Source organism: Chryseobacterium sp. 1B4 (assembly GCF_036631475.1).
Lineage (GTDB): Bacteria > Bacteroidota > Bacteroidia > Flavobacteriales > Weeksellaceae > Chryseobacterium.
Genome location: NZ_JAPNUF010000011.1, coordinates 57,672 through 115,342, shown reverse-complemented (window position 1 = coordinate 115,342; position 57,671 = coordinate 57,672). Strand labels below are relative to the sequence as shown.

Genomic DNA, 57,671 nt, shown 5'->3' with positions numbered 1-57,671 from the left:
GATGCTTACAGAAAGTTCGTTAAAAAAGGAATTGAAGAACCTGCAGTTTGGTTAGGGGATCATCACGATAACGGTACATCTTATACCTTTGCTTCTTATGTAAAAGGTGAATTGTATCTGGTGCAGCTTGGATACATTATGGGAGAGCAGAATCTTGCCGAAACCCTGAAGCAATATTATGACCAGTGGAGTATGAAGCATCCTTCAGACAGGGACTTTCTTCATATTGCGCAGAAAGTTTCCGGGATGGATCTGAAATGGTTCCACAATTACTGGATCAATACGACAAAAACCATTGATTACGGAATTAAGGATGTAAAGTACGACGCAAAATCAACTACGATTACCCTTGTTAATAATGGTCAGGTACCAATGCCGATTGATTTCGGAGTGATGACAACGGATAAGAAAATTGTTACCTATCAGATCCCAATGAATATGACTCATACATGGAAAGAAAAAGATGTGTATGGTGAGTTTAAAACAATGCCTTACTGGCCATGGACTCAGAAAGAATATACCCTTACTATTCCTTATACAAAATCTCAGTTATCTGTTCTGGGAATTGATTTCAGCCAGAGAATTGCAGATGTGAATATGGAAAATAATTTTGTAGAGGTGAAATAACGATAAACAGATACAAAGAAAAATCCACAGATGAGTCTGTGGATTTTTTATTTTATTCCAAATTGCTGTACCATCCAGTGATTGGGATGATTTTGGATGAGATCCTGTCTCAAAGCTTCATCTTGGGTATTTAAATAACTGTAAACCTTTAAAGGAATAGAATCCGGATATTCTTTCAAACCGTTTGCGACCGTAATTTTTGCTTCTTCTTTTTTGGAGCCGCTATCCAAGGCCTCTGCTTTAAAAATGTAAATGATTGCCGGGACCTTTCCATATACTTCTTTTGTTTCACTTTCCAGGAGATTCATGGTTTCAATCTGAAATACAGGATTTGAATTTTTCCTTCCGCTACAGTCTGGCTGATATGCTGCTGATACATCAGAAGAAGGTAAAGCAGGTGTATATTTTTGGTATTAGGATCAGAAACTGCTTTTTGAATTCTGTGTGCCAGTTCGGGAGTTACTTCATCATTGTCAGCCTGAAGATTTTTTTGATAAAATTCGTCCATCAGGTTATACACTGCCCTATCCTGGGAATCAATTTTTGAATGACTCTTTATGTTTTGTAAAACGCTTGCCATTGAGTTGCCGGATTGCGCAAAAATACAGGTGCTGAAGCATAGTAAAGTACAAAGGATCAGTTTTTTCATGAGATAGCCAGAATAATAATATTGTGTTTTAAATATACTGATTTGTTCCGGAGAAAGAAAAAATAAGGGTGTTATTGTAATTTAGTTTTGATAATGACAGGTTCTTTTTTTAAAATGATTAAATTTAATCCCTCAAAATCAAGCAGGAATTTCAATTATATATCATGAATTTCTTCTGAAAAATATGTCAATGAATTCAATCGTAATCAACGTAGGGAACAGCAATATCAGATTTGGTCTTTTCAATGGTGATAATTGTGATATTTCGTGGGTAATCAATACAAAACCATACAGAACAGCAGACGAACTTTATGTGCAGATGCTGATGCTTTATCAGACTTATAAAATTGAACCCAAAGAAATCGATAAGGTTATCATCGGATCAGTAGTTCCTCAGCTTACCAAAGTAATGAGCTCAGGAATCAAAAAAATTCACGGAACCACTCCTGTAGTTGTCGACCGCAATACTCCTTCAGCAGTACAGGCTAAATCCAAGCAGATGGGAACCGATATCTATGCGAACCTTGTAGCTGCACATAATTTATATCCTGGTAAGAAAAAGATTATTATCGATTTCGGAACTGCTCTTACGGCAAGTTGTGTAGCGGAAAATGGAGAGACCCTGGGCGTAATTATTGCTCCCGGAATTGTTACTTCTCTGAATTCTCTGATCAACCAAACCGCTCAGCTCCCGGATATCGAACTGAAGAAGCCGAAATCTGTCCTGGGCCTGGACACCGTAACCTGTATGCAAAGCGGAATGGTATATGGCTTCCTGGGAATGGTAGAAGGCTTTGTCAGCCGTATCAATGAAGAAGTAAATGATGATTGCTTTGTCGTTGCAACAGGAGGAGTTTCTCATATCTATAAACCTTTGACAGATAAAATTCATGTGATGGACAGGCTTCACACCCTGAAAGGACTTTATTTCCTTGGGAAAGATTTATAAATAAAAGAGTAAGGTTCAGGTTGAATCCGGGTAATACCTTAATCTTCACCTCAACCTTAATTTTAAAATAATGAAAAAATTTCCGATTATACAGACAGAAAGGCTTATTCTATCAGAACTGGAGGAGAAGGATATTCCCTTTATCGTTGAATACCTCCAGCATAGAATTTTTCTGATCTTACCTCTAATATTCCTTATCCTTATGTAGAAAATGATGCCCGGATGTGGCTGAAAATGTCTAAGGAAGCCTTTGATAATCATACCGGATATATTTTTGGAATCAGGAATAAAGAGGGGCAGATCATTGGAGCGATTGGGCTTCACGATCAGGATGATGATAAAGCGGAATTAGGCTACTGGATAGGAATTCCTTACTGGAATAAAGGGTATGTAACCGAGGCTGCAAAAGCCCTGATAGATTTTGGTTTTAATGAATTGGAGTTTCATAAGATCTTTGCTACTCATTTCCCTCATAACCCCGCTTCCGGAAGAATTATGGAGAAAATAGGAATGAAGCAGGAGGCTGTTCTCATACAGGAGGTGAAAAAGGATGGAGAATATTTTGATCTGGTAAGATACTGTATTGTAAAAGAGTAGAAGAAGTTTTAACAGTATAAAAATTATAAATAAAAGCCGGGAATATTTAACTATTCTCCGGCTTTGTGTTTTTAAATTATCGTTTACTTTTGAAGAATTCTTTAACAATAGAGGAACATTCTGCTTCCATAATGCCTGTGATAACTTCTGTTTTCGGATGGAGAGAAAGATGTTTATTGATAAACCCTCTCTGTTCATCGCGTGCTCCAATGACAACTTTGGAAATCTGAGACCAGGAAAGCGCTCCTGAGCACATGACACAAGGTTCCATGGTTACATACAATGTACAGTCTTTTAAATATTTTCCTCCAAGAAAGTTAGCTGCCGAAGTTATGGCCTGCATCTCTGCATGGGCAGTGACGTCATTCAATGTTTCGGTGAGATTATGGGCTCTTGCAATAATCCGGTTGTTGGAAACCACCACACACCCGATAGGGACCTCATCTTTTTCTAAAGCGGCTTCTGCTTCCTGCAATGCCATTTTCATATAATATTCGTCTGTAAACATTTAGTCCGTTATCGTTAAAGTTAAAGGAAGTTTGAAACGATAGGTAGTAGGATCGCCTTTTATCGTTGCCGGAGAAAATTTTTCTGCCAGAGAATATAGGGCAATTTCCGCCTGCCTGTTAAAGGTGAAATTATTACCCTGTGCATGAACATTGCTGACTGTTCCATCTTTTTCGACAATAAAATCCACATCCGTTTTTATCGTTTTTTCTTCAGAATATACCCCGTCAACATACAGGAGATTGGCAACTTCCTGCCTCAAAGAATTGATCCCGCCCGGGTAATCTGCAATCTTTTCAGCGTCTGTAAACTTTCCAGGTGAGGTCTGAAAACCGGGATTCCTGATGGTCTGAAGGTCTTCCAGATTTCTGACTTTTAATAAAGCTCCAATCAGTGCATTATTTTCAATGCTGTCCATTTTTTTCATGAAAAAAAGAAAATCACCTTTAATCTCTGCTTTTTTTACGGCATTGGACTCGGCATCAAATTTCTTTTTGAATTCTTTGTTCAGCATGTTCCTGTGCTGGTTATAATAACTCTTTACAAGCCTGAACTCTTCTTTCTGCTGTGCGAGAAAAAAGGTAGAAATAAAACAGCTGATGCCAATGAATAAGGTTTTCAATAAGGGTATATTTATGTAAATATAACAAAAAATATGAAATAAGTCCTTTATGATCAGCTTTCAAGATAACGGTTCAAAGATTCCTGTAAATGATTGCGGATTTCTTCAACTAAAGCTTTCGGCTCCAGAACGGTTACTTCTTTTCCATAAGAAAGAATCTCCTGCATAAAGTCATAAGTAGGATGGAGGAAGAACTCAAAATAGATTTCATCCGGAGTTTCTTTGGTCTCTTTCTGGGATTGATGAAGTGGGAAACTTCTGATGTATTCTCCCTGATGGCGGCTGCATTTCAATACGATATTCTGTGGTTTCTGTTCTGCCAGATTCATGACTCCGAATGCATTTTTAAAATGCTCTCTGAAGTTGTATTTGTATTTCTCCCTGAACTGATTTTTAGCCACATCAAGATAATTGATCCTGTCAAGCCCGAACGATTTTAAAACTTTATCTTTTGTATCGATGGCAATAAGATACCATCGGTCTTTAGATTCTTTTAAAGCCAAAGGATGCACTTTCCTGGAGGTCATCAGTTTGTTTTTGTAATTGTAGTGTTCAAAAGTCACCACTCTTTTATTGCGGATGGCAAAGAACAGGTCATAAAAATGTTCCACACCCGTTGGTTTACGGCTTTCAAAAAAGATAAAATCTGAAAAATCCGGGTGAAGGTTCAGCGCATTGCTTACCTGAAAGGACTCAAGAAGTTTCTGATTGTATTCATCCACTTCCATAATCGGGCGGCTCTCGATATAATACCGGTTGTCACCCTTCTTTTTGTTATGAATGGAGAGATTGAAAAGATCTGAAATCTCCCGGATATCCCTTTGCAGAGTACGGATAGAGTAGCTCTTGATTCCTGCATCCTGGAATTCAAAAGAGTTTAAAGATAGTCCTCCAGCTGGGAATAAGTAGCCGGAGAACTTTCTAATCTTTTAATAATTAAGGCATATCTTGTCAGATAAAAATCTTTTTTCATTTCTCTATTTTTAGGTGCAGCAGCGCTGCGATTCATGGTAAAGTTTTATAAGACAAATATATGCGGTTCATGCGACAAAACGTGTCGTGTTTTATTTTTGTAGTAAAGTTTTGTTATATAAACTTATTGGAAGTGTGTTAAAAATTCTTCCTTACAAAATTTTTAAAGTCAAAATTTTGATGTTTAAAATATTTATCTTCATCAACAACAGTGTATTTATCATTTTTATCTTTTATAGCATAAACAAACCTCGGTTTGTCATCTCCTAAAAAAGAGGCCATATGAAGAGGAACTCCACTATCTAAAAAGTATATAAAAAAAGATTTATATTCATTATCATATTTTTCTTTACTATTCACACTAAAATGCCATCCGTCATGTTCATAATATCCATCATTGCCTAATGAATATACTTTTACTTTATCTTTTGTTGCTGAAGCCGTTTGCAAATTATAAGCTTCTTTAAAGACATCATCAACTACTTTTAATCCTATTTGTATGATTTGTTCTTTTGTCGGTTTCATATTTTTAATAATGTATATTTAATTTTTTTAACTCATTTTTAAATTCCATTCCAGCAAGATAGTTATCAAGCTTTATATCAATACTCTTTTACCCATTCTTTAGTGTCTGGATTCCATTCTAAACATTAATTCCAATTGTGTTCAATAAGATTTTCAATCTTAAAATAATTATCCAATTAAATAGACACTACCTCTTAAATTTTTATAAATCATATAATGATCAGGTCAATAAAAAACCAGCAGTAAAGATACTGCTGGTTTACTCAAGAGTTATACTCTTTTGTTTTTTTGTAAATCTAATAATTATTTATAATCAAATCTGTCTTCATCAGGATACCAATAACCTGTTAAACATAATGGTAAAGTATTATTTTCATAAGCTTTTAATTGGTCTTCCAGATTACCTGACGTACTAAAAGTAACCACCCTTCCCGCTTTTTTTCTACTAAAAATGGTCCATTACCTACTAATGACTTATTAAAATCACCTGTTAAAAGATATTCTTTAGAATCATACGAGTATACATTACCATATGGCGTTATAATAACTTTATCTATAACTACTTCAATATTTTCTCCTCCTTCACCTAGTTTTTTTAAAAAACGTTCTGCTATGATGAGCATTTCTTTTTCTGTTAACATATTTTATATTTTTATTACCTTACAATTAAATACTTAAATCCTCCCTCTTTTTCGGATGCATACTGCTTAGTATATTTACTTTCTATAAATTTAGCAAATTTCTCGTCTTTTAAAGCAAAAACGACATATTCTCCTGTCTGGCCATCAAATAGATGTAATTCTCCTCCTTTCTTCATTCCTACAAAATAATGCCCCTTAGTGGATTGGCCAATTATTCCTCCAGGACCCTTTACGTTTTCTACAGATTTTACTCCATAGATAACTGCAATCTCTCCTTCTTTCATCAACTCCTTTAGCCTACCAAATGGTCTGGCTGGCTGAAAGTGACCTCCTCCAAATTTTGGGGCAACTTTTTCAAATGTTTGGTATCCCGATTCCTTTGCTAATTTCAACTCTCCAGTTTTGAGGAAATTAATCACAGATTCTACTACATTTCCACAATTATACTTATGTACTTGAGCTATTATATCATCTTTTAAATAATGGTTAAAGTAAGGCATTGCTTCCTGTATATGGTCAAAAGGATTTTTAACTTTTTCTGAGAATTTTTTTAACCCTTCTCGAAATGCTTTAACCTTTTCTGCATCACGAGTTGCAAATAATGATTCACCTGCTATATGCCCTCCCTCGTGTTTTAGTTCTTCTAAAGCATGATCAATCTGTTTTGCTTCCTCAGCATTCTTTGCAGATTTTCTGATTTCATCCTCATGCTCCAGAATTTCTTTAGCACTTTTTCTCAATCCATTATGAATTGCTACAGAAAGTTCACCGGATAAAGATAATAATTCCAGCCAAAATAAATACTCAGATAATGATTTGCCCCATGAGGCATCTCTTGCTCCGGAAAGTTTCAGTAATGTATTGACTGTACCGCTGGTAATTTCTACTACGGCTGCTGTTGCTGCTACGGCCTTTCTTACATTCGCTACGGCTCTTCCTGCTTTACTTACAAATCTAAGCTTCTCTGCCTTCGCTGCAAATTTTGCCAGATATCTGAATTTTCCAATGTTTCCTACTCCGGAAACGGTAGTTAAAATATCTGCAACATATTCTGCGCTTGTAATGACGTTACTCCAGAACTGTTTGTCACGGTTGGCTTTCAACATAAAGGCTGGGACAACAGAATCCAGCTTCATTTCTGTTTCCTGATTTTCAATATCCTTAAGATAGATAGGATAAAAAGGATGATACCAGAACTGATCTATAATAGGAACCTGCGTAGGCACTAGATTATCAGTCTTCAGACCTGGCCTCATTTCAATTTCTGTTTTTCCCGTATCATATAAAGTTTTTATCAGCCTTCCTTTTTGCTGATGGGTCTCAAAAGACATACTTACATTACTGAAATAAAACCCGAAAGCTTTTTCAGAGGCATAAGGAAGGAATAAAAGGCCGTCGGTAGTTGCAAATTCAGGATTTTTTCTGTATCCGGATATATGAACCTTGACTTTTTCCATACCTGGCTGATCAGTTTTGCAAATTCCATGAAATTTTCACCATTGATCCTGTCATAAATAAATTCAAACTTGGAAATATTTTTGTCTCCGTCCTTTATTGTCTCTAGGAACCAATTCATGAGTTTTACTTCCTGTCCTTCTTTTTGCAGAATAATTTTTATGAGTTTTATAAAAATGTTTTCTTCCGCAAGATCTTTTTTATTTGTAAGGCTATCCCTTCTTACAGCCATTTCCATAAGTTTCCATAGGAAGTCTTCATTAAACATTACAGCTACAGATTCCGGTAAATAAAACAGCGTTTTCATGGCATCATAGTAAGCAAGGGTACTTTTACTTTTAATACTGTCTTCTATTTTATGTATAACCTGGTTCATAAACTGATCTCTGAAAGAATCTCGCTGGGGATTGCTGTTATCTCCTTTTTCTAAGGAGAACCCTTCACTAAACAGGGTTTGATCTAAAAAAGTAAGTATCCCGCCGATACTTGTAAATTTTAATATAATGGAGCATTCGTCATCATATAGGAAGAACTTGGGTCTGTATCCTTTTTCATAATATCTGTATTTTAATATGAAATTCTTTAGCCCATATTCTATCTGAAGAAAGGGAATCAAAGTCATTCTGCCTTCCTTTTCAGATTTCAGAACCTGAACCTTCTTTCCGGATTATTCCATAAATATTGTTCATCATCAAACAATATTTTTATAATTTTCCCAAAAGTTGTCACATGATCAGTATAATCGTAAGTATAGGTGTCATTTTCTAAATCTTTCAGATATTTTCCATTGGGGTCATAGTATATATTGTCTGGAAAAATGGTTACAGCCTTTAGACTTTCAGAATAAATGACAACTAGATTTTTAACGGTATCATAAATGTAGGAACTAGTTCCAAATTCTATAGGAAATTCGATAAGCCATTCATCTGATATAGTTTCAGTGGTTTCATCTAAAAGATTGAAATATTTTCCATTGAGGGTCTTTACATAATATTTATTATTTCCGCCGGTTTTCAGCAGATAAATGGCTTCAGCATTATGGCTATTCAGAATACCAAAAATTCGTTTGTATTTATTAAAGTCTGTTTCAAAAATGTTCTTATTGACATTATAAGCATTACCATCATCTAAAGGTGTTAAAAGAACTTCAGTGGGAGGCAACGCATTTTTTGCACTTTCTTCAGACCTTCGATAGAGCCTGAGAAACTCAATGATTTGTTCAAAATCAGTCATTTTCGTTGATTTTAGAATTTACGGATGATAATTCATTTCCCGGAAAAATCATCGTAAGCTTATTGTTGTAATAATGCTTCTGAATTGTTTCTTCATCCAATACGAGAAGATCCAGATAGTAATCTTTATCAAGGAGTGTGTGGGCATTTTTAAGTTTGCATTTAGCCTGTACCAAAACATCCCAGTCTTTTCCTTCCAGCGTGTCCCATTTATCAAATGGTACCCTGCCTCTGCTTCCGAAAAGAAATATCTTTTCTACAGCAGTAATATCATCAATCTTGTCCTTTAAGGTCGTGAGGATATAAGGCAGCACTTTATCGTGCTGCCAGATAGCCTCGGGTTTTACCCGGCTCATGGTTTTTTGTTTTTAGATTAAATTAAAAATCTTGATAGAGAGAGCTTTTCAGCATATTCTTGGGCATCAACCAGCTTATCGTCTTTGTCAAAAAGTCGGTTGGATGAACCGGTGAAGAAATCATCAGCAAATTTCAGGAAAGTAATTCCATCCGTTGTAAAGGCTAATGTGTCTGACATTTCTGTATAAGGAGGTTTGACAAATTTGAAATTTTTGATTTTGTCTATGTCCACTCGGATCGTAACTCCATTCTCGGTATTGGCAAAAGCTTCAATGCCATCTATTCCTGAAAGTCCGGAAGCTAAAGCTCCATAAACCTTCACTAGAGAATCTGTTTTGGCCCATGTTGCGTCTCTTACAACCTCAATGGTTTGTCCCATGCATTCGTATTTTCTAGGAAACTCCCTGCCTGGTCAAGATCTCCAATGGTATTATACGAGCCTGTATTATCTAATTCTTTCAGAGAGAATTGGATCTGTTTTATGCTGGATTTGTTTCCCATTAAAGAATTATCTTTCACGAAGTTACTTTCCGTGATCACCTCTCCCGGCACTTCAAACTCGTTAGGATCTTCAGCACTAAATGGTAAAGCATGCGCTACTTTTAAGCCGATGCTTTCAGCCTGAAGAATATTTAATGGAGTTGGAAGTCTGGTAATCCAGGCTTTTCCTTGTTTTATGCCTTTAGGCTGTTTCATTTCATCTACAATAGATAGATAAAGAGAATCTCCAATGACAGGAACTTCGCCTCCATTCCAGATTTTACCTGTTGCCATATAGAACTGAACGGCATCTTCAAATCCCGGACGTACCGTAGCAACAACTCTTGCCATACCACTTTGCAGGAATGCTCTGAATAACGGGTCTACATCTTCAGCCTGGTAAAGATTTGTCCATTCCGTTTTATTAGCCCAATAGTAAGGATACAGATAATAAGAAAGGTTTTCCCATTCAAATGCCTGTTCCATAAACTTAAGGAAAGCTGTATATTTATCCAGTTTTGATGACAGGTCTGTTTCATAATCTGTAAAGGTACTTCCGGTAGTTAGCCCTGCCATACCATAGCCATGGGTAGAATTGGCTGATCTGTTGATCATATAAGAGATACAGTTTTTACGGAGTACCGTATTCTCGATCTGACGATAGAATCCTGGATTGGATCCTTTAATCTGGATACCGGTAGCTTTTTCTTCCGCTATTTTCTGTTCGTACACTGCCAAAGCCTTTTCATAGCTGTCAATAATGGCTTTGAATGTTTTCTGAAGCCATGCATTTCTTGCTTCTGGAGTAAGTTCTAAATTCAGTTTCAGAGTACCCTGCATAATTGGGCTTTCTCCTGTAGCAAAACTAAATTCCAGTTTATTTTTGATATTCAGGGTTGTTGTTGTTCCGCTTACCTGTGTACTGTTCGGTGAAGAAATCCAGTAAGTACCTTGCCCTCCAATGGTCATGAAAGCCTGATGAGCTCCTTTAAAGCTGTGTGGATAGGTTTGGAAAGTATAATCAACAGTTTTTAATAAATAACCTTCCGGAACTTCAACTTCTCCGTTTCCGTTTACAATCTGAACCTTGTCATCATCTTTTCCTCCGAAGTTTCCATCGCGTCCACTGAATGATTTACTTATAGCAAAGGATTCTGCAGGTCTCTCATCAATTTCGGCATTGTATTTACTTATCCAATATTTTAATGCAGCTTCGTTACCTAAAGATGAATAGTTTTCTAATGGCAGATAGCTTGCTTTTCTTGGGTCTTCAGGTTTTACAAGATCGCTCTTCGTTGCTGAATTGTCCAATGTCATTCCCAGCGTATGTAATTTAGCAGGTTGAGGAATCATAAATTCGAACATCAGACGCTTACCGTAATTATAGATCTGGTTTTTCATAAGTTTGTCTACCCAACGGAAAACACCTACAACATGCTTATCTCCTTTGGTATTGTCAAAGCCGTGTTTGTTATTCTCTTCGAACTCTTCAATGATCTTTTCAATTCTTTCCTCATGAACTTTTGTGACTACTCTGTCTAATGCTCTTGCTGTAATATCCTGAGCTTGGGTAAGTGCTTGTCTTGTACTTTCTTCTTTGGAAGAATGAGTGGCATACCCACCGGCAATTCCTGTACTTATTGTTGCCCCCATTGCTCCTGTTCCAGTTTTCCAGGTGGCATCAAAATGTGCCTGTACATTGGCATCTCTGGATTCCTGCATCATTTTGGCAATCTCAGTCTGCATTTCAAATCTGGTTGCAGTAGTAGTGTCCGTAAGTTTTTCTCTTTCAGTATCTGAAGATGTAGTAGTGGTGTTTTCGCTTCTTCGTAGTCTTCTTGTTGCCTTTTCACGGTACTCACGGGCCATTACGTTTTCAATATGAGCCACTTCCCCTTCTACATAAGCATGGGTAGTCTGTTCTACTTTAAGATAGTCAGCAATACCGATTTGCTTAAATCCAAATCCGGAAGGGATATAAGAATCATCAGGTTCCTGAACAGGATCTTTAATTTCATTTACAAACTCGAAAGATGAGGTGTAGCAGGACTTCATTGAAATAATTCTTGGGAAGAAAGTCGTTACCTTACCATTGGTAAAGGTGATTTTAACATCCATTGTAAAGTTCTCTGTTTGAGAAATGTATACACCGTCTGTTGTTGCGCTTCCTAATAATTTACTTAAGAAAATCTTATTACCAACACGGCTTTTTTCAAAATAAGTACCGGAAATAGGTCCTGCATTGGTATAGAAAGTATAGCTCATACTTGCTACATTCCAGGAAGCATCAGGAACATCGATAGATAAGTCCAGACACGTATTTCTTAAAATATGCCTTGGGCATAACTGATAGGTAAAAGGAATCGTTTCTACTCTTGAGACAGGAAGAATGACTCCACCAATACTTGTATAGCTTTCAGAATTATCCATGATATTATCCAGAATAACTTTATTGGCATTCTCCGTAGCATTGGAAATAATGTCTTTTAATTCATTGAACGTATTTCTTCCTGCCAGCAAACTATCAATTAGTGATGCGTCATCAATCCTTTCTTTCTCTGGCTCTGAAAAATCATATTCTAAAAGGGATAATACTGTATCAATACTGTCGGGTTTCAATCCACTTACAAGAGTTCTCGCATCTACTTCAGGGCGGAACGAGAATTCAAATTTCGGAAGCTTCGGATAAGGAATTTCTTCCGGTCTGTTACAAGGATCTTCAGGATCATAAGGCAACTCAGGATTTCTGATCTCACAATATTTTCTCCTTGCTTCTTCTACACGGGCATAATATTCGTCAAGGATGGATTGGTTGGATTCGTTATGTTTTTCTTCACTGGCTTTATATTCTCGTGTATATTCTTTTTTATAGCTGTTCTCAATAAGAGACATCTCTTTGGTTAACACTTCATATCTCTTAAGAAGAGCCTGAGCTTCCTGGATATTTTGCTGCTTTTCCATGTAAGAGGACGGTGATGTAACTTCTCCCGATTCTTGTTCCTCCATTTTTGAAGTAATGCCAATAGGGTTGGCATCCGGAGTATCCAGCATCAGTTCTCTAGGAATTACAACTCTTGCGGATAATAAATCTTTGTATTCATCCTCGGCCGGAGCTGAATTTTCAGGGGTAAGGGTATGGGCTGCCAATAAAACCTGCATCAACCCTTCTTTAACATAGAAGTCTTTATGAGTGGCAATCTGATAAATTAGGTTGTTCCATAAGTTGATAAGATCGGGAAATGCATAAGAAGAGGATAGTTTTACCTGATTCTTTTTCCCATTAAATTGATTATAAGAACAGGTGTTTTTATTTTTTGCAAGCCAAAGTGCGTAATCGTACACAATACCATAGGTTTGTTTCAATGCGTCCATATCAGCAATAAAATTGGCATTTTGGGCAAAAACAGCAGCTCTTTCTTTTAACAATTCCTGCTTGGGCCTTGTTCCTGAGGCTACAGGTACATAAAATGTATTGTCGCTTTTTAAAGAATCCGGAATCGTAATGAATTTTTTATTTTGTTTATCTTCATCGGGTAATTGCGGGCTTCTTAAGCTTACGAATCTGAAAAGTGTTTGTGATGGGTTGTTTGTGTTCATAGGGTTTGTTTGTTTATAGTTAATAATTCCTTCTCCTATTAAGGATTTTCCGACAGTAAATGCGGATTTTGTTGATGTATTATTTGTTGGCATTTTGTTTATTTTTTTGTATACTCAAGAGTTAGAGTAAACGAGTTGATACGGGAATAGTCATAATCAGGGATGTTCAATAGTTCTATGATAGCCATTTCCCTTTCGATGGTGATGTAGGCTTTTGTTCGCCATTGGTTACCTGCAAATGCGGTTTTAAGATCATACCATTCTGTAAACATTTCGTTGGAGATAATGGTTTCGAGATCCGGGAATTCAGCCTTCAGATCAATTTCACCTGTCCTTGGAATCTGATCCAGATATAAGGTTTTCTTGTAAACAGGCTTTCCGTTGATCCATTTTCCACCTGTCAGCTCTTCATGGGTACTGTAGGAATGCTGTTTGTCTGCATATTGTTTCTGGATGTAATCATTTTCCTGGGCATTGTCTCCGAAATAAGTTTTAGAACTTAATCCTCTTGGTTTTGTCGATTCATCTTCTATAAATACCGGTTCATCAGGGGTTGAGCTTGCAAAAATTCCTTTTACGGCTCCTCCATTGGTTTGTCTTAGGGCGGCACCTACATCACTCAGCATCAAACGTGAACCATGGCCGTACGCGAAAACTCCATTTTCTTTACTTACATCCACGCTTGCAGCATTCGTTCCATCTAAATTACCCGAAACCATCATTACAGATTCTGAAGATAAGCCGAATGCATTCTTTATACCGTCAACTTCATTTATTCTGTAAATGATTCTCTCTGCCGAATCTTCATTTGTGAATTGAATATTACCGGTTACAGGAGTTCCGTAGGTTCCGGCTAGCGGAACAAAATCAGTAAAGTCTGATAAATTTTTATACCCAAATACATTACCGGCATTCAGAACAGCTACTTTTGTATAAGTACTGTCGGCGAGAGGAGTTCTTCTTGCAGAAACAACAGCGTCAAAATCAAGTGTTCTTGCGGCAAAGTCGCCACCAATTAGAGGAGTAACAAAATCATGACGCCTTGCTACCGGATTTGATTCAATAACCAGTTTGTTGAATGTTGAACCTCCTAATGGTGCATTACAGCCGATAACCACATTGTTATCTCCCCAAACGCCCATTGCATGAGTAGTAGAAGCTGCATTGTAGCCGATAAAAGTATTGGAGCCCCATGCGCCAGAAGTTGTAACTTTTCCGTGTGTCTGACCGGCAAAAGCTCCCACAAATGTATTCTGAACCCCATGTGTCAGCCAGTATCCGGAGCCAATCCCTAGAGTAGTGTTGTACTTGCCGTCAATATTCTTAACACCTGCTTCGTCTCCGACATAAGTACATCCTAGAGCAGTTGTGGAGTTTTTGCCTGCCTCAGTTCCAACCATTAAGTTATAGTTTCCAGTGGTTAAAAGTGAACCGCTGTTTACGCCAACAAGTGTATTCCAGTCTCCGGCTGTTAAATTGGCGCCTGAATAACCTCCTATGGCAATATTACTTAGACCGGTTGTTAAGTTTGGAAGAGTATTATACCCAATTCCAATTCCATATGTTCCTGTGTGGTCAGGATTCATATTTCCAAACCATAATGAATACGTGTTAGGGTTGAAATTTATTTCACCGGCCCTGCCTTCATTCGGTTGGAAAATAATAGGTTTGGTTGTTCCGTTACCTCTGTCGATAACATTTTGTAAATTATCATTCCCATTAAAGACAGGTTTATCAGAAAGATCATTATAGCTGCCTGTTACAGCCACCTTTTTTACCGTGACTTTTTCCTGTCCTTCCTGGGACAACGTTACACTTCCATCAGAATTGGTGGTTGGAATGATACTGAATTCCGAAAGATTAATGTGAAAGGCTGAACCATCATTCTGGGTAATCGTAATAATATTTTGAGAGGCATCATATGCCGCATTCTCAATACTGATATCACGGGTTACTAAACTGTTTAAATCTACCGATTTACTCTGCTGTACACCATTCTCACCTGTATAAAATACTGTCAAGACATTTCCGTTCAATTGCGGAGCCTGAATAGACGTCTGAGTTTCAATTTTATCTTTCCAGAGCTGTGCATTTTGCGGAGTTAAATTGGATGCCGTCACATCTGCTTTTTGAGTAAGATCATAGTCTAGTTTATCAGCCGGAATTTTTTCATCTTTATGCCAGTATGACTCCTGCCACTCCCAGAAATCTTCCTGTACCGGAATATCTCCGTTTTCGAAATATTTTTTTAATTCTTGTTTTGTTTTCATATTTTATTTATCTATAGGTAATTGTGGCTGTGGCAGGGATTCCTGCATTGCTTAAATCTAATCCTGCAGGAGCAGAAACTGTTTTTAACGAAGGGATTGCAAATGCATTTTGTCCGACAGAGGTTACTGTGCCTGGAATGTACAAGTTTTCAATAACAGTTGCTCTGGGGCAGTCAAAAGCATAATCTCCAATTGTTGTTAGACCCTCATTGAAGTTGATTTCTTCCAATGAATCTGAGCCATTCACCCCATTTGATTGATTGGAAAAAGCAGCACCACCAATAACTTTTAAAGTAGAAGGTGTCTTGATTTTCTTTATATTTTGGCCTTGAAATGCTCCGACTTCAATTTCTTCAATCCCTTCACTAAAGTTTACTTCAATGATTTGATAATCCATTCCTGAGTACTGAAAAGCGCCTTGCTTGATTTTTTACATTTTCAGGAATAGAAATGGATAATGCATTTCCCAGAATTACTTCATCAATAATAAAAGGCATTACTTTTTCTGTTGAATCAATAGCGCTTTGGAAATCTTCTCATCCTTATGCCAGTATGAGTCCATCAAAGCCCAGAAATCTTCCTGTACCGGAATATCTCCGTTTTCGAAATATTTTTTTAATTCTTCTTTTGTTTTCATTTGTATAAAAATTTAATTGATTGGTTTTCCTCCTGTTACCTGTACTCCGGTATCAAAAGAATACGAGTGATATTGTGTGTTTTCTCCCAATACAACCTCTGTTAGTTTGTTGTTTAAAAATGCTCCTGCTTCAATATTGAGAACACTGTTGGGAATAGATACCGAGGTCAGCTGGTTGCTGCGGAAAGCATCAGATTTAATCTCTGTGACTCCATTTGGAATCTCAACGGACATTAGTTTATTACCTGTGAATGCACCTTGTGAAACAAGTGTTATTCCTTTTGGAAGATGTACTTCTGTTAACTGATTTCCTGCAAATGCCTGAATGCCAATGCTGGTGACACTATCCGGAATAATTAAAGAGGTTAATCTGTTGCCGAAAAAAGCCCAGCTCTGGATATCTGTTACACGGCCAGGGAGTTCCAACGCAGTTAAGCCGCTTCCTGAAAATGCGCTTTCCTGAATACTTAGTAAGGTGTCCGGAATTTGTATTTCAGTAATTCCTAAGCCTCCGCCAAAGTTTTTTGGAATGCTTAGTGTTCCTGGTTTTATAATTATTTTTCTTTTCATAAAGAATGCCAATGAAGCATTCTTTTCGACATCCATTTCAGCATAGAGCAGGTTGAATGTGCCGTTTTCTAATCCTGAAACCTTCTGCATATCAATTTTCTCATCTTTATGCCAGTAAGAGTTCTGCCATTCCCAAAAGTCTTCCTGCCTTGGGATATCTCCATTTTCAAAATAGAGCCTGAGTTCTTCTTTTGTTTTCATAAAATGTTGTGTGATTTGTTGGTTAATAAATTGATTATATGTCCTGCCTTTTTAGCAGTTTCATTGTTACTATATTTTCAGACATAGTTCCGGCTGTCCAGCATTTTGTGAATGATGAATTCAAAAGGTGTTGGAAATGTTTGATGAGATTACTGTTCGTAGATTATAAAGGTAATACCGGACAGCGTCAGAACTTGTCGTGTTTTTAAATCTTTACTTAAAAAATATCTTCTTCAAGTAGGCCTTCTTCAAAATCTTCTCTGAAAAAGTTTTCAATGTCATTGAGATAGTTTTCATAATCCATCTCAGCATTTTCGATATCGCTCCATTCTATGGTATAGAGGTCTTCATCGAAGAGGGTATCTGTTTTGTGATCTGGTGTTTCCATGTTTTGTGTAATTGGGTGTTGGTTGTATTTTGAACATATTTCGGGCTGTTCAGCATAAGGGAATGTTGAATTCAAAGGCTTTTTAAAAGTTTTTATGGATGATTGTTTTGTGTCTTTTTTGATACTCCAAAGGTAATGGGGCGAAACGACAAAACTTGACGTGTTTAAAAAGATTTTCTAATTTTAAAATATAATCTTTAAAGCTTATATGAGATTGTTATAAGGTAAATAGCTTATATTTTATTTTTGATGAGTTTCTGAACAATCTGGTTCAGGGTATCCCTGTTGTCATCAATATAGCTTAATCCGGCTTGTATCAGGTTCTCAATATTGGATCTTCTCACATTATCCATTGCCGGGGAAGCATTTTTCAGTGAGGGGTTCAAACGGTAATAGTTTTTTTGATTTCTGAATCCCAACGTCTGAAACATTTGCCCCAGCTGATAATCTACCGTTTCTGCATTGGCAGACATCAAAATATCAATAATAGGATTTACCCAGCCTATTTTTCCTGCTTTCTGCAGTTTTTTAAAGGAGTAAGGTCTTGCTTCTATTCCTGTTCCGATGGAAACAATAATCATATCATTTACTCCCGGATGATTGGCTTTCTGATGGTTTCTCAGCACTTCTGCGAAGGGAATTTTTCTGGCTTCTGCATACGCACATAGCGCGGGATTATTGGCAAACATACCACCGTCTATCAGGCTGAAGATCTGCCCGTACATAGATTTAATCTGAACAGGGCTGAAGTAGGTGGGAGCAGCTGAGGTGGCCCTGCAGACATCTTTTACGTAAAAATTATCTGTGCTGAGATGGGCCTTCCATGAGTTGAAAAGCTTTGCCCTTCTGTTCTCTATATCATAACTTGTTATTAAACATGGTTTTATTAATTCTTTTAATTCCAAATTTCCAAAAAAGTCATTTAAATTCCTTTCAAGTGATTCCTGTGGAATTTTTTCATTCAATAATCCGAATGGATTAACCAGTTTTTCCCAAAAGGAAACCTGGAAGATATCGCCGCCCTTTTCCGCATATAATTCCAATCCTTTCTGGATAGAATATTTTGCTTTTCGGGTTTCGTCGGGACACAGAATAATAGAAGCAATCAGACCTCCGGTACTGCTGCCTGCCACCAGGTCAAAATAATCCCCGAGCTTTGCCGTGGGTTTATCATAATACTGGAGCTGTTCTTCTATGTAACGCAGAATAATACAGGTAATAATTCCTCTTATTCCGCCTCCGTCCAAAGAAAGAATGGTTGTCTTTTTCATGTTATTTTTTCATTTTTTAGAAGAAACATTCAGCAGCTTTAGACAAGTAAAACCAATAGATTTCCGAAAAAATGTCTATTGGTTTCAGCTTATTATAAGGATGCTTTTGGTGTTTTTCTTATAAAGCAAATATAGATGGAGGAAGCGTCAGAACTTGTCGTATTATAAATATTTTTAATTAATTTTATTAAAAAATAGAACTGTAAACCATATTGTTATGTGTTTATTGGTTTTTTTAATCTTAAATCAACAATGGTTAAAAAATAACATAACCCTGCTTATCTCTTGGCATCTTTAAAAGCATTCTCCAGCTTGTTTTTACGGAACCTTTTTTAGATGGAATATTCTTTTTTTCAAAATGGGGGAGATCTTTAAATGTCTTCCAGTTTCCGCCCCAGTCCCAGCCGTGACGGGCAAAAATTTTTACACATTCATACCAGTCAGCAACTTTGTCATTATCCCAGTCTTTTACAGTGTCCCAGCTTGCTGTTTTTCCGTCAATCATCAGGCAGATGTCTACAGCAAGACCATAATTGTGGATGCTTTGTCCTGCTTTAGCATTGGTTACCTTTTTTCCTGAAGTAATTCTTCCGATTGCATACAGCTTTTCCTGCTCTTCAAAAGACCTTAAGCCCTGGGTGATCCGTATTTTGGCTCTGCCGGTCAGGGCTTCGTCACATTCCTGTATTATTTGCTTCACTTCATCTCTTACCAGCGGGTGAAGTTTCTGAATTCGTTCTAAGGTTACTTTGTCCATATTTCTTATTTTGTTACAGGACAAAAGTATAACATGGAAGCGACGAAACTTGACGTGTTTTATTAGAAATTCGTTTACAATTCCAGAACACTCATCCTCAGGGGATAAATATGCAGAACAGAAAAAATTGCTTTAAATTTTTAAAAACCAAATAGAAGTAGTAAATATGACGGATAAAAACACAATATCAAATGCATACCATCTTACCTTTTCTACTTGCCATGATAGCCGCCATCGTGCTGCTGAATATGTGGGCGGCAAAATTAAAAATTGCTTATCCTATTTTGCTTGTCGTATTTGGGCTTCTCGTTAGTTTTGTGCCCGGCCTCCCGGTGGTAAAGATCAATCCGGACCTCATTTTCTTTATTTTTTTACCCCCTTTGCTGTTTGAAGCGGCCTGGTCCATTTCTTTTAAAGAAATGAAAAGATGGTGGCGTATCATTGGAAGCTTTGCCTTTTTAGTGGTCTTTTTCACCGCACTTGCCGTTGCAGTGACCGCTAATTACTTTATACCCGGGTTTACTATCGCGCTCGGATTTCTGCTGGGAGGAATTGTATCTCCGCCTGATGCAGTAAGTACAGGAGCGATTATGAAGTTTGTAAAAATACCATCTGCTACATCTGCTATTCTGGAAGGAGAAAGCCTGCTGAATGATGCTTCGTCACTGATTATATTCCGTTTTGCTTTAATTGCGGCAGGAACCGGCCAGTTTATATGGCAGGAAGCATCGTTGAATTTTTTATGGATGGTAACAGGAGGTGCAGCAATCGGGTTAGTATTGGCATGGCTTTTTGTACAGGCTCACAGGAGGCTTCCTACAGATGCTTCTTCAGATATTGCATTGACACTTATTGAGCCTTACCTGATGTATTGGATTGCAGAACAGTTTCATACTTCCGGCGTCCTGGCTGTAGTCTGCGGAGGTTTATATATGTCAGGCAGACGGATGATATTCTTAAATAGTACCAGCCGTATAAGAGGTTATAGTGTATGGGAGAGTTTTGTTTTCATTCTGAATGGTATTGTATTCTTAATGATCGGACTTGAGCTTCCTGAAATTGTTGGCGGTCTGAGGTCCGAAGGCATTCCTTTGAGAACAGCCATTCAATATGGGATATTGGTGACCGGTATTCTGATTGCTGCCAGAATTATAAGTTCCTATGCCGCAATGCTGGCCACTTTGATTTTCCGGCCAGGTGTTGCCCCCGTGTTTCTTCCAGAAGGAGACGTTTGCTGATGCCTCTTATGCTTGGATGGACCGGTATGAGAGGTGTTGTTTCATTGGCCGCTGCACTGGCGATTCCGATTACTCTTGAAAACGGACTTCCTTTTCCCAACAGAAACCTTATCCTGTTTATTACTTTTGTCGTGATCCTGCTTACATTACTTGTTCAGGGGCTCACATTGCCATACCTTATAAAATACGGACATATATTTGATGACTTTACAGATGAAGAGAAAGACAAACGGGCCAGGGAAGAAATAAAACAGAAACTGAAACAGCACATTTATCATTTCCTTAAAAATAAACATGAAAGTGAACTGAACAGCCATGCAGGATTAGAAAGAATGCTGAAACACTGGGAGGAAAAAATACAGACTGATGAAACAGAGTGGATGAATGAAAAAACAAAAGATATCTTCTTTGAAATGCTGGAAAGCCAGAGACAGTTTCTTTCAGAACTCAATAAAGATATTTCCGTGAATGAAGAAATTATCCGCCATCAGCTTTATCAGATTGACCTTGAGGAAGAGCGCTTGAGAATGATTTGACGGGCATCATGATAATGTTTTTGAAAACAAAATTAAAGCGCTTATGCGACAAAACATGTCGTATTTAAAAATTTTATTCATTTGTTTTTCAGATTGTTAAATATGATGTTAATTATGGATTAAAAGATTATTTTATTCCCTAAAAACTATAATTTTGTACAGATATTTGATACAATTGTCATGTATGCTCTGGTAGACTGTAACAATTTTTTTGTTTCCTGTGAAAGGACTTTGGATCCCGATCTTGAAGGCAGACCCGTTGTGGTTCTTTCCAACAACGATGGATGCGTTGTATCCAGAAGTAAGGAAGCAAAAGATCTTGGAATTCCGATGGCAGCTCCTGCATTCAAGTACAAAGAGCTTTTTCAGAAGCATGACGTAAAAAGCTTTTCTGCAAAATTTGAATTGTATAATTATAAAAGCCAGCAGGTCATCAATATTGCCAAATCCTATGTTCTTGATCATGAAGTTTACAGTATTGACGAGCTCTTTCTTGATTTAACAGGATTTAAGTATATCGATATTTATGAATACTGCTTTAAAATTAAAGAAGAGATCAGAGAAAAGGAAAATATCCCTGTAAGTATAGGAATTGCACCTACCAAGACTTTATGTAAAGTAGCCAACAGAATTGTGAAAGATTTTCCTGAGAAATTTAACGGAGTTTATATTTTAGATACTCCTGAAAAGATAGAAAAAGCTTTGAAATGGCTCAATATAGGAGATGTCTGGGGAATCGGGAGAAGGCTTGCCGCCAAAATGAATGACAGCGGAGTGTATAAAGCCTGGGATCTTCTTCAGAAACCTGAAATGTGGGTTCGGAAGATCATGGGAATTCATGGAGTAAGAATGATCAACGAGCTGAGAGGAATCCGTCAACTGGAACTGGACGCTCCTTCCCCTAAAAAATCTATAGCGGTTACCCGAAGCTTTATGCAGATGCTTACCAAAAAAGAGGAAGTCCGGGAACGGGTGGAAACCTTTGGAATGTATTGTTCAGAAAGGCTGAGGAAGCAGAATACCTGCTGTAAAATGATTACCGTTTTTGTGCAGACCAACCGTTTCAGAAAAGATCTGCCTGAGTATAAAAATGCTATGACAAGGATTCTTTCCAATCCTACGAATTCATCCATTCTCATTGGGAGAGTGGTTAACGAGCTTTTTGAAGCAATTTACAGAGAAGGATTTCATTATAAAAGGGCAGGAGTGATGGTCAATGACTTTGTACCTGAAGATCAGAGACAGATCAGCCTTTTTGAAGAAGATATACAAAACCAGCATCTTCCCGTAATGAAAGCAATGGATGCCATGAACCGGAAATTTGGAAAGGATAAAGTTCGCCTGGGAAGCATGAGTGGGGAAAATACTTTCGGCCGTGCAAAGCTATCCCCGGAATATGAAGCCTTCCTGAAAAAGAATACATTACCGGAAGCCAATTTCAGATTCCATTAGGAATTATTTTAATTTAAAAACTCTGCTTATTTTTCCTTTTTACTATTTTTTTTTGAGTGGAAAATAAAACATTTAAAATCAGTTATTTATTGGATGAGCTGTCCCGGAAAGACTTTTATGGATATAAGCTTGTTGATTATTGGGATGCCGATAATGAAGCTTTAGGGATGCAAAAAGGAAATGTTGTCATCTATATTTCAACATTTGATTTTTCTCAAACCGGACATTATGATATCATTATTGAGGAATCTGAAACCGGAAAAATATTGAAGCAAGGACAAAATATATCATATACTGAGCTTGTTGCCTACCTTCAGGAATTTTAAGTTCAGAATAATGATAAAGTTGTTTAAACTTTACAAAACCACAGCGTCATAAAAGGTATCATTTTAAACACCTGAGTTCACTTAAGTAAGTGTAAAATAATACCGCAGAAAAGCTCAGATGAAAATCAAAGATTTTCACAAACTTAGGTGTACTTATTATGTATAAGGTTTGGTTCTGAAAAATTGAAGTATTTAAAACTTTGTGCCTTTTATGGTAAAATAATGAAAGCTTAAACACCCCGATGTGTAATTAAGATTACTTCCTTTCATATTTCCAGTTTCTTCCTTTGCCTTCGGCTATCCATTCCAGAGCCTGTTCCATTCTTTTATTTCTGGTGGCTTCTGTTTTAGCCTCCGTGATCCAGGAAATATATTCCTTTCTGAAGGACGGGGAAGCTTTTTAAAAATTTCCAGCGTTTTAGGCCGGGCATTTAGAGCTGACTGAAAATAATCAGGAACCTCCATTTCTATTTTGGATGGAGGTGCTTTTTTCATCTTTACGCCCATGTCTGTAAGTTCCATGGCTTCTTTAATGGCTCTTTTCAGCTGAGATGGGGATGGAAGATCTTCAAGACGGGTTATTTTTCCTAAGCTGAACATTGAACTTTTTTCAGCAGTTGTTTCTATTTCCTGTAACGTTTTCATTTCCTGATGCAGCCAGAATCCCATACTGCAATATTGCTTGAAAGCGGTGATGGAACATAAAATCTTCCCTTTATACATGAACGTAGGAAATTTCCATTTGATGGCTTCTTCCGCATCGGGACAGGCTTCGTGAATGATTTCACGGAGATAATGTAAGATAGGTTTTGCAAAATCAGGAGATTTTTCAATGTATTCATCAACGTTTATGCTGTGCTTTTCCATGCTGTTTATTGGAATAGTTCTACAATTTCATTTACAAGGAATTTTACCTGGTCAGGTCTTCCTCTGTCATTTTTAGGATTGTTGGGATAGCTTCCGGTTTTTACAATAACAATATGATGTTCCGGAACCATAATGATATACTGTCCCTGCAATCCGAGGAAATAATAATGTTTGACCGGATTGTCATGATTAATCCAAAGTCCCATACCATAAATGTTTTCAGACTTTTCTGTAGGGGTTCTCATCTTTTCAATAAAGTCCGCGTTAAGAATTTGATGATCACCGGCCTTCCCGTTATCCAGAAACAGTTGTCCAAGTTTGGCAAAATCTCTTGCATTGGAATGAATACAACAATAGGCTTTTTCTATGCCGTAATCATCTGTGCTCCATTTGGCATTTTGTTCCATTCCCAAAGGGATCCAGAATTTTTCTGATAAATAGCTTGCCAATGGTTGGTTCAGCGCTTTTCGGACAGCAAAGCCAAGAAGCTGTGTAGAACCGCTCTGGTATTCAAATCTGGTTCCCGGTTCTTCTTTAAATTTCCTTGAGAATACCGCTTTTATAAGGCTTTTGCCATAATAAGCCTTGGCATTGGGAAGAAAAGGATTGTTGTAATTTTCATCCCAGTCCAGTCCGGCTTCCATTTGTGCTAAATTTTTAAGTGTAACCTGATTTCCGAATACTTTATTTTTAAATTCCGGGTAAAAATCCGACAGCTTTTCATCAATATCCGGAATAATGCCTTCTTCCAGAGCCTTTCCCAATAGCATTACCGTCACTGCTTTGGCCATCGAAAAAGAATTGGTTTGTGATAACTGATTGTAGCCGCCCCAATACTGTTCATGAAGGATTTTTCCATTCCTGATCACCACAAAAGCTGCTGTTCTGGAATGGTTTAAGTTTTCAACTAAATGTTTCGGTAATTCTTTTTTGTTGTAGCCGGGATCTTCCTCCCAGAGTCTGGGTTCTTCAGTAGCAACAGGGTTGCTCGGGAAAAGATTTCCGTCATCAATGTAGGCACTTGATTTTCCTTTCAGATAGGTTTTGGAAATACCATTAAATAAATAATCATATCCCAGAAAATAAGCAGCAGCTGCACCTGCCACAGCTCCGCCTATCATATACTTCAGTATTCTCATTTTTTCATGAATGGGTCTTTAACAAATTTAGAATAATTTGGCTATAAAATTTAAAATGAACCCACAAATACGTTATTTTTGTTCTTATTGATGAAAACTATGACCAGAAAACTTTTTGTATTGGGTTGCTTTCTATTTTCGATCATTGGAATAGCCCAGATGTATAAGCCGATAGATACTGCAGATTATATACAGAGAAAAACATTTTTGAAGAATTTTGAAGGGAATAATGAAGCTACTGTAAAGAGACTGAAGGCGCAGTATTCCGGGAAAACGGGCTCAGAATTATCCAAGATCTATAAAGAATTCGGAACTGACTTTGAAAAGCAGGTGAAGAATAAGGATTTCATTTTCAAATCTGAATTTGAAGCCAGCATACAATCTATGATTCAACGTCTGAAAAAGAATAATCCTAAAATTCCACAAGATCTGAAAATTCTGATTGCAAAGGACAATACTCCTAATGCTTATTGCCTTGCAGACGGAACTTTCGTCATCAATATGGGATTGTACAGCTGGCTGAATAATGAGGAACAGATTGCTGCAGTGATTTCCCATGAACTGGGACATAAAATAGAAGAACATTCCCTGAAAACCTTTTTAAAAATCATCGAACAGGATAAGCTGGATAAAATCGTGGTTGATAATATAAAGTCTACTACGACAAGCAGAAGCCAGGGCCAGAACCAAAAGGCTTTCGATATTTTTAAAAACAGAGTCTACAAGAAAAGCGTGGAAAGAAGACAAAATGAAATACAGGCAGATTCTTTAGGGTATGTTATTTTTAAAAACAGTGATTTCAGGAAAACAGAATTTGTAAACGCTCTTCAGAGATTACAGGATTTTGATACGATCTCTCCAAGGGAATTAAAGGTGGAAACTTATAAAAAACTATTTAATCTCCCCAGACAGGCATTCAATGAAAAATGGATGAAAAAGGAAGACTTCTCACTGTATAACTACAATTTTTACAAAGAAAAGCTGAACAAAGATTCCCTGGCATCACATCCTGAAGTTTCCAGAAGGATAGAAATGCTTAAAAAGACATTTGCTGAACTGAAAACACCCGCTGCTTCTGAAAAACCTTCTGATCTGTTTGCCGCATTACAGAAAACAGCAAGGATGGAGATTTTACCCAATTATTTCCACTCGGAAGATTATGGATTAGGAATTTATGCTGCCATGCAGTTTTTGCAGGATGAAGAGGAAGAAAAATATTATAAAAGCTGGCTGGGAAAATGCTTTACCAAAATATACGAGGCGAGAAAAAATTATAACCTGAACCGGTATCTTGACAGGATAGAACCTAAAAATCAAAGCGAAAGTTACCAGCAGTTCCTGAACTTTATGTGGAATTTAAGTCTTGACGAAATAAAAAATATAGCAGATTTTTATCAAACGAATGAGACCCTGGCAAAAGTAAACTGATTTTAAGTATTTCTGATGAAATATCAATAGGAACGGGCTTTAGCCCGTTTTTGAAATAATAAAAAATTCCACTGGCTTTAGCCAAACATAAAAGAAAGAACCCTGACGTTTCGTCAGGGTTCTTATTATTTTAGTAATTTAATTTCTCCAGACGGATCTTATTAAACTTTTCCTTCTCATTATACTCACGAAGCAGGATATAGCCTTCTTTTCCTACATACGGAGTTACGGCATAATTGTCTTTTTCAGAAATCGGGATAATCTCCTGTTTGAATTTTCCGTCAATAATAGTATTGATAAACAGATTCCACCTTTTCTGTTTCGTTACTTCATCTTTCTGATAATCGCGGTAGAAAAACACTACATCTTTTCCTCCGTTGAGGTATTGCGAAAACAGATAATCGCTGTTTACCCACTTTGATTTTTCCTTTTCAAAGACCTGAACATTTTTCACCTTGAAATCTTTATCGGTATAGATGTAAACAAGATCAGTGGTTTTCGGAGCATTGTACTGGCCTGCAGGTTTATATTTTTCTGATAAAATACCGACACTTCCATCGTTCATAAAGTACATGTCTTTGGTCTGAAGCATGTAGCCGCTTTCTACCATTCCATATTTATCCACTTTGGGAAGGAAAGCGGAGATATTAGGCTCGTAATTGATGGCTTTCGTATCAACAGAAAAGTCAGATTTATTGAGGATCATTCTTGCAAATCCTACAGATTCGGAATTATCATAATTTCTTCCCAAAAGAACTACTTTATCATCAAAGGTTTTATCATTGTCAAGCTTTCGGTATCCTGAGTAAAAAGATTCAATATTGTCTATCGTATCATCAGATAATCCTGTAACGGGTTTGTTGGACGTTTCTTTACCCGTTTTCATATCCAGGACCATAAGGCTGAATGTTTTCTGCTTGTCATTGACCTTCTTCATGATACAGTACATATACTTCTCATCTCTTTCTAGAACAGATAAAGAAGTGTGAATTTTTTTGCTTCCGTCTGTATTATAGTTATATCTCCAGACTTCTTTTTTATTCTCATCAAACTTCATCAGGCTGTTGCCGTTCTCATACTTGCCGTAATCTTTGTATTCAATAGCAAAATAACCGCCTTCTTTCAGTTCTCCAACGGCAGAAACATAGTTGTAACCTTTTTCTTTCTTCTCGTCACGGTTCTCTTTGCGCTGTTCTTTCCAGCTCTTTGGCTCATTGATCTCTTTGAAAGTACCGTTTTCCAGATAATCATAATATATTTTTCTGGTAATGGAGTTGGTTTTTGGATCGATCACCATAGAAACCGGAGTGAATATTTCTTTGCTTTTTACAAGGGAATAATCCATCATGGAAGGCTTTAGGATAATCTGTCCTTTGAAATCGACATATCCTAAATAAGAGGCAGCCGTAATGTCTCCTTCAAATTCTTTATTGGCAACAGGGTTGAGGTTTTTGTCCAGTATCACATACTCGAACTTTTTGGTCTTGTCACCGGATTTTCCGTAAGAATATAGAGAAACGTAGCCGTAAAGATTGTCTTTATCATCAAATAGAGCATTCATTCCCACATGATCCCCGGCAGCTAGCGTTGTCAGGTCCTGGGTCTGGGAAAAAGCAAAGGTCTGGATCAGCCCAAACACCATTAGTGTTATTTTTTTCATGGTTAAAATTTGAGGGATAAAAGTAATAAATTAACAGATATGTTGATAAAAAATAAAAAAGCCCTGAACCAGGGCTTTTTAAACTATAATTGAGAAAGTAAATTTCTGAAGTTCGTCTTCTCATCAATGATGCGTCTCAATTCTGAAACAGGAACTCTTTCCTGCTGCATTGTGTCTCTGTCTCTGATCGTTACGGTGTGATCAACAAGAGAGTCGTGATCCACTGTGATACAGTATGGAGTACCGATGGCATCCTGTCTTCTGTAACGTTTTCCTATCGCATCTTTCTCTTCGTAGAATAAGTTGAAATCATATTTCAGGTCATTGAAGATCTTTTCTGCATATTCTGCTAAGCCGTCTTTCTTCATCAATGGAAGAATAGCTGCTTTAATTGGCGCCAATGCAGGAGGTAGCGATAAAACAGTTCTTTCTGAACCGTCTTCCAATACTTCGTCTCTTAAGCAATGTGAGAAAATAGAAAGGAATAATCTGTCTAAACCTACAGAAGTTTCCACTACATAAGGTACATAGTTTTCGTTTCTTTCAGGATCGAAGAACTGAAGCTTTCTTCCTGAGAATTCTTCATGTGCCTTTAAGTCGAAATCTGTTCTTGAGTGGATCCCCTCTAATTCTTTAAATCCGAATGGGAAGTTAAATTCAATATCAGCTGCAGCATTCGCATAGTGAGCAAGCTTCTCATGATCGTGGAATCTGTAGTTCTCGTCTCCCAAACCTAAAGCTCTGTGCCAGTTCAGACGTTTTTGCTTCCACTGCTCGTAGAATTCAAGTTCTGTTCCCGGAGCTACAAAGAACTGCATTTCCATCTGTTCGAATTCACGCATTCTGAAGATAAACTGTCTTGCAACAATCTCATTTCTGAATGCTTTACCGATCTGTGCAATACCGAAAGGAAGCTTGTGACGTGAAGTTTTTTGTACGTTTAAGAAGTTAACGAAAATACCCTGAGCTGTTTCAGGTCTCAGATAAAGATCCATAGCACTGTCAGCAGAAGCTCCCAGCTTTGTTCCGAACATCAGGTTGAACTGTCTCACTTCTGTCCAGTTTTTAGAGCCTGTATCAGGATCTGCAATTTCAAGCTCCTCAATCAAAGCTTTTACATCAGCAAGATCTTCATTTTCCAGAGACTTTGCCAGTCTTGAAAGAATAGCTTCTCTTTTTGCCCTATATTCAATGATTTTGGGATTGGTAGCAACAAACTGATCCTTATCGAAAGCATCCCCGAATCTTTTCGCTGCTTTTTCAATCTCCTTGTTCTCTTTATCTTCAATTTTAGCACAGTAATCTTCTACCAGAACGTCTGCTCTGAAACGTTTCTTAGAATCTTTATTGTCAATCAGTGGATCGTTGAAAGCGTCTACGTGGCCGGATGCCTTCCATGTTGTCGGGTGCATCAGAATTGCCGAATCAATACCTACAATATTTTCGTTAAGCTGTACCATAGCTTTCCACCAGTATTGTTTGATATTATTTTTAAGTTCAGCACCGTTCTGTCCATAATCATAAACAGCGGATAAACCATCATAGATCTCACTCGATGGGAAAATAAAACCATATTCTTTAGCGTGAGAAATCACTTTCTTGAAAACATCTTCTTGCTTTGCCATAATTTTTTTACGTCTGATGTGCAAAAATAGGAATTTGGATTCCAAAATCATGAAAATGAACAAAAAAAGCAGTAAATAAAAGTGTAAATAGTCACTTTTGTGATTTCAGAAGCCGGGAACCTGCTCTCCGCTGTATCTTTTGCTCCACTTCGTTCCGCAAAAGGATGCCGCTGCAATCAGGGCTAATCAGGCAGGAATAAAATCTCCATCATTATATTCTTATTTTGAGACAATTTACCGACATTTGAACTGACTTAAAATTTTGCAATGAAAAGATCAGCCTTTCTCATTTTAATTTTTGTTTTTCTGTCTCAGTTGTTTTGGGCACAGAAAATTCCGGAAGGAAAAGTGGTGACAGCTTATATTACAGCCAGAACCTTACAAAATAAAGCCGGGGAAAATCCTAAGCGCAGAGTGACAATTTATCTGCCGCCGAATTATGAAAAATCTTCAAAAAGATATCCTGTTATTTATTTCCTGCATGGCTTTTTCTGGAGTGACAGTTTATTGGTGAGCAGAGATAAAATGAATCATATTATTGACCGTGCCATTAATGCTAAAAAAGTTAAGCCTGTTATTATGGTCATGCCTGATGAAAGCACGGTTTTCAAAGGAAGCTTTTATGCCAATTCAAAATCTTCCGGAAACTGGTCAGATTTTACTTCCATTGAACTGGTGAATTTTATTGATAAAAATTACAGAACCATTGCTGATAAAGAAAGCCGCGGAATTAGCGGACATTCTATGGGAGGAAACGGAGCATTGCGGAATGCTTTTCTGCATCCCGAAGTTTTTTCTTCTGTCTATGCACTTTCTCCCGGAATTATTGATGCCCAGTTTTTTACCCTCAATGAAATTGACCTGTATAAAAATCTGAATAGTATTAAAGATATTTCGGATCTTTCAAAACGGGAGCATGCAAGAACCAATATTATTTTCGCCATAGCAAGAGCTTATAACGGAAATGAAAATAAACCTCCTTTCTATGCCGATTTCCCTTATTCTTTTGAAGGTGATGAATTGAAAGTGAATGCTGCTGTTGCCCAGGAATTAAAGAAAAACTCTACCTCAGAATTGATTTTCTCCCATTATGAAAATATTAAAAAACTGAAGGCTATAAAATTTGACTGGGGAAGGAATGACGAATTAAAACATATTCCCATAAGCTGTATGAACCTGAGCAAAAATCTTGAAATGCTGAAAATAAAACATGAAGCAGAAGAATATATAGGGACACACGGCAGTGAAGTGAGCAAAGAAAACGGAAGAATTGAAAATCAGATGCTGCCGTTTTTTAATGAGCATCTTACGTTTGAGGAATAATCAAAAACCTCTACTTTTGCCCCATGTTAGAAATTCTTTATCGCGATGAGCATATTATTGCCATTAATAAACCCAGCGGACTACTGGTTCATAAATCTTTTTATGCAGGAGAAGCCGATACATATGCTATTCAGGAGCTGAAGAAGCAGATTGGGCAAAAAGTGTATCCCGTACATCGGTTAGACCGGAAAACATCGGGTGTTCTGTTGTTCACTTTAGATAAAGATACCCTTAGAATCATGAGCGAGCAGTTTTCATCACGCGAAGTAGAGAAGAAATATCTGGCCATCCTTCGCGGCTGGACAAAAGAAGTGGAAACGATTGATTATGATTTGGTTAATGAAAATGAAGTCAGACAAAATGCCGTTACAAATTATCGCCGTTTGCAGATTTCGGAAATAGATCTGCCATTTTTAAAACATCAGACTTCGAGATATTCTTTGGTAGAAGCCATTCCTGAAACGGGAAGATTTCATCAGCTGAGAAAGCATTTTAAACATATTCTGCATCCTATTTTAGGCTGCCGTAAGCATGGCTGCAATAAACAGAATAAGTTGTGGCTTCAGACATTTGGCATCAGCAAAATGACGCTTCACGCCCATCAGTTGATTTTTAATCATCCCATTTCCAATGAAAGAATTACAGTAAACGCCACTATAGATGAAGAGTTCAAAAGAATAGGAGATATCCTGAATTTTGATCTGAGCTCATATTCTTAACCTTTCACGATAATTACAACCTTAAGATTTTAAATATCCTTGTCAAGGTTTTAAACCTTGGCAGGATGGTGTTTCTAATCATAGCGTTTAGATAATCTCAATGATTAGAAAAAGTTTTAGGTTTTATAGATGCTATGTATCAAACATTTCGATAAAATATCATACATCAATCGGGCATTAATTTTAAAATGAGTAATTTTGTAAAACTTTTTTCAATGTACAAATCGCTCATTCGTCCGGTTCTTTTCAAATTCGATCCCGAAGATGTTCATCACTTTACCTTTTCGGTACTTAAGAATTTTGGATTTCTGACTCAATTATTTTTCCCAAAACCTGTTGAAGACAAACGTCTGGAAAGAGAAGTTTTCGGATTGAAATTTAAAAATCCTGTAGGACTGGCTGCCGGTTTCGATAAAAACGCTGTCTTGTTCAATGAACTGGCAGATTTAGGTTTCGGATTTGTGGAAATCGGAACCGTAACTCCAAGAGCGCAGGCCGGAAATCCTAAAAAAGATTATTCCGCCTTATTGAAGATGGGGGAATCATCAACAGAATGGGATTCAATAATGATGGCCTGGAAGCAGCTATTGAAAAACTGAAATCCAACAAAGGAAAAATAATTATCGGTGGAAACATCGGGAAAAATACAGATACAAGTCCGGAAAACTATACCCAGGACTACCTGGACTGCTTTGAAGGTCTTCATCCTCATGTAGACTATTTTGTACTGAATGTAAGCTGCCCGAATGTAGGAAGCCATGCGAAACTTGAAGATGTAGACTATCTGAGAGAGCTGATTACGGAAGTGAAAAAAATAAACCAGTCAAAAGCGGTACAGAAGCCTATACTCCTGAAAATTGCACCGGATCTTAATAACAACCAATTAGACGAAATCATTGAGCTGATTGCTGAAACAAAAATTGATGGTATCGTAGTTTCCAATACATCAGTGAACAGGGAAGGTCTGAAAACTTCTCCGGAAGTTTTAGAACAGATTGGAAACGGAGGCCTGAGCGGAAAACCTATCCGTGAGAGAAGTACGAAAATGATCAAATATCTTTCTGATAAAAGCAACAGGGCATTCCCGATCATTGGAGTAGGAGGAATACATTCGGCAAAAGACGCTATGGAGAAATTAGATGCAGGAGCAAGCCTTATTCAGTTATATACCGGATTTATTTATGAAGGGCCGGCTCTGATCAATGAGATCAATCAGGAACTTCTGAAAAGAGCAGGCAGATTACCGAGATAAAATAAAAGAGAGTCTATAGGGCTCTCTTTTATTTGGACTTTACCACGGATGCATTTTTCAGATCAACAGTAAGTGTATGGGCCGGAGTGCTTTCGGATTTTCCTATTGTATAGGTAATGGTTTGTTTATCTTTGGATTTTGTTTTGGTAACGTCATACATATTTTCCAGGCAGCTTTCAATCAGGAATTCTTCATAATTTTTATAATTCCAGTCTTTTGTAAAATACAGAACCCTGTAACCTTTTTCTCCTTCGCTTGCACCACATCGCCCGCAGGCATTAAAGTTGGAAGTTTGCTCAAAATAAAGAAGCACCCTGTTTCCGTTTTTCCCGGATGCATAGGAAATCAGTTCATTTCCTCCTGCTTTATTGATAAAGTCGTACGTATTGATCTTTTTATTATTGGGTAAATACAGATAGTTGTTGAGGCGGTAGATCATAGCATTGCCTGTAAATAATTTTACCGGCTGCTCTTTTTTGCCTATATAAAAATGTCCGGAAATCGGGTTGCTGTTAGTGTTGAGGTTTCCAAATAGTATAGACTCCCGGGGAGCCAGCTTCTGTGCTATTTCATCTGTTTGCGCAACTTTCTGCATAGAGGTGATCTGCTCCTTTAACAGCCTGGCATTCTGCTTTTGCTTTGTTCCGAAATTATATAATGAGAGGCTTCCATAATAATCATAAATACCGGTGAGCGGGATTTTCTTTTTGTATTTGTCGTAATAATACCACCCGTCCACATAGTGTTGATACTGATCACAGTCTGCCACGCCTGTGTAGTTGAGTTCAATGGTAATAGGTATTCCTCCGATTTCTCCTGTAAATGTCTGGGAAGAATCCGTTATTTTTTTTAATTCAACTTTTTGGCAGAGGGCACATGTGAGGAAACAAAAAAGAATGCAGTAAAAACTTTTTTCATGGCTGAGTATCGTGGATTTTAGTTTTTTAAATGAAAAAGTGAGCAATAGTGTAGATAATCAGCCCTACAAGGCCTCCTACAAGTGTTCCGTTGACCCTGATAAACTGAAGGTCTTTTCCTACCTCCAGCTCCAGTTTTTCACTGAGCTCTTTTCCCTGCCAGTTCCCGACAGTTGTACTGATGAGGCTCCCGAACTGATGCGTATTTTTCAGAATGTATTTATAGGCTGTCACACGAACCCAATGATCAATTTTATTCTGAAGGTTTTCGTCTGTTTTTAAGTTCTGCGCAAACTCATTCAGGTTTTTTGAAAGGTAGTTCTTCAGTGCGGAATTTTCCTCCTGAAGTTCTTTCATCAGCGTTTTTTTGATAGAAACCCAGATATCATTGGAATATTCATCCAGTTTATCATTTTTCAGGAGACCGTTTTTGATGGTTTTAAATTCTTCATCCCATTTAGGATCTTCTTTCAGATCAACAGAGAATTCATGAATTTTCTGTGTAATCAATGCCCTTACTTCATGCTGGGGATTTTCTTCTATTTCTTTGAAAAAATCAGAAAGTCCGTCGGCAATTTTATCCGCAATTTTATTGTCTACAAAAGAAGGAATGAAGGAGTAGCTGCCTTTCTTTACGCGGTCTTTAATCATTTCATCGTTTTCAAGGATATATTCTTTGATCTGTTTGGAAAGGTTGGTAATGATTCTCTGATGATCATTTTTTTCAAGAATATAGTGAATCCCGTTTCCGACCACCTTATTGAGCTTAATATCATCTGACATTTCCGATACCTTTTTGCTGATAAACTGGCTCACCGTGGAATCGTCCAGTTTATTAAGAATATCCAGTACAATATCGGACAGGTTTCTCAGTAATATTTCCTGGTTTTTCTTTTTCCCAAGCCATTCGCCGGCGAAATTGGATACTTTGAGTTTTTGAATATAGGGACGGATATTCTGTGGAGAAAGAAAATTACTCACTACAAAGCTTCCCAGATTATCCCCTAATCTTTGTTTGCTGTTTTCAATAAGATTGGTATGAGGAATCGGAAGCCCAAGAGGATGACGGAAGAGCGCCGTTACCGCAAACCAATCGGCCAGCGCACCCACCATTGCTGCTTCGGCAAAAGCCCGTACATAGCCAACCCAATGAGAGCTGTCAGACTTCTGTAAAATAGTGGTAACGATGAAAATAACGGCCATCAGGACGAATAGTCCTGTGGCAAATGCTTTATATTTTCTGAGCTGTTTTCTTTTTGCTTCGTCATTCATATTCTCAAATTTACTAAATTTGGTTATGAAACCGTTTAATCTTAAAAAAGCTTTTAAGCTTCAAACTTTTTGCGGTTAAACAATAAAATTTGTAATGAAATTTTTAGTTTCACTCATCCTATTATTTTTTCTGCAGGCATGTACGCAGAAATATGAACCTATTAAAAAAACTCTTATGGAAAATACAGAAGCAAAAAGCAATCCATACTACTCCAGAACTGATACCACAAAACTTGATGTTTCCAATGAAGAATGGAAAGAAATCCTCGCTCCGGACTTATATGCAATCGCAAGAGAAGCTGCTACCGAAAGGGCTTTTACCGGAAAATATAACGAGTTTGATGAAATCGGGGAATACTATTGCGCTGTGTGCGGAAATCATCTCTTTCGGTCTACCACAAAATTTTCCAGCAGCTGTGGCTGGCCGAGTTTCTTTGAAGCAGATAAAGAAGGCGTATATTATAAAAGAGACCAATCCTACGGGATGGACAGAGTGGAGGTACTTTGCAAAAGATGTGATTCCCATCTGGGGCATGTTTTTGATGATGGCCCGAAACCTACCGGATTACGATATTGTATGAATTCTGTGAGTCTGGAATTTGCCCCGGATTCTCAAAAATAACTTGCTTTAATTCACAAAATCAGGACGTTAAAGTTTCTTAAATAGCGTTAAACTTTTTAGAGTTATAACCCCTTGGTAATTATGTTTTTATAATTTTGCCCCACTAATTTGGATTTATATATTATTGAATGAAAGGATTTTATAGTGTACTAGGCCTTGTTTACATGGTGACGACTTCATTCTACATTTCTCCAAGAGTGGTGGTGAAAAGTGAGAATGTCAAAACAACGAAAACTGAAAAAGTAGCTGAAACGAAATCTGAGAAGGGCACAACAGCCATATCTTCATCAGAAGCACTGTACCAATCAATCGCATTTGACCCCGAACATGAACTGAATTATGAAGTGTTCTCAAAAGCATTGACGGGTTATGAAAATTTAAAAAAGCAGGATTGCTTACCCAGGACTCGCATTTATTAACTATCTGCGATTTTTCTATGTCTTCTAATATGAAAAGACTTTGGGTAATTGATCTTGAAGACAAAAAAGTTCTGTTTAACTCATTGGTGGCACACGGAAAAAACACAGGCGAAGAATTTGCGACGAATTTTTCTAACAGGGAAAGTTCGCTGCAGAGCAGCCTGGGATTTTATATCACAGATGCAACCTATCAGGGGGATAACGGATATTCTTTGAAATTGCTTGGAATGGACAAAGGCTTTAATGATGCCGCCTACAGAAGAGCAATTGTACTTCATGGAGCGGATTATGTAAGTGATGCATTTGCAGCCATGCACAAAAGAATCGGAAGAAGCTGGGGATGTCCCGCTGTACCAAGAGAACTGACGCAGTCTATCATTAATACCATTAAGGGACGAAACTGCCTCTTCATCTATTATCCGGATCAGAACTATCTTTCTTCTTCAGAATGGTTGAAAGCATAAAAAAAGCAGTCAGTTTCTGACTGCTTTTTTATTTTTTGGAGGGAAATTCTACAGTAAATACACTTCCTTTTGAGACTTCAGAATCTATTGTCAGTTTTCCTTCGTGTATTTCTACAATTCTTTTTACAATGGAAAGACCGATTCCGTTTCCTTTTTCGAAACTCTTATTGGAACCACGGTAAAAAAGATCAAAAATTTTTGAAAGATCTTTTTCTGAAATACCGATTCCATGATCAACAAAACGGATTTTTATATGTTCTGTTTTGGTTTCTATTTCAATATGACAGCTTTTGTCCGCCGAATATTTACAGGCATTCTCTATTAAGTTCGAAAAAGCAACCTGCAGCAGGTAAGGGTTGCCATAGAAATCATAATTGTTTTCATCATCGTCTGAGGCATTGCCCATATAATTGATTCCGATTTTGTAACCGGCATTTTTCTGCAGCAATGCAAGCTTGGCTTCTGCCAAAATTTCATCCAGGCGCAGATTGGTAAAACTGATCTGCGATACATCATAGCTGGCTCTGGCGAAATCCAACAAGGCAGAGGACAGTTCCGAAGCATCATTGGCATCCTGAAGGGCATTGTCAATAGAAAGCTTATAATCATCCAATGTTACATTAAGCTCTTTGGCAAGCTCCAGTTCTGCAATGAGCGTAGAAAGAGGAGTCCTGAATTCATGTGAGATCGTGGTAACAAATTGTTTATGGTTGTTAAAGGATTTTTCGAGCCTGTTGAAGGTAGAATTAAAAGTTTCTGTCAGTTCATAAATCTCATCTTTTGCCTTGGGAATATCCAGCCGTTTATTCAGATTATGCTCTGAAATATCGCGGATCTGGAGAATAATATCCTTTAAAGGTTTAAGCGTGTAATAGGAAAAAGAAATCCTATAATAAAAATGATGACAATCGAACTGATGTAAATGATAATAATATCTTTTTTAAACTCCGAAATATGAGCTTTTCCCGTGACATCTACCGCACTTCCGATGATATAATATTTTTCTCCGTTTGACCGGAACTGAATGGCAATATACTGACGGTCACCCTGCTGCCAGAATATTCTGTTTTTATGGGATCTGATAATTTTATCCAGATATTTTTCATTGCTTTTGAGAGGAGGAATATCTGTGAAGGTAAGCTCTTTTTTACTGTTGTAAACACTGATGTCTGCTTCATTCAGCAGTTTTTGGTTACGCTGGTGAAGTTCACGGATTTTTTCATCACTGATTCTGGCATCAAATATAAATTCTGAACGCCAGATCACTTTGTATCCCAGCCGGTCATTGAATTCATCTTCCCTGTTTTTTTCAGAAACAAAATAAAGAACATAGGCAAACAAAAATAAGATGCCTGCCGTAAGGATGGAATATATAAGTGCTGTTCGGGTGGCTATTTTCATAATCGTGAAGCAAAAATAAATCCTACTCCGGGTTTGGTGTGAATCAGTTTATGATCAAAATTTTTATCAATCTTTTTCCGCAGATAAGCAATATAGACATCAATATAATTGGTTCCGGTATCAAAATGATTTCCCCATACATTTTCTGCAATTTCCTCACGGGTAAGAATTCTTTCCGCATTGTTTACCAGAAAAACCAGCAGCTTAAATTCTTTGGGAGTGAGTTCTATTTCCGCTCCGTTTCTGAAAACCCTGTTGAATTTCTTATCAATCTTCAGGTCATGATACTCAAGATAGGTAAGATATGCTTCCTTATTTTTAGCTGATCTTCTCTGCAGAATAGCTTTGATTCTCACATAGAGCTCCCGGATCTCAAAGGGTTTTACCATATAGTCATCTGCTCCGGCGTCAAATCCTTCAATTTTTTCATCAATCGTCCCCAGAGCGGTAAGCATGATGATGGGAAGGTCAGGATATTGCTGTTTGATCAGTTTACACAGATCAATTCCACTCATTTTTGGGAGCATAATATCCGTAATGGCGAGATCAAATGTTATTTTATTCAGCAGAACAATCGCATCTTCTGCATCTTCCGAAATATACACCTGATATTGCTGGCTTTCCAGCCCTCTTTTAAAAGACCTGAAACACGTGAATTATCTTCTACAATTAAAATTTTCATAAAGAAATACTATGGATATGTGTTGGTTTTTTAAATGTTTTTTTGGTTTTAAAAGCCTGACTTTCATTTATTCCCCAAGCACTGTACAAAGGTATTTTATATTTTTCTTTTATCAGAAAACATTAACCCTTTTAATAGTTTTCTATAAGGTTTCTAATAGATTTCTAATACCTGTCCGGACATTCCCGGTCTAATTTTGTCCCGTTGAAATCAACAAAAGATAAGAATAGAAAAATTATGAAGACTACCTCTTTCAAAACAGCAATTGCGTTGTTTTCCTTATTGGGATTGATGGGGAAATTAGAAGCCCAGAAAAAAATGATTTTAATAATGCCGGATTGACTCATTATTTCAATGAAGATCACTCAAGATATATTTCCTTTAGCGGATATGCAGAATTGTGGGCCAGATATACCCAGCTTAATCCGGGAAGCCTTGTCAATAACGAAGCAAAATCAGATCTGTCTGACCTTTCGCTCAGAAGAGTTCGTGTGAAAATGACTTATAAGCCAACAGAAAAGCTGATGTTTGTATTGCAGGGTGGAACTACCAACGTGAACGTAAATGCCAAAGGGAGTAATTATTTTGACCTTCTGGATGCTTATGCAGAATATGCTTTTAATGATAAAATTGCTTTTGGTGCAGGACGTTCTACATGGCGTGGTCTTTCAAGATTTACTACAGGACCATTGAATACGCTGTTATACGACCTGCCCGCTTACGCAACCTCCAATGCGGGAGCAACGGATTATACCGTAAGGGAATTGAGCGCCTATATTAAAGGACAGCTTGGTAGGTTTGATTACCGTCTGGTCGTGGCCGATCCCTATACCATGGCAACCTCCGACCCGAAACTGAATGTAGCTTCTTTTAGCAAGAACTCGCCTGGAAAAGACTTCTCAGGATATTTCAGATATGCTTTTTTAGACAAGGAAAATATTTCCACCCCTTTTAATTCCGGAACGTATGTAGGGAAGAAGAATGTGCTAAGTCTTGGAGCCGGTTTTGATTATATCCACAATGCATTATGGCATCTGGATTCCGGTAAGAATACAGTGAATGATGATATGAAAAGCTTTGCGGTAGATTTATTTTACGATGCACCGCTGAACAAAGAAAAAGGAACGTCAATAAGTGCTTATGGAATGGCAATGCATAACGATTATGGACCCAATTATATCCGGTATGTGGGAACCAACAATCCCGCCACTTCTGTAGAGGTTACGCAGGCAAGCCTGAATGGAGCAGGAAATGCAATGCCTGTTATCGGAACCGGGAATACGTATTATGTGCAACTGGGAGGAACCCTGCCTTATCTGGATAAAGAAAAGAAAAGCCTTCAGCTTCAGCCTGCTGTAGGAATGCAGCTTTCAGACCTGAAAGGGCTTCATGATAATGCAGTGATCTATGATGCCGGAGTTTCTCTTTTGATGAATGGAATGTCTTCCCGTTTAACCTTTGATGCTCAGAACCGGCCCGTTTATACCAATGATCCTTCAAACAATGCTGTAGTTTCTGACAGGAAATGGCAGTTTGTCCTTAAATACAGAATAGATTTTAATTAAAATAAATGACAATGGAAAGAAGAAAATTTTTATTCCGCTCAGTTCAGGCTTCTGCTTTGCTGCTGATTTCAGGAAATATGTTTGCCTCTGCTTTACCCATGTTTAATCCTATAAAAAAGAAAAAAATGTACTTCCATTATTTGTTGTTCTGGCTCAGAAAAGATCTTTCCGAGTCTGAAGTAAAAGAATTTGAAAATTTTTTTGAAGGCCTTAAAAAGCTTCCTTATCAGAAGAATCTCCGTTACGGAAAACCCGCAGCTTCCAGTCCGAGAAACGTTTTAGACAGTACATTTACTTATAATGCTTCTATGGAATTCGATAGTCTGGAAGAGCTTGAGGCGTACGGAAAACTTCCTGAGCATCTGGCTTTGGTTCAGAAATATAAACCATTCTTTGAAAGAATGCTGGTTTACGATACTGTTTATAATTAAAAATAAAAAATTAAATTTATAATGAAAAACATCATTAAGGGCTTAAGCCTTGTTTTATTAGTAACTACTGTAGGATTTATGAATGCACAGCATAAAAAACACAACCATCTGAGCGTCACTGCGGAAGCCTCCACTGAGTTTATTCCTGCCATAAGATTAATTAATAATCCTGACGGATCATGCACTTTTGAAAAAGGAAAAATACCTACTCTTAAACATATGAATACCACAACATTCTGGATGAGCAATAAAACGGAAGAGTGGGAAAAAAATGCACATCCGGCTCCCAGAAGACAATATGTGATTACCATCAAAGGAAATATAAGATTTAAAGTAACGGATGGCTCCACTTTTATGATTAAACCGGGAGTAGTTCTTCTTGCTGAAGACCTTAAAGGAACCGGTCACAGCTGGGATATGGTGAAAAGCAAAGAGTGGGAGAGGCTCTATATTCCGATTGCCGAAAATGCGGATGATTTTTTTATCCCGGCTGCCCAATAATTTCAAGTCAATCTCTTTTTAAGGGAATATATAATTCGTTATGTTGGAAGCAGTCAGTTTTGGTTGCTTTTTAAGTTTTAAACTGCAAAAAAATCCCTGCATGGTTTTCATACAGGGATTTCCAATTATCTAATCAGATTAGCTGAATTTCTTAAATACTACAGTGGCATTATGTCCTCCGAATCCAAAGGCATTGCTCAATGCAAAATTAATGTTCTTTTCTTTCGCCTCACCAAATACAATATTGATATCTTTAGGAATACTCTCATCAATATTGTGAAGATTAATCGTTGGAGGAATAATCCCATTCTGAATGGCTTTAATGGAAAGAATCGCTTCCACAGCGCCGGTTGCCCCCAGCAAATGCCCGGTCATGGATTTTGTGGCACTGATATCAAGGTTCTTGCTTCCTTTAAACGCTTTGTTGATGGCTGTTAATTCAATCGTATCTCCAATCGGTGTAGACGTAGCGTGAGGGTTAATGTAATCAATATCTTCCATGTTGGCTCCTGCTTCTTTCACTGCCAGCTGCATTGCTTTAATAGCGCCAACACCGTCAGGATGAGGAGCTGTCATGTGGTAAGCATCTGCGGTCATTGCTGCTCCTGCTAATTCTGCATAGATTTTTGCTCCTCGGGCAACAGCGTGTTCATATTCTTCAAGTACCAATGCTCCGGCACCTTCACCCATTACAAATCCATCTCTGTCTACATCATAAGGACGGCTGGCTGTTGAAAAATCATCATTTCTTGTAGACATGGCCTTCATAATAGAAAATCCTCCGATGGAAGCCGGTGTAATAGCCGCTTCAGAACCGCCACTGATGATTACTTTTGCTTTTCCAAGACGGATATAGTTAAAGGCATCCATTAATGCCGTATTTCCTGTTGCACACGCAGAAACTGTAGTATAATTAATTCCCTGAAGACCATATTTCATGGAAATCATTCCCGAAGCCATATTGGCAATAAACTTTGGAACAAAGAAAGGATTGAAACGGGGTGTGCCATCACCCGCTGCAAAATCCATTACTTCTTTTTCGAAGGTCCACATTCCACCCTGTCCTGTTCCCCAGATTACTCCGGTATCGAACGGATCCATCTTTTCAAGTTCCAGCCCGGAATCCTGAATGGCTTCCGAAGAAGCATACATGGCATACTGTGTAAACAGGTCGCTTCTTTTGATTTCATTGTGGTTCAGATATACTTTAGGGTCAAAGTTTTTTACCTCACAGGCAAAATGTACTTTAAATTTTTCTGTATCGAAATGGGTGATGAGTCCTGCGCCGCTGACTCCCTTAATACTGTTTTGCCAAAATTCTTCGACATTATTTCCCAAAGGCGTTACTGCGCCCAGACCTGTAATGACAACTCTCTTCATACTTAGTTATTGATTTTGAATAAATTTGAGGTTCCTCTTGCGATTAATCGTGTTTTGTCTGCGTTCCATATTTCGCATTGTGCATTGACGAATTGCTTACCTCTTTTAATGATTTTAGTTTCGGCTACAATATTATCATTTTCTTTTGCAGTTGAAAAATAATCGATGACATTATTTATCGTGGTAATGAAAGAATTTTCATTTAAAGAAAACATGGTAGCGCCAATGATATCGTCTATAATGGCAGCGGTAACTCCACCGTGAAGGTTTCCGGCAGGGTTCAGCCATTCCGGTCTTATGGTATATTGAAATTCCAGCTGACCTTCTTCTGCAGAAAGAACAACAGGATTGAGCCATTTCATAAAAGGGGAGGGCGACTGGTCAAATTCTTTTCCGATGAATTGTTTTAATTGTGCGAGTCTATCCATACTTGAGTTTTTATTTTTCTAAAATCATCGTTACTCCTTGTCCACGGGCTGCACAGATGGATATAAATCCTTTTCCGCTGCCTTTTTCATGAAGTAATTTTGCCAGGGTTGCAATAATTCTTCCTCCGGTTGCGGCAAAAGGATGGGCTGCTGCAAGGCTTCCTCCTTTTACATTCAGTTTGTTCCGGTCTATTTTTCCCAGGGCTTTCTCCAGTCCGAATTTTTTGGCCAGCTCGTCATTTTCCCAGATTTTTATGGTGGCTAAAACCTGTGCGGCAAATGCTTCGTGAATTTCATAATAATCGAAATCAGACAGATTCATTCCTGCTTTTTTCAGCATTCTTTCTGCTGCAAAAACCGGTGCAAGAAGAAGATCCTGTTTATTTTCAACATATTCTATTCCTGCCAATTCTGAAAAGCTGATATAAGCTAAAACAGGAAGGTTATTGGCTTTTGCCCATTCCTCACTGGCCAGCAAAACTGCTGAAGCTCCATCTGTAAATGGTGTTGAATTTCCGGCCGTTAAAGTTCCGTTCTGCCTGTCGAAGGCAGGTTTCAGCTGTGAAAGCTTTTCAATACTGCTGTCACGTCTTACATTGTTATCCTTATCCAGACCGAAAGCCGGGGTGACCATATCATCAAAGAATCCTTCATCATAAGCTTTTGCCATATTCTCATGGCTTTTTAAGGCGAGTTCATCCTGTTCCTGTCTTGATATATTGTAATATTTTGCAGTAATTTCTGTATGTTCACCCATAACAAGACCTGTCTTGGGCTCCTGTCCTTTGTAGGGTATAGGCATCCAGTCTTTCAGTTTCGGACTCAGTAATTGTTTTAATTTTCCAAACGCTGACTTTTCTTTATTAGCTTTCAGAAGGGCTTTTCTCAAACGGGATGAAGATTCAAAAGGTATATTGCTCATGGCTTCCACACCACATGCAATACCACAGTCTATCTGGCCCAGGGCAATTTTATTTCCAATATAAATGGCTGCCTCAATTCCCGTGTCGCATGCCTGTTGAAGATCACATGCAGGAGTTGCAGGATCCAGCGTTGTATTCATCACAGTTTCTCTGATGAGGTTGCTTTCAGAAATGTGTTTAATTACAGCACCGCCGGCAACTTCCCCGAGCCGCTTTCCTTTAAGACGATAACGGTCTATCAATCCGTTCAGAGAAGCAAGAAGGAGATCCTGGTTCCCCTGTTCCGAATAAGCGGTATTCATTCTGGCAAAAGGAATTCTGTTGTATCCTACAATAGCCACTTTTTTTGTTTCCATATTATATAATTTATGATGGAAGAATATTGAGTTCATGATCAATCATGTGGGAGACTCTATCTAAAGCATGGTTTAGAAAGCTTTGATCACCCATTGTTTTTGAAAGCAGGATTCCACCTTCAATAAGCATAATAAAAAGAGAAGCATACTGCTCAGCACGGATACTTTTATCAATTTCCCCCTTACTTTGCCCTGCTGCAATTGTATCTGATATTTTTGTCATCCATTGCTCAAAAGACCTTTTTACCTGGGCTCTTAAGGCTGGAAAGGAATCATCTGCTTCTGTTGCAGCATTCATCAAAGGACATCCTCCGTTTGCAAAGACAAACTTCCAGTTTTTCCGGTAAAAATCCGCAAAAGCATGAAGCTTATCCAAAGAAGTCGGGAATTCATCTCCAAAAGAACGGCTTAGGGTTTTACCAAGCACTCCGGCATTATATTTATACACCTCAATGGCTACTTCATCTTTGTTTTCGAAATTTCCGTAGATACTGCCTTTCGTCAGTCCGGTTGCCTGGGTAATGTCTGACAGTGATGTGGAAATGTAACCCTTGGTGTTAAAAAGAGTTGCTGTTTTCTCAATGATATGCTGTTTTGTTTTTTCTGCCTTCGACATTATAAATGTTTAAATATGATGCAAATATACAAAAATATACCATTCGGTATATTTTATCCGGAAAAGTTTATCAGATAAATATTGGGCTTTAGGTTTTGGCTAAAGCCAGTGGACTCTTATTTTAAATAAAAAGCGGGCTAAAGCCCGCTCCTATTTGATGTTGAATGAAAACTTGGATTAGTTTTCCAAAGTAGCATTCAATGTAATTTCAAAGTTGAATGCGGCACTTACAGGACATCCTTCTTCAGCAATTTTAGCGAATTTCTGGAATTCTTCTTCTGAGATTCCAGGAACCTTAGCGGTTAAAGTCAGCTCAGATTTTGTAATCTTTCCAATGTTGGGATCTAAAGTGATGACAGAAGTTGTTTTTAATTCTTCAGGGTTATATCCGGCTTGTGAAAGCTCTGCATCCAGTTTCATAGTGAAACATCCTGCATGGGCTGCTGCCAGCAATTCTTCAGGGTTTGTCCCCACGCCATCTGCAAAACGGCTGTTGAAAGAATATTGAGTCTGGTTTAAAGTGGTACTCTGAGTAGTTAAATGTCCTTTTCCTTCTTTGATGGTACCGTTCCAAACGGCTGTTGCGTTACGTCTCATAATGTTTGTTTTTGTATTTAATGTTGTTTGATTTTGATGTTACAAAGGTATGTCGGTGCTCGGAAGTATTCAATAGATAAAAAGGCTTAAATATTGTACTTTTTTCCCGAAGTGTAATTTTTTTAAAATTGGCCGGTGTATTTCCTGTTTTGTTGGTGAAAAGGCGGTTGAAATAAGCCGGATCTTCATATCCAAGGTCGTAGGCAATTTCTTTTACAGGCTTGTCTGTATAAAAAAGCAATCGTTTTGCTTCCAGTAAAATTCTGTTGATGATAAACTGATTGGGAGATTCGAGATTTAGATGTTTAAATTTATGGGTTAAGGTTTTTGGAGCCATATGAAGCAGTTCTGCATAATCTGCCACGTGATGCTTTTCTCTGAAATGAATTTCCAGAAGCCTGCTGAAGTCCCTGAAAATATCAAGTTCACTGCCAGGAATTCTGAAGGTGTTATTATCTAAATTTTGTTTTTTCCATTTCCGGGTAGCCCGGATGATGATCTGTTTTACATAGGTTCTTATCATTTCCTCTGCTGACGAATCCTTCCATTCAAGTTCATCTTTAATGTTCTGAAACAGATCTTTTATGAGAGCCGTTTCAGAATGATCAAGCTCCACAAAAGGAATTTCAAATACATTATGAAAGAGAAGGCCATCGCACGCTACTTCTTTATCATGAATCTGGATACAGTAAAAATCGCGGTTATAAAAAAGGAGAATAGCTTCATTCTTTCCTTTTTGTATGCTCAGATGCTGGTTGGTCAGAAAAAAAGAGAAGGTTTTTGGGTTTTGTAATCGTTAAAATCGACCGTAAGCTCATATCCGGCAGGAATAAAAAATATTTTAATATCTGTTCTGAACAGATCTCCGCTGAAGTTCTTCAGGCTTTCCTCTGAAAAGACTTCGAGCCCCAGTCTTTTATAATGATCTTCAAAAATAAGCGGTTGCAGCATACTTTAACTTTAGATTAAAGATACAAAAATGCAGGATTTGAACGGTATTAAATTATTGAAACCCAAATTTCTGATATCTGATCTGCAGAATTAGGAATAAAATAAATCGAAAATAAGTTTTTACATTAATATTATTTTATCATTTTTACAAAGATTTGTACTGTGATCCCTATTAGTAAAACTTTTTTCAAAACTGCCTGTATGAGCAAATTAGAAAACATTCTGAGAGAAATAACTCCACTATCTCCCGAGGATAGCTTTCTCGTATTTGACAGGATTAAAGCTTCTTTTGATTTTCCTTATCATTACCATCCTGAGATTGAAATTAATTTTGTTTATAAAGGAAAGGGCTACCGCAGGATGATCGGTGATCATACCGGAGAAATTGGTAATCTGGAATTAGTTCTCGTAGGGCCTAACTTGCCACACTGCTGGGCAAATTACCGGTGTAAAAACAGAAAAACCCACGAAATCACTATACAGTTCAATCAGGATTTCTTTAATCAGTCCATGATGCAGAAAAATATTCTGAAACCCATCAACAATCTGATGAAGGATTCTATCAGAGGCATTCTGTTTTCTGAGGAAACAGCTGAAAAACTAAAAGATTCGTTTCTCAACCTGTCGAAGATGAACAGTTTTGAATCTTTCATAGAAATTATGAAGATTCTGAATGAATTGGCCATTGCGGATAATAAAACACTTTTGTCATCATACAGTATTGAGCTTGAAACTTTTGATGATAATGACAAGATGAAGATTGTACATGATTTTGTACACAAGAATTTTGAAAATAAAATAACGCTGGATAAGGTTGCTTCATTAGTGAATATGAGCAATGTGACATTCAACAGGTTTATTAAAAAAAGAACAGGGAAAACCTTTATCAATTATCTGAATGAAATAAGGATCAGCTATGCTGCACGCTGGCTGATGGAGAAGAACCTTACTGTTTTTGAGATTGCTTTTGAAGCAGGTTTTAATAATATTGCGAACTTCAATAAGGTATTTAAGTCCATCAAAAAAACAACACCAACTGAATTTAAAGAACAATTTAAAGGAGTGAAAAAATTGAATGATTTTGAAAATTTGCTTTTAGATATTAATTATTTCAGCATAAGGCGTAATGAAAACCGGGTATTCATATCCGGTTTTATTTTGGTGAAAACTAAGATAAATCCTATTTTTTTGATTGTTGATAATAGAGTGTATTGGTTTGATATAGAGCTGGTTAATCGTATTTAAACGAAAATGCTGAAAAAATAATATCGTTTTATGATAAAATAGTATTATATCAGACTGGTTACAAAATTTAGATTTGTGAATGTGAATCAAATCTTAACAAAACTTTAAATAATTTAATACATAAACAGCAAAATTTTGCTGAAAAACCAATAATTTATTTTGTATTGAAAAATAAAGTGATGTCATTGATTCTCAATTAAATCTAACGAATCTATACCTTATGAGAAAAGCAGTTATACCCGTTCTGTTCGTTTTTTCACTTACGGCGAATGCACAGGAGAAAAAATCAGCCGACACTACGAAGACAACCAGTATTGAGGAGGTCGTAGTCACCTCTTTGGGGATAAAAAGGCAGGCCCGCTCTTTGACGTATTCCAGTCAGCAGATTGGCGGGGATGAGCTTACAGAAGTGAAAACTCCCAACCTATTAAATTCGATCAACGGAAAAGTTTCCAATGTACAGATTAACAGAACCAATGGTGTAGGAAGTTCCGTAAGGGTGATTATGAGAGGGAATAAGTCTGTATCCAATAGCCAGCCATTGTATGTAGTGGATGGAATTCCTATTATCAATGGAACAGGAAAATCTACAGATATAAGCCAGTATGCTAATATGCCGGATCCTGGTGATGTATTAAGCTCTATCAACCCAGATGATATTGAAAGTATTAACTTCCTGAAAGGAGCATCAGCGTCAGCTTTATATGGTTCTGCAGGTGGAAACGGAGCTGTCTTGATTACTACCAAAAAAGGAAAAGCAGGTAAGAGTTCTATTTCTTACAGCACAAGCTTAACGGCAGAAAGAGCTTATAGCCTTCCGAAGCTGCAGCATAGCTATTTATCTTATGACCCATCTGTTCCTAATCAATCGCCAGGAAGTAATATTGAGAGCTGGGGAGCAAAAGGAAGTTCAAAGGATTATCTTAAAGATTTTCTGCAAACCGGAACTACTTGGGTAAACAGCCTTTCTTTTCAGTCAGGAAACGAGAAATCAACCAACTATTTTTCCATTGGAAATACAACCAATAAAGGGGTAATTCCAATGTCTTATTTTGATCAGTATAATGTCTCTTTTAGAAACTCAAGTAAGTTTCTGGATGATAAATTGACATTGGATGCCAACTTCATTGGCTCCTTACAGGACAGCAAAAACAGACAGACACCAGGAGCTTCTTTTTCTCCTTTAACAAGCTTATACTGGCTGCCAAGAGGTGTGGATTTTGATCAATATGGACCAGATAATTATTCTTTTATAGATAAAAAGAGACTTTTACCAGCACAAAACTGGTGGGAAGTAAATCCGGACGGAAGTTTCAAAGGAAATCCGGAAACACAAAACCCATATTGGATTTTAAACAGAAACCCGGTTACTGTTAAAAATAAAAATGCATACAGTGCTGTATCATTATCTTATCAAATCAATCCATGGCTGACAGCACGAGTAAGAGGAAATTATAGCTGGAATAGTTCAGACAGCCAGCGTGATATTTCAGCATATTCAGCACCAAGTTTATTAGCAGGAGGACAAAATGGAAGAATGCTTAAAAATGTATATGAAAATTCATCTACCTATGGTGATGTTTTATTGATTGGTAGTCCGAAATTAAGTGAATCAATTTCTTTAGACTTTACAGTTGGAGGAAGCGTTAATACAACAAGCAATAAAGTAACACAGATTGATAATGCTTATTTGTTAAATCCTAATTTATTTGCAATAAACAACCTTCAATGGAATGTGGACCGAAGTCAGGGAGATGGATATCATAATATCTACTGGAATTTGAAAAAACAGGTAAGATCAGTTTTTGCAAGTGCTTCAGTAGGATATAAGAATATGTTTTATGTAGATATGACCTTTAGAAATGACTGGGATTCCACTTTGGCATTAACAGGAAGAAGCGGATTTGATTATGAATCGGTAGGGGCAAATGCTATTTTATCTTCTATCTTTAAACTTCCGGAAACAATTAACTTCTGGAAAGTGAGAGGTTCTTATGCAACAGTAGGGTTAGGATTACCTGCCAATATTTCTAATGCAATGGTAGCTTATTACAATGCATACTCTTATGGGGTAGACGCAGGAAATATAGTATATCCAAAGAGTTCATTTGTAACCAGCAGACCAGACCTAATCCCAAGACCTGAACTTAACAAAACTTTTGAGGCAGGAACGGAATTAAGAATGCTCAATAACAGATTAAATTTTGACATTACTTATTATAATTCCAATGCAACTAACCAGCTGTTGGAAACTACTATAGGCTCAAACTTTGGAGGAATTCCGTCAGGTTCATATTATATTAATGCGGGGAAAATACGTAACACAGGTTTTGAAGCTTCATTATCATACAAAATCTTTGGTGCTGAAAAATTTGGTTGGACAACGACCGTGAATGCTTCAGCAAATAAGAATACAATTGTAGAATTGTTCCCATCAAGCCTGCCTATATCAGAAAATCAGCTATTTGCATTAACAGGAGGAGGAGATTTTACAAAACTGAGATTAGGTGGATCATTTGGAGATCTTTATGGAGTTAAATTCAAAAGAGATGATCAGGGACGTATCTTGGTAGATGAGAATGGTGTTCCATTGGGGACTACAGGAGATCCTCAATATTTGGGCAATCCGAATCCTAAGTTTATTCTGGGTTTTAATAACTCTTTTAATATTGGTAAGCTGGGAATTTCTTTCCTTATTGATGGTAAATTCGGAGGTAAAGTATTGTCTCTCACGGAGAAAGCAAATGATTTATATGGAGTAAGCCAGACGACAGCTGATGCAAGAGATGCTGGCGGAGTATCTATTCCGAATGCTGTATACGCTCCAGGCACCCCTAATGCAGGACAGGCCTATAATGGAGTTACTGATGCAAAAGCATATTATAAAAGGACTGGTGGTGCCGGTGGTATCGGGACAGGAATTGATGAAGCTTATATGTATAGCGCAACAACAGTTCGTTTACGTCAGGCCTCTATCTCATATAGCTTTGATATTAATTCCAAATATATGAGAAATGCTACAGTAAGTCTTGTTGGAACAAATTTATTCTTCTTTTATAAAAAAGCTCCATTCGATCCGGAACAAGTATCCGGAAATACACCAGGTGGGGTAGGAGTTGATTCATTTGGACTTCCAATTACACGATCTATCGGACTATCATTAAAGGCTAACTTCTAATTTAACGAAAATGAAATTCAAAAATATTAAAACACTGGTATTAGGTGCGGTAGTGCTGATGACAGCTTCAGGATGCGGTGATCTTGATCAATATAACCAGGAGAAACTTGGAAACCCTGAAATTTTTTATGCTGATTATAATGCGGTTGTTAATCCTTTAAAATCTATTCAAAGAGGATTACAGTCAGACTATCAGTTATATCCTAATTTAAGTGCAGATATGTTCAGTGGTATGTTCAGCACAGCAACTCCTTTTAATGGAGGGAAGAACAATTTGACATATTTCATGATGGATGGTTGGAACAACAGAATTATTGCCAGACAGCAGGATATTTTCAATTATTCCATCATCATAGATAATGCAGCTAAAAACTTTTATCCTGACATAGACTTTACAGCTACATTTGCGGTAAAGAAAATATTAAAAGTCATCACTGCGGCCAGAGTATCAGATAGCCATGGTCCGGTAGTGTACAGCAAATATGAGACACCTAATGCAAACGGCGTCACTGATTTTGACTCTCAACAGGAGGCTTACCTGCATTTTATTAACGATCTTAGTGCTGCTATTACTGACCTTCAAAAGGTACAGAATATGCCAGCTAATCAAAATGAAGGTGATAAGGCCGCATTGAAAAAAGCAGATCTGGTATTTAATGGAAATATTTCTCAGTGGGCAAAGCTTGCCAATTCATTAAAGCTGAGATTAGCGATGAGAATGAGCTATGCAGATCCGGCAAAATCTAAACAATATGCTGAAGAGGCATTAGCTTCATCTGCGGGATTGATTACTGATAATGCGGATAATGCATTGATCAGTGTTGGGCAATCAGAATTGAGTTTTATCATTTACTCATGGGGAGATTGTTTAATTGGTGCTCCATTGATGGCTTATATGAACGGATACAATGACCCGAGACTTCCTGCTTATGCTATTCCTGCATCTGATCCAAGCTTACAGGGAAAATATATAGGAATCCGTCAGGGAATTGATTTATTAAATGGTAAATCAACGTATGGAGGATTCTCGCAACCACAGGCAAAATCTGCCAACGGAGATTATTTCTCTGCTACAGATGGTAAAATGAAATTATTCACCGCTGCAGAAACATGGTTCCTTAAAGCAGAAGCTGCTTTGAGAGGATATGCAGGAGCGGGCGATATTCAAACGAACTATACCACAGGGGTTCAGCAATCTTTCGGCGAATGGGGAAAAGTGCAAGCGTTGCCGCTTACCTTGCTGATACAACTTCTACAGAAGCTCCTTATGTTGATCCGAAAAATCCGGATAATAACGTACCTGTTGGAAACCCTCAGTTAAGTACCATCACTATTGCATGGAATAACAGTGATACCAACGAAAGAAAATTAGAAAGAATTATTACCCAGAAATGGCTTTCCCTTTATCCAAACGGACCGGAAGCCTGGGCAGAACAGAGAAGAACAGGATATCCGGTTCTTTTCAAAGTAAGAAAAAATGATAGTGGCGGTGCAATCAGTACAGAGGCAATGATCAGAAGAATTCCTTTCACTATTGATACGAAAACGTCATTGTATAATTACCAGCAGGCTGCTCAAATGCTGAACGGCCCTGATACCGGAGGAACCAAGCTTTGGTGGGATAAGAAATAAAAATATTCAGAATCACTCATTAATAAAGAGACATCTCAAAATCAGTTTATCTGAAACAAATATTGAGGCGGGAGGATAGAGTAGAACCTCCAAAAAATTTATAGTTTCGTTTTTTAAGCCTGAATGAATCTTTTGAGATGTTCTCTTTTTCTTTAGAATCTTACTTTTAATATGGGAAAAAACAATCCCGGAACCCGTCGGATCCAGCCAATTCTCTGGATATCCACATTATATTTTGCAATGGGAGTACCCTTTGTAACCATTAATGCGGTTTCAGGAATTATGTATAAAGATATGGGTGTTTCGGATTCGCAGATCACATTCTGGACAGCGCTTATCCTGTTTGCATGGACATTGAAGCCGCTTTGGAGCCCTTTTCTGGAGATCTATAAAACTAAAAAGTTCTTTGTTGTTTTTACCCAGTTTGCCATAGGAATTCTGTTTGCTCTGATAGCTTTAAGTCTGCCGATGCATGATTTTTTCAAATACAGTATTGCCCTTTTTGTAGTAGTGGCATTTTGCGGAGCCACCCATGATGTCGTAGCAGACGGAACGTATATTGGCTTTCTTACCAATAAGGAACAGGCAAGATATATCGGCTGGCAGGGTGCTTTTTACAATCTTGCTAAAATTATCAGCAGTGGAGCGCTCGTTTATTGTGCAGGGGTTTTGGAAAAAACAAAAGGAGTTACCAATGCATGGATGATCATTATGGCAATTTATGCCTTACTGTTTTTTGCATTAGCGATTTATCACTATTTCATTCTTCCGGATGAAAACAGAGAAGAACAGAAAAAAGAAAAAACAGCCGGAAATGTCCGTAAAGAATTATTGGAAGTCATTACTTCTTTCTTTACCAAAAAAAATATTGTATGGTCTGTGCTTTTCATTATTCTGTACCGTTTTGCAGAAGGATTTGCGATCAAAATTGCTCCTCTGTTTTTTAAGGCTCCAAGGTCGTCAGGAGGATTAGGATTATCCACTTCGGATATAGGGCTGGTTTATGGAACTTATGGCTCAGCAGCATTTATTTTAGGGTCTGTACTGGCCGGATATTTTATCTCAGCACGCGGACTGAAAAGATCATTGATATGGCTTTGCTGTGCATTTAATATTCCGTTTGTGGTATATGCGTTACTGGCATACTATCAGCCGGCTGACCTTTTACCAGTAGGAATTGCTGTAGTAATAGAGTATTTCGGATATGGATTTGGTTTTGTAGGGTTAATGCTTTACATGATGCAGCAGATTGCTCCCGGAAAACACAAAACAGCGCATTATGCATTTGCAACAGGAATTATGAACCTTGGCGTAATGATTCCCGGAATGTTCAGTGGAATGATCAGTGACGGGATCGGATATAAAATGTTCTTTATCTGGGTATTGATTGCTACCATTCCCGCATTTTTAGTCACCTTATTTGTTCCTTTCCCTTATCCTGAAAATCAGAAAGAACAAGAACACAATTAATAAACAAATTTTAAATAAAAAGTTAAAAACTTTATGACAGCTCAATCAGTAATGATCCCTTGGCAGGATCGCCCGGAAGGTTGCAGTGATATCATGTGGAGGTTTTCCGAAAACCCGATCATTAACAGATATGCGATACCAACATCCAACAGTATATTCAACAGTGCAGTAATCCCTTTTGAAGATGGGTTCGCTGGGGTATTCCGTTGTGATAACAAGGCCGTGCAGATGAATATTTTTGCCGGTTTCAGTAAAGATGGGATTAATTGGGATATCAACCATGATCCTATTGAAATGCAGGCAGGAAATACGGATATGATTGAATCCGATTACAAATATGATCCCCGCGTAACTTTCATTGAAGACCGTTACTGGATCACATGGTGCAACGGATACAACGGCCCAACCATCGGAATCGGGTATACTTTTGATTTTAAAGAATTTTTCCAGTGTGAAAATGCCTTTCTTCCATTCAACAGAAACGGTGTTTTGTTCCCTGAAAAAATAAACGGTAAATATGCCATGTTGAGCCGTCCGAGTGATAACGGGCATACGCCTTTCGGAGATATTTATATCAGTTATAGTCCTGATATGAAATATTGGGGAGAACACCGTTGCGTGATGAAAGTAACGCCTTTCGAAGACAGTGCATGGCAGTGTACGAAGATCGGGGAGGACCTGTTCCTATCAAAACAGAAGAAGGATGGCTGCTTTTCTATCATGGAGTGATCAATACCTGCAGAGGATTCAGATATTCAATGGGAGCAGCTTTGCTGGACCTTGAAGACCCTACAAAAGTATTGTACAGAACGAAGCCTTATTTACTGGCTCCGGCTGAATTGTATGAACTTACCGGAGATGTGCCGAACGTGGTATTCCCTTGTGCGGCATTGACAGAAGGAGATAAAGTAACAGTATATTACGGTGCGGCTGATACTGTGGTTGCTATTGCCTTTGGATATATCTCAGAAATCATTGATTTTATGAAAAAGAATTCAATTTAATACAGTAATATAAGTTTAGCAAAATAGGTTAATCATTTTAATTTTCCTTTGTTTTCTGGGAATTGTATAATGGTTTTCCTATTTTTAAACCAACTTTAAAACAAAAAATTCCGATACCTCTCTATCATGAAAAAAGAACTGCTTATCTGCTTTTTTACCACCCTGATGTCTGTAGCTAATGCCCAGCAAAATAAAAATGATGTTTTATCCTGGGTAGATCCTTTCATAGGCACGGGAGGACATGGACATACATTTCCGGGGGCAACCACGCCATTCGGAATGATACAGCTGAGCCCGGATCAGAATACGAAAAGTGGCGACTGGGACTGGTGTTCAGGATATCATTACAGCAGCAAAACGATCATGGGATTCAGTCATAATCACCTTAGCGGAACAGGGTGGGCCGACCTTGGGGATATTCTGGTTATGCCTACTGTAGGACAGATAAAAATGGTTCCCGGGTCAGAAGAAAAACCGGAAACTGGTTACCGATCAACATTTACCCATGATAAAGAAATAGCATCCCCGGGATATTATTCTGTGATGCTGGACAGCTACGGAATTAAAGCAGAGCTTACTGCGTCTCCAAGAGTGGGATTTCATAAATATACTTTTCCAAAGAGTAATGAATCAAACATCATTATTGATCCTACCAATAAAATTTTCGGAAATATCTACCATACCTTAGTCAGTGTGGAAGGCAATAATAAAATCAAAGGATACTGCTACAGCAATGGCTGGGGAGGTAAACGGTTTGCTTACTTCGTGATGGAGTTTTCCAAACCGTTTAAGTCTTACGGCGTTTATGCTGACGGAAAAATCAAAAATGATGAAAAAATTGCCCTTGCCAAGGATGCCAAAGCTTTCGTAAGATTTTCAACAGAAGACCAGGAAAGCATTGAAGTAAAAGTATCTTTATCTCCGGTGAGTACAGAAAACGCACAGGAAAATTTCGATACCGAAGCAAAAAATATTGACTTTGCGAAAGCGAAAGAAACTGCCCAAAAAACCTGGAGAGATCTTATCGGAAGATTTCAGGTAACAGGAGGAACAGATAATCAGAGAAAAATTTTCTATACCGGCGTTTACCATACATTCATTGCACCCAATCTTTATATGGACGTGAACGGAGATTATGTTGCCGCCCAGGAAAATATGAATACCAAATGGTTCACGAATTACAGTACGTATTCATACTGGGACGGATTCAGAGCAACTCACCCGCTGCTGACCATCATGGATCAGAAACACACCAAAGAATTTGCCAATTCTCTGATCAGCAGATATACAGACCGTAAAGATCATATGCCGATCTGGGAGCTTTGCGGATATGATAACTTCTGTATGCTGGGTTATCACAGTGCTTCAGTAATCTGGGATGCTATCTCAAAAGGAGTTCCGGGTATTGATGCCGAAAAAGCATTTGCAGCGATGAAAGATGCTTCTTTAACGGATAAAATGAGCAGCAGTGATGGAGGTGGAGGTCTTAATGATTATATCAGACTAGGTTATACACCATCAGAAAACGGTGCTTCCGTGTCTGCAACACTTGAATATTCATATGATGACTGGTGCATTCAGCAGCTGGCAGAAAAATTAGGTAAAAGATGAAGCAGAAGTTTACAGAAAACGTTCTATGAACTTCCTGAATACCTTCAATAAAGAAAATAACCACTTCTGGCCAAGACAGAAAGACGGAAAATTCTTATCAGATTTCACTCTTAACGACTGGAAAAAGCTTCAGCCACACTGGGTTTCCGGAAATATCTGGGCGTATGATTTCTTTGTTCCGCATCAGATTGATGAAATGATGAATCTGTACGGAGGAAAAAAGGGTTTGAAGAAAAGCTGGATAAAACCTTTACAGAAGCGCTGCATATGGAAGGAGAGCAGCACGTTGATATCTCAGGATTCATTGGATCATTAGGATTCGGGGATGAACCTGGACATCATGTTCCATACCTGTACAACTATGCAGGAAGTCCTTACAAGACTCAGAAAATGGTAAAATACATCCGTGACAATATGTACGCGGCGAAACCGGATGGGATTGTCAATAATGAAGACTGCGGTCAGATGTCTGCATGGTATATTTTCTCTTCATTAGGATTTTATCCTGTGACACCGGGAAAACCTGTTTATGCCATAGGAGCGCCACAATTTCCGAAAGCATCATTAAAACTAGAGAATGGAAAAACTTTTACTGTAATTGCTGACAAGGTATCCGACAAGAATATCTATGTACAGAAAATGTTCCTGAACGGCAAAGAATATAAAAGCTGGGAACTACACCACAGCGATATCATGAACGGCGGCGAACTGAGATTCGTAATGGGAAGCAAACCGGTAAAATAAAACTATAAAAATAAACGAAACAAAGTATCAATGGAAAGGAGAAATTTTATTAAAACAAGTGCACTGGCAGGAGCCGGATTGCTGTTTACACAGAATGTTTTTGCTAAAAATTTAGTACTGGACGATTTTCCTGTTGTCCGCGTCCCTAAAGAGAAAAGACATTTTGCCAGCGAATCCGTAGAAAATGCTATTGCAGCGTTTAAAAAGAAAGTAAAAAACAAAGAGTTAAGCTGGCTTTTTGAAAACTGCTTCCCGAATACATTGGATACTACTGTTTATTATACAGAAACCAGCGGAACACCGGATACCTATGTGATCACCGGGGATATTGATGCCATGTGGCTTCGTGACAGCTCGGCGCAGGTTTTTCCTTATCTCCAGTTCTCGAAGAAA

Annotated in this window: 54 protein-coding genes and 7 pseudogenes (2 of these 61 cut by a window edge); 24 read left to right on the top strand and 37 right to left on the bottom strand. The window is 37.8% G+C overall.

Going from position 1 to position 57,671, the window contains the following annotated elements; translation table 11 throughout:
- Nucleotides 1-627 (top strand): annotated as a pseudogene (locus OWR28_RS22545) (M1 family metallopeptidase) (it extends 1,211 nt beyond the left edge of the window).
- A gap of 47 nt (nt 628-674) precedes the next feature.
- Here the strand turns inward: OWR28_RS22545 and OWR28_RS22540 are convergent.
- Nucleotides 675-935 carry a hypothetical protein gene (locus tag OWR28_RS22540; RefSeq protein ID WP_332388618.1) on the bottom strand — a complete coding sequence of 87 codons (261 nt, stop codon included), beginning with the start codon at nt 933-935 and terminating at the stop codon, nt 675-677.
- Nucleotides 932-1,207 carry a hypothetical protein gene (locus tag OWR28_RS22535; RefSeq protein WP_332388617.1) on the bottom strand — a complete coding sequence of 92 codons (276 nt, stop codon included), beginning with the start codon at nt 1,205-1,207 and terminating at the stop codon, nt 932-934. Before OWR28_RS22535 ends, OWR28_RS22540 begins: the two co-directional genes overlap by 4 nt.
- A 259-nt stretch (nt 1,208-1,466) precedes the next feature.
- Here OWR28_RS22535 and OWR28_RS22530 point away from each other — a divergent pair, with 259 nt between their 5' ends.
- Both OWR28_RS22530 and OWR28_RS22525 read left to right on the top strand, forming a co-directional pair.
- A complete protein-coding gene (locus OWR28_RS22530) occupies nt 1,467-2,225 on the top strand; it encodes a type III pantothenate kinase (RefSeq protein ID WP_332388616.1) in 759 nt (252 codons plus the stop codon).
- Nucleotides 2,226-2,447: 222 nt separating this feature from the next.
- A complete protein-coding gene (locus OWR28_RS22525) occupies nt 2,448-2,822 on the top strand; it encodes a GNAT family N-acetyltransferase (RefSeq protein WP_332388615.1) in 375 nt (124 codons plus the stop codon).
- Between the two features lie 76 nt (nt 2,823-2,898).
- Here OWR28_RS22525 and OWR28_RS22520 read toward each other — a convergent pair whose 3' ends face one another.
- From OWR28_RS22520 to OWR28_RS22435, 18 genes are all read right to left on the bottom strand, one after another.
- Nucleotides 2,899-3,330, bottom strand: a complete 432-nt coding sequence (locus OWR28_RS22520) for a nucleoside deaminase (protein WP_120232447.1) — start codon at nt 3,328-3,330, stop codon at nt 2,899-2,901.
- Complete coding sequence (locus OWR28_RS22515; protein WP_332388614.1) at nt 3,331-3,951, bottom strand: hypothetical protein; 621 nt, start codon at nt 3,949-3,951, stop codon at nt 3,331-3,333.
- A gap of 53 nt (nt 3,952-4,004) precedes the next feature.
- Complete coding sequence (locus OWR28_RS22510) at nt 4,005-4,679, bottom strand: WYL domain-containing protein (RefSeq protein WP_332388613.1); 675 nt, start codon at nt 4,677-4,679, stop codon at nt 4,005-4,007.
- A gap of 382 nt (nt 4,680-5,061) precedes the next feature.
- Entirely contained in the window at nt 5,062-5,448 is a 387-nt protein-coding gene (locus OWR28_RS22505) for a hypothetical protein (protein ID WP_332388612.1), read from the bottom strand.
- 383 nt (nt 5,449-5,831) lie between these two features.
- Entirely contained in the window at nt 5,832-6,089 is a 258-nt protein-coding gene (locus OWR28_RS22500; protein WP_332388611.1) for a YrhB domain-containing protein, read from the bottom strand.
- Between the two features lie 14 nt (nt 6,090-6,103).
- On the bottom strand, nt 6,104-7,225 hold the full coding sequence (locus tag OWR28_RS22495) for a hypothetical protein (protein WP_332388610.1): 1,122 nt from the start codon (nt 7,223-7,225) through the stop codon (nt 6,104-6,106).
- Nucleotides 7,226-7,422: 197 nt separating this feature from the next.
- Nucleotides 7,423-8,166, bottom strand: coding sequence for a hypothetical protein (locus OWR28_RS22490; RefSeq protein ID WP_332388609.1), 744 nt, complete (start codon nt 8,164-8,166; stop codon nt 7,423-7,425).
- A gap of 20 nt (nt 8,167-8,186) precedes the next feature.
- Entirely contained in the window at nt 8,187-8,777 is a 591-nt protein-coding gene (locus OWR28_RS22485) for a hypothetical protein (protein WP_332388608.1), read from the bottom strand.
- Nucleotides 8,770-9,132 carry a hypothetical protein gene (locus OWR28_RS22480; RefSeq protein WP_332388607.1) on the bottom strand — a complete coding sequence of 121 codons (363 nt, stop codon included), beginning with the start codon at nt 9,130-9,132 and terminating at the stop codon, nt 8,770-8,772. The genes OWR28_RS22485 and OWR28_RS22480 overlap by 8 nt, the downstream gene beginning before the upstream one ends.
- Nucleotides 9,133-9,149: 17 nt before the next feature.
- Complete coding sequence (locus tag OWR28_RS22475) at nt 9,150-9,512, bottom strand: hypothetical protein (RefSeq protein WP_332388606.1); 363 nt, start codon at nt 9,510-9,512, stop codon at nt 9,150-9,152.
- On the bottom strand, nt 9,488-13,303 hold the full coding sequence (locus OWR28_RS22470; protein WP_332388605.1) for a hypothetical protein: 3,816 nt from the start codon (nt 13,301-13,303) through the stop codon (nt 9,488-9,490). Before OWR28_RS22470 ends, OWR28_RS22475 begins: the two co-directional genes overlap by 25 nt.
- A gap of 5 nt (nt 13,304-13,308) precedes the next feature.
- The gene (locus OWR28_RS22465; protein WP_332388604.1) at nt 13,309-15,480 is read right to left on the bottom strand and encodes a hypothetical protein; all 2,172 of its coding nucleotides are present in this window, start codon (nt 15,478-15,480) and stop codon (nt 13,309-13,311) included.
- 7 nt (nt 15,481-15,487) lie between these two features.
- The gene (locus OWR28_RS22460) at nt 15,488-15,907 is read right to left on the bottom strand and encodes a leucine-rich repeat domain-containing protein (protein WP_332388993.1); all 420 of its coding nucleotides are present in this window, start codon (nt 15,905-15,907) and stop codon (nt 15,488-15,490) included.
- Nucleotides 15,908-15,976: 69 nt separating this feature from the next.
- The gene (locus OWR28_RS22455; RefSeq protein ID WP_332388603.1) at nt 15,977-16,117 is read right to left on the bottom strand and encodes a hypothetical protein; all 141 of its coding nucleotides are present in this window, start codon (nt 16,115-16,117) and stop codon (nt 15,977-15,979) included.
- Nucleotides 16,118-16,129: 12 nt separating this feature from the next.
- A complete protein-coding gene (locus OWR28_RS22450) occupies nt 16,130-16,888 on the bottom strand; it encodes a leucine-rich repeat domain-containing protein (protein WP_332388602.1) in 759 nt (252 codons plus the stop codon).
- Nucleotides 16,889-17,105: 217 nt separating this feature from the next.
- Nucleotides 17,106-17,276 carry a hypothetical protein gene (locus OWR28_RS22445; RefSeq protein WP_332388601.1) on the bottom strand — a complete coding sequence of 57 codons (171 nt, stop codon included), beginning with the start codon at nt 17,274-17,276 and terminating at the stop codon, nt 17,106-17,108.
- Between the two features lie 233 nt (nt 17,277-17,509).
- Nucleotides 17,510-18,547 carry a patatin-like phospholipase family protein gene (locus tag OWR28_RS22440; RefSeq protein ID WP_332388600.1) on the bottom strand — a complete coding sequence of 346 codons (1,038 nt, stop codon included), beginning with the start codon at nt 18,545-18,547 and terminating at the stop codon, nt 17,510-17,512.
- A gap of 256 nt (nt 18,548-18,803) precedes the next feature.
- Nucleotides 18,804-19,304 (bottom strand): M15 family metallopeptidase, encoded by a 501-nt coding sequence (locus tag OWR28_RS22435; RefSeq protein ID WP_332388599.1) that lies wholly within the window; start codon nt 19,302-19,304, stop codon nt 18,804-18,806.
- Nucleotides 19,305-19,495: 191 nt separating this feature from the next.
- Between OWR28_RS22435 and OWR28_RS22430 the strand changes: the two genes are divergently transcribed.
- The 4 genes from OWR28_RS22430 (at nt 19,496) to OWR28_RS22415 (ending at nt 22,856) form a co-directional block, all read left to right on the top strand.
- Nucleotides 19,496-20,542, top strand: a complete 1,047-nt coding sequence (locus OWR28_RS22430) for a cation:proton antiporter domain-containing protein (protein WP_332388598.1) — start codon at nt 19,496-19,498, stop codon at nt 20,540-20,542.
- Nucleotides 20,542-21,078, top strand: coding sequence for a cation:proton antiporter domain-containing protein (locus tag OWR28_RS22425; RefSeq protein WP_332388597.1), 537 nt, complete (start codon nt 20,542-20,544; stop codon nt 21,076-21,078). The genes OWR28_RS22430 and OWR28_RS22425 overlap by 1 nt, the downstream gene beginning before the upstream one ends.
- A 180-nt stretch (nt 21,079-21,258) precedes the next feature.
- Nucleotides 21,259-22,530: a Y-family DNA polymerase gene (locus OWR28_RS22420; RefSeq protein WP_332388596.1), complete on the top strand. Its 1,272-nt coding sequence runs from the start codon at nt 21,259-21,261 to the stop codon at nt 22,528-22,530.
- 56 nt (nt 22,531-22,586) lie between these two features.
- Nucleotides 22,587-22,856: a hypothetical protein gene (locus OWR28_RS22415; protein ID WP_332388595.1), complete on the top strand. Its 270-nt coding sequence runs from the start codon at nt 22,587-22,589 to the stop codon at nt 22,854-22,856.
- A gap of 256 nt (nt 22,857-23,112) precedes the next feature.
- On the opposite strand, the gene OWR28_RS22410 is transcribed toward OWR28_RS22415, so the two are convergent.
- The 3 genes and pseudogenes from OWR28_RS22410 to OWR28_RS22400 form a co-directional block, all read right to left on the bottom strand.
- Nucleotides 23,113-23,217, bottom strand: coding sequence for a YdeI/OmpD-associated family protein (locus OWR28_RS22410; protein WP_332388992.1), 105 nt, complete (start codon nt 23,215-23,217; stop codon nt 23,113-23,115).
- A gap of 209 nt (nt 23,218-23,426) precedes the next feature.
- Nucleotides 23,427-23,723: pseudogene (locus OWR28_RS22405) on the bottom strand (DUF1801 domain-containing protein); the annotation flags it as partial.
- Between the two features lie 5 nt (nt 23,724-23,728).
- Nucleotides 23,729-24,862 carry a serine hydrolase gene (locus OWR28_RS22400; RefSeq protein ID WP_332388594.1) on the bottom strand — a complete coding sequence of 378 codons (1,134 nt, stop codon included), beginning with the start codon at nt 24,860-24,862 and terminating at the stop codon, nt 23,729-23,731.
- A 99-nt stretch (nt 24,863-24,961) separates the two neighbouring features.
- On the opposite strand from OWR28_RS22400, the gene OWR28_RS22395 reads away from it, so the two are divergent.
- Nucleotides 24,962-26,290, top strand: a complete 1,329-nt coding sequence (locus OWR28_RS22395) for a M48 family metalloprotease (RefSeq protein ID WP_332388593.1) — start codon at nt 24,962-24,964, stop codon at nt 26,288-26,290.
- A gap of 130 nt (nt 26,291-26,420) precedes the next feature.
- Here the strand turns inward: OWR28_RS22395 and OWR28_RS22390 are convergent, their stop codons facing one another.
- Both OWR28_RS22390 and OWR28_RS22385 read right to left on the bottom strand, forming a co-directional pair.
- Nucleotides 26,421-27,950 (bottom strand): hypothetical protein, encoded by a 1,530-nt coding sequence (locus tag OWR28_RS22390; protein WP_332388592.1) that lies wholly within the window; start codon nt 27,948-27,950, stop codon nt 26,421-26,423.
- 83 nt (nt 27,951-28,033) lie between these two features.
- A complete protein-coding gene (locus tag OWR28_RS22385; protein ID WP_332388591.1) occupies nt 28,034-29,575 on the bottom strand; it encodes a glycine--tRNA ligase in 1,542 nt (513 codons plus the stop codon).
- A gap of 267 nt (nt 29,576-29,842) precedes the next feature.
- On the opposite strand from OWR28_RS22385, the gene OWR28_RS22380 reads away from it, so the two are divergent.
- From OWR28_RS22380 to OWR28_RS22370, 3 genes and pseudogenes are all read left to right on the top strand, one after another.
- Entirely contained in the window at nt 29,843-30,898 is a 1,056-nt protein-coding gene (locus OWR28_RS22380; RefSeq protein ID WP_332388590.1) for an alpha/beta hydrolase-fold protein, read from the top strand.
- Nucleotides 30,899-30,921: 23 nt separating this feature from the next.
- Entirely contained in the window at nt 30,922-31,617 is a 696-nt protein-coding gene (locus OWR28_RS22375; protein ID WP_332388589.1) for a pseudouridine synthase, read from the top strand.
- Between the two features lie 215 nt (nt 31,618-31,832).
- Nucleotides 31,833-32,869: pseudogene (locus OWR28_RS22370) on the top strand (quinone-dependent dihydroorotate dehydrogenase).
- Nucleotides 32,870-32,897: 28 nt separating this feature from the next.
- Here the strand turns inward: OWR28_RS22370 and OWR28_RS22365 are convergent.
- Nucleotides 32,898-33,638: a hypothetical protein gene (locus OWR28_RS22365; RefSeq protein ID WP_332388588.1), complete on the bottom strand. Its 741-nt coding sequence runs from the start codon at nt 33,636-33,638 to the stop codon at nt 32,898-32,900.
- Nucleotides 33,639-33,813: 175 nt separating this feature from the next.
- Nucleotides 33,814-35,058 (bottom strand): DUF445 domain-containing protein, encoded by a 1,245-nt coding sequence (locus tag OWR28_RS22360; RefSeq protein ID WP_332388587.1) that lies wholly within the window; start codon nt 35,056-35,058, stop codon nt 33,814-33,816.
- 175 nt (nt 35,059-35,233) lie between these two features.
- Between OWR28_RS22360 and msrB the strand changes: the two genes are divergently transcribed.
- Nucleotides 35,234-35,680 (top strand): peptide-methionine (R)-S-oxide reductase MsrB, encoded by a 447-nt coding sequence (gene msrB, locus OWR28_RS22355; RefSeq protein WP_494168511.1) that lies wholly within the window; start codon nt 35,234-35,236, stop codon nt 35,678-35,680.
- A gap of 128 nt (nt 35,681-35,808) precedes the next feature.
- Nucleotides 35,809-36,563 (top strand): annotated as a pseudogene (locus OWR28_RS27275) (murein L,D-transpeptidase catalytic domain family protein).
- A 28-nt stretch (nt 36,564-36,591) separates the two neighbouring features.
- On the opposite strand, the gene OWR28_RS22340 reads toward OWR28_RS27275, so the two are convergent.
- The 3 genes and pseudogenes from OWR28_RS22340 to OWR28_RS22330 form a co-directional block, all read right to left on the bottom strand.
- Nucleotides 36,592-37,389 carry a HAMP domain-containing sensor histidine kinase gene (locus tag OWR28_RS22340; RefSeq protein ID WP_494168530.1) on the bottom strand — a complete coding sequence of 266 codons (798 nt, stop codon included), beginning with the start codon at nt 37,387-37,389 and terminating at the stop codon, nt 36,592-36,594.
- Nucleotides 37,390-37,415: 26 nt separating this feature from the next.
- Nucleotides 37,416-37,964: a hypothetical protein gene (locus OWR28_RS22335; RefSeq protein ID WP_332388583.1), complete on the bottom strand. Its 549-nt coding sequence runs from the start codon at nt 37,962-37,964 to the stop codon at nt 37,416-37,418.
- Nucleotides 37,961-38,646 (bottom strand): annotated as a pseudogene (locus tag OWR28_RS22330) (response regulator transcription factor). Before OWR28_RS22330 ends, OWR28_RS22335 begins: the two are co-directional and overlap by 4 nt.
- 338 nt (nt 38,647-38,984) lie before the next feature.
- Here OWR28_RS22330 and OWR28_RS22325 point away from each other — a divergent pair.
- The 3 genes from OWR28_RS22325 to OWR28_RS22315 are packed head-to-tail and all read left to right on the top strand — an operon-like array spanning nt 38,985 to nt 41,143.
- Entirely contained in the window at nt 38,985-40,211 is a 1,227-nt protein-coding gene (locus tag OWR28_RS22325) for a porin (RefSeq protein WP_332388581.1), read from the top strand.
- Nucleotides 40,212-40,222: 11 nt separating this feature from the next.
- Entirely contained in the window at nt 40,223-40,642 is a 420-nt protein-coding gene (locus OWR28_RS22320) for a Dabb family protein (protein ID WP_332388580.1), read from the top strand.
- A gap of 21 nt (nt 40,643-40,663) precedes the next feature.
- The gene (locus OWR28_RS22315; RefSeq protein ID WP_332388579.1) at nt 40,664-41,143 is read left to right on the top strand and encodes a hypothetical protein; all 480 of its coding nucleotides are present in this window, start codon (nt 40,664-40,666) and stop codon (nt 41,141-41,143) included.
- A 138-nt stretch (nt 41,144-41,281) separates the two neighbouring features.
- Here the strand turns inward: OWR28_RS22315 and fabF are convergent, their stop codons facing one another.
- The 7 genes from fabF to OWR28_RS22280 form a co-directional block, all read right to left on the bottom strand.
- Complete coding sequence (fabF, locus tag OWR28_RS22310) at nt 41,282-42,523, bottom strand: beta-ketoacyl-ACP synthase II (RefSeq protein ID WP_332388578.1); 1,242 nt, start codon at nt 42,521-42,523, stop codon at nt 41,282-41,284.
- A 2-nt stretch (nt 42,524-42,525) separates the two neighbouring features.
- Nucleotides 42,526-42,951 (bottom strand): PaaI family thioesterase, encoded by a 426-nt coding sequence (locus OWR28_RS22305; protein ID WP_332388577.1) that lies wholly within the window; start codon nt 42,949-42,951, stop codon nt 42,526-42,528.
- A gap of 10 nt (nt 42,952-42,961) precedes the next feature.
- Nucleotides 42,962-44,230: an acetyl-CoA C-acetyltransferase gene (locus OWR28_RS22300; RefSeq protein WP_332388576.1), complete on the bottom strand. Its 1,269-nt coding sequence runs from the start codon at nt 44,228-44,230 to the stop codon at nt 42,962-42,964.
- Nucleotides 44,231-44,240: 10 nt separating this feature from the next.
- Nucleotides 44,241-44,846, bottom strand: coding sequence for a TetR/AcrR family transcriptional regulator (locus OWR28_RS22295; protein WP_332388575.1), 606 nt, complete (start codon nt 44,844-44,846; stop codon nt 44,241-44,243).
- A 177-nt stretch (nt 44,847-45,023) separates the two neighbouring features.
- Entirely contained in the window at nt 45,024-45,443 is a 420-nt protein-coding gene (locus tag OWR28_RS22290) for an OsmC family protein (RefSeq protein ID WP_002982623.1), read from the bottom strand.
- Entirely contained in the window at nt 45,433-46,059 is a 627-nt protein-coding gene (locus tag OWR28_RS22285; RefSeq protein ID WP_332388574.1) for an AraC family transcriptional regulator, read from the bottom strand. The genes OWR28_RS22290 and OWR28_RS22285 overlap by 11 nt, the downstream gene beginning before the upstream one ends.
- A 143-nt stretch (nt 46,060-46,202) precedes the next feature.
- The gene (locus OWR28_RS22280; RefSeq protein ID WP_332388573.1) at nt 46,203-46,394 is read right to left on the bottom strand and encodes a hypothetical protein; all 192 of its coding nucleotides are present in this window, start codon (nt 46,392-46,394) and stop codon (nt 46,203-46,205) included.
- Between the two features lie 201 nt (nt 46,395-46,595).
- On the opposite strand from OWR28_RS22280, the gene OWR28_RS22275 reads away from it, so the two are divergent.
- From OWR28_RS22275 to OWR28_RS22230, 8 genes and pseudogenes are all read left to right on the top strand, one after another.
- Entirely contained in the window at nt 46,596-47,639 is a 1,044-nt protein-coding gene (locus OWR28_RS22275; protein ID WP_332388572.1) for an AraC family transcriptional regulator, read from the top strand.
- Between the two features lie 220 nt (nt 47,640-47,859).
- Nucleotides 47,860-50,817 (top strand): SusC/RagA family TonB-linked outer membrane protein, encoded by a 2,958-nt coding sequence (locus tag OWR28_RS22270; protein ID WP_332388571.1) that lies wholly within the window; start codon nt 47,860-47,862, stop codon nt 50,815-50,817.
- Nucleotides 50,818-50,827: 10 nt separating this feature from the next.
- Complete coding sequence (locus tag OWR28_RS22265; protein WP_332388570.1) at nt 50,828-52,138, top strand: SusD/RagB family nutrient-binding outer membrane lipoprotein; 1,311 nt, start codon at nt 50,828-50,830, stop codon at nt 52,136-52,138.
- Nucleotides 52,024-52,449: a SusD/RagB family nutrient-binding outer membrane lipoprotein gene (locus OWR28_RS22260; protein ID WP_332388569.1), complete on the top strand. Its 426-nt coding sequence runs from the start codon at nt 52,024-52,026 to the stop codon at nt 52,447-52,449. The genes OWR28_RS22265 and OWR28_RS22260 overlap by 115 nt, the downstream gene beginning before the upstream one ends.
- A 171-nt stretch (nt 52,450-52,620) precedes the next feature.
- Nucleotides 52,621-53,919, top strand: a complete 1,299-nt coding sequence (locus OWR28_RS22255; protein WP_332388568.1) for an MFS transporter — start codon at nt 52,621-52,623, stop codon at nt 53,917-53,919.
- 33 nt (nt 53,920-53,952) lie between these two features.
- Nucleotides 53,953-54,923, top strand: a pseudogene (locus tag OWR28_RS22250) (glycoside hydrolase family 130 protein).
- A gap of 126 nt (nt 54,924-55,049) precedes the next feature.
- Nucleotides 55,050-57,278 (top strand): annotated as a pseudogene (locus OWR28_RS22245) (GH92 family glycosyl hydrolase).
- 30 nt (nt 57,279-57,308) lie between these two features.
- Nucleotides 57,309-57,671 carry the start of a glycoside hydrolase family 125 protein gene (locus tag OWR28_RS22230; protein WP_332388564.1) on the top strand. The gene runs 1,065 nt beyond the window's last position, so the window shows 363 of its 1,428 coding nt (coding positions 1-363); the start codon lies at nt 57,309-57,311; its stop codon lies beyond the right edge, outside the window.

Coding starts and splice junctions, on each gene's coding strand:
- OWR28_RS22260 (WP_332388569.1), top strand. CDS start 52,024: ATGGGGAAAAGTGCAAGCGTTGCCGCTTACCTTGCTGATACAACTTCT.
- OWR28_RS22320 (WP_332388580.1), top strand. CDS start 40,223: ATGGAAAGAAGAAAATTTTTATTCCGCTCAGTTCAGGCTTCTGCTTTG.
- OWR28_RS22270 (WP_332388571.1), top strand. CDS start 47,860: ATGAGAAAAGCAGTTATACCCGTTCTGTTCGTTTTTTCACTTACGGCG.
- OWR28_RS22535 (WP_332388617.1), bottom strand. CDS start 1,207: ATGGCAAGCGTTTTACAAAACATAAAGAGTCATTCAAAAATTGATTCC.
- OWR28_RS22290 (WP_002982623.1), bottom strand. CDS start 45,443: ATGAGACGTAACGCAACAGCCGTTTGGAACGGTACCATCAAAGAAGGA.
- OWR28_RS22385 (WP_332388591.1), bottom strand. CDS start 29,575: ATGGCAAAGCAAGAAGATGTTTTCAAGAAAGTGATTTCTCACGCTAAA.
- OWR28_RS22475 (WP_332388606.1), bottom strand. CDS start 9,512: ATGGGACAAACCATTGAGGTTGTAAGAGACGCAACATGGGCCAAAACA.
- OWR28_RS22275 (WP_332388572.1), top strand. CDS start 46,596: ATGAGCAAATTAGAAAACATTCTGAGAGAAATAACTCCACTATCTCCC.
- OWR28_RS22455 (WP_332388603.1), bottom strand. CDS start 16,117: ATGAAAACAAAAGAAGAATTAAAAAAATATTTCGAAAACGGAGATATT.
- OWR28_RS22295 (WP_332388575.1), bottom strand. CDS start 44,846: ATGTCGAAGGCAGAAAAAACAAAACAGCATATCATTGAGAAAACAGCA.
- OWR28_RS22390 (WP_332388592.1), bottom strand. CDS start 27,950: ATGAAAAAAATAACACTAATGGTGTTTGGGCTGATCCAGACCTTTGCT.
- OWR28_RS22430 (WP_332388598.1), top strand. CDS start 19,496: ATGCATACCATCTTACCTTTTCTACTTGCCATGATAGCCGCCATCGTG.
- fabF (WP_332388578.1), bottom strand. CDS start 42,523: ATGAAGAGAGTTGTCATTACAGGTCTGGGCGCAGTAACGCCTTTGGGA.
- OWR28_RS22490 (WP_332388609.1), bottom strand. CDS start 8,166: ATGACTTTGATTCCCTTTCTTCAGATAGAATATGGGCTAAAGAATTTC.
- OWR28_RS22435 (WP_332388599.1), bottom strand. CDS start 19,304: ATGGACAAAGTAACCTTAGAACGAATTCAGAAACTTCACCCGCTGGTA.
- OWR28_RS22525 (WP_332388615.1), top strand. CDS start 2,448: ATGTGGCTGAAAATGTCTAAGGAAGCCTTTGATAATCATACCGGATAT.
- msrB (WP_494168511.1), top strand. CDS start 35,234: ATGGAAAATACAGAAGCAAAAAGCAATCCATACTACTCCAGAACTGAT.
- OWR28_RS22450 (WP_332388602.1), bottom strand. CDS start 16,888: ATGAAAACAAAAGAAGAACTCAGGCTCTATTTTGAAAATGGAGATATC.
- OWR28_RS22520 (WP_120232447.1), bottom strand. CDS start 3,330: ATGTTTACAGACGAATATTATATGAAAATGGCATTGCAGGAAGCAGAA.
- OWR28_RS22315 (WP_332388579.1), top strand. CDS start 40,664: ATGAAAAACATCATTAAGGGCTTAAGCCTTGTTTTATTAGTAACTACT.
- OWR28_RS22500 (WP_332388611.1), bottom strand. CDS start 6,089: ATGTTAACAGAAAAAGAAATGCTCATCATAGCAGAACGTTTTTTAAAA.
- OWR28_RS22420 (WP_332388596.1), top strand. CDS start 21,259: ATGTATGCTCTGGTAGACTGTAACAATTTTTTTGTTTCCTGTGAAAGG.
- OWR28_RS22400 (WP_332388594.1), bottom strand. CDS start 24,862: ATGAGAATACTGAAGTATATGATAGGCGGAGCTGTGGCAGGTGCAGCT.
- OWR28_RS22440 (WP_332388600.1), bottom strand. CDS start 18,547: ATGAAAAAGACAACCATTCTTTCTTTGGACGGAGGCGGAATAAGAGGA.
- OWR28_RS22530 (WP_332388616.1), top strand. CDS start 1,467: ATGAATTCAATCGTAATCAACGTAGGGAACAGCAATATCAGATTTGGT.
- OWR28_RS22265 (WP_332388570.1), top strand. CDS start 50,828: ATGAAATTCAAAAATATTAAAACACTGGTATTAGGTGCGGTAGTGCTG.
- OWR28_RS22395 (WP_332388593.1), top strand. CDS start 24,962: ATGACCAGAAAACTTTTTGTATTGGGTTGCTTTCTATTTTCGATCATT.
- OWR28_RS22510 (WP_332388613.1), bottom strand. CDS start 4,679: ATGGAAGTGGATGAATACAATCAGAAACTTCTTGAGTCCTTTCAGGTA.
- OWR28_RS22375 (WP_332388589.1), top strand. CDS start 30,922: ATGTTAGAAATTCTTTATCGCGATGAGCATATTATTGCCATTAATAAA.
- OWR28_RS22305 (WP_332388577.1), bottom strand. CDS start 42,951: ATGGATAGACTCGCACAATTAAAACAATTCATCGGAAAAGAATTTGAC.
- OWR28_RS22480 (WP_332388607.1), bottom strand. CDS start 9,132: ATGAGCCGGGTAAAACCCGAGGCTATCTGGCAGCACGATAAAGTGCTG.
- OWR28_RS22465 (WP_332388604.1), bottom strand. CDS start 15,480: ATGAAAACAAAACAAGAATTAAAAAAATATTTCGAAAACGGAGATATT.
- OWR28_RS22360 (WP_332388587.1), bottom strand. CDS start 35,058: ATGAATGACGAAGCAAAAAGAAAACAGCTCAGAAAATATAAAGCATTT.
- OWR28_RS22425 (WP_332388597.1), top strand. CDS start 20,542: ATGCCTCTTATGCTTGGATGGACCGGTATGAGAGGTGTTGTTTCATTG.
- OWR28_RS22280 (WP_332388573.1), bottom strand. CDS start 46,394: ATGCTGCAACCGCTTATTTTTGAAGATCATTATAAAAGACTGGGGCTC.
- OWR28_RS22335 (WP_332388583.1), bottom strand. CDS start 37,964: ATGAAAATAGCCACCCGAACAGCACTTATATATTCCATCCTTACGGCA.
- OWR28_RS22380 (WP_332388590.1), top strand. CDS start 29,843: ATGAAAAGATCAGCCTTTCTCATTTTAATTTTTGTTTTTCTGTCTCAG.
- OWR28_RS22485 (WP_332388608.1), bottom strand. CDS start 8,777: ATGACTGATTTTGAACAAATCATTGAGTTTCTCAGGCTCTATCGAAGG.
- OWR28_RS22470 (WP_332388605.1), bottom strand. CDS start 13,303: ATGCCAACAAATAATACATCAACAAAATCCGCATTTACTGTCGGAAAA.
- OWR28_RS22445 (WP_332388601.1), bottom strand. CDS start 17,276: ATGGAAACACCAGATCACAAAACAGATACCCTCTTCGATGAAGACCTC.
- OWR28_RS22255 (WP_332388568.1), top strand. CDS start 52,621: ATGGGAAAAAACAATCCCGGAACCCGTCGGATCCAGCCAATTCTCTGG.
- OWR28_RS22505 (WP_332388612.1), bottom strand. CDS start 5,448: ATGAAACCGACAAAAGAACAAATCATACAAATAGGATTAAAAGTAGTT.
- OWR28_RS22300 (WP_332388576.1), bottom strand. CDS start 44,230: ATGGAAACAAAAAAAGTGGCTATTGTAGGATACAACAGAATTCCTTTT.
- OWR28_RS22540 (WP_332388618.1), bottom strand. CDS start 935: ATGAATCTCCTGGAAAGTGAAACAAAAGAAGTATATGGAAAGGTCCCG.
- OWR28_RS22495 (WP_332388610.1), bottom strand. CDS start 7,225: ATGAAGCTGGATTCTGTTGTCCCAGCCTTTATGTTGAAAGCCAACCGT.